The following is a 55,718-nucleotide window of genomic DNA, read 5'->3' as shown; positions in this document are numbered from 1 at the left end:
CGCCGTGCCACTGGCAGACGAAGGCGCCGTCCTTGCAGTCGAGCGGCCCGCCGAAATGCAGGCAGGTATTGGCAGCCGCGCGGATGCGCTCGCCGCTGCGCCAGACATGGACCTCGCGGCCGAAGAAAGGCGCGACCAGACTGCCGGTCTGCGGGATGTCGGCGATCTTGCAGATTTCATGTTTCATCGGAGAACTCCTTGTCGATGCAATTGCATCTATGTAGACGCGGATGCATCGATCGTCAAGCTTGATGCAATTGCATCTATCGAATAGAGTCCCGTCTATGACGAAAAGATCTCCTTCGCCCGAAACCATCAAAGCCTGGGGTCGCCTGATGCGCGTGTCGCGCCAGCTGGTCGAGAAGACCGAGGACACGCTGAAGACAAGCGGCCTGCCGCCGCTTGCCTGGTACGACGTGCTGCACGAGCTCGCCGAAGCAGGCGAGGGCGGCTTGCGGCCTTTCGAGCTGATCGATCGCGTGCTGTTGGCGCAGTACAACGTCTCGCGGCTGCTGGCCCGGCTCGAGGCGGATGGCTTGGTGGAAAAGCTGCCCGTCTCGGACGACGGCCGCGGCCAGACCGTGCGCATCACGCCGGCGGGGCGGGAGACGCGCCGCCGCATCTGGGCGGTCTACGGCGCGTCCATCGCCGACCTCATGGGCGACAGGCTTTCCGCCAAGGAACTGGAGACGCTGGCTGCGCTGCTCGGGCGGCTGCGCGACCCGCCGATCCTGGAATGAATGCGCCGACCGATCGGGGCTTTCAGGGCAGATGCGATGCCCAAAGAAACGCGATCGTCGCCAGCGCGCCAAGCGCGACGCGGACCAGATGCATTTTGCCCCATTTGACGATCATTGATCTTGCGTGCGGATTGTCGGCCTCGACCTTCATCGCTTCCAGCAAACGATTGGTCGGCATCATCACCAGCAGTGTCCATGGCCAGGGCAGGATGATCGCCACTGCGCCCGCCAGAAAGCCAGATACGCCGGTTTGCCACCAGGCAATCAGTCCGAGAACGCAGGCGACAATGGCAATGGAAGCCTGCATGGCGGCGCCGCGCTTGTAGGAAGGCTGCCACTCCCGCAGCAATGCCTTGTCGTCGAGCGCCAGCCGTGCCGGCTGTTCGGCGACGCTGACATAGATGGCGGCGCCGGTGAAGGCGGCGGCAACAGCCAATGCAAGCAACCCGACCAGCATTTCTCGCTCCAGCCTCGATATCCAAGTCGCTAGCGGAAAATAGGGCTTGCATGGCTTTGGACAATACGGCATAGAGGCCGAACCGTAACGTACGGTACTCTTCAGAATTTCGATAGCGCGGGACAGAGCGTGCTGCAGGCAGGCACCGAGATCGACAACAGCGAAGCGCTTACCGAGCGGCAGCAGGCCGTTCTGGACGCGGCACTTCGCCTGCTGGTGGAGGAGGGTGACAACCTCACCATGACAGCGGTGGCGCGGCGTGCAAGCTGCTCCAAGGAAACGCTCTACAAATGGTTCGGCGACCGCGACGGGCTGCTGACGGCAACGGTGCAGTGGCAGGCCTCGAAGGTGCGTGTGGCGCCCGTCGACCGCAAAGGTCTCGACCTCGCCTCGCTGACGGCAAGCCTTGAGCGCTTTGCGTCCGACTGGCTGAAGGTGATCTCCAGCGACACTTCGGTCGCGCTGAACCGCGTTGCTGTCGGCCATGCCGGCCCGATCAAGCGTAAAGAGGGCAAGGACGATCTCGGCGCCATCGTGCTGCAGAACGGCCGTTTCGCACTGGCCAAGCGCCTGAAGCCCGTGCTGGAAGCGGGACGGCAGGCCGGGCTGCTCGACTTCGACGACGCCGAGACGGCGTTCCGGACCTTTTTCGGGCTGGTCGGCCGCGACGTGCAGATCCGGCTTCTGCTCGGCGACCGGCTGCAATTGACCGAGGCGACGATCGGCGGCGACGCCGCCCGCGCGACGCAGCAGTTTCTCGCTCTTTTCGGAGCAAACAACCGGCCGCAAGGCCTCTGATCTTCAAAACGGGAAGGAAGACGAAAATGCGTGTCTATTACGATCGTGACGCCGATCTCAATCTGATCAAGGGCAAGAAGGTCGCCATCATCGGCTATGGAAGCCAGGGCCGGGCGCATGCGCTCAACCTCAAGGATTCCGGCGTCAAGGAGATCGCCATCGGCCTCAAGGCCGGCTCGGCGACCGCCAAGAAGGTCGAGGCCGACGGGCTCAAGGTGATGACCGTGGCGGACGCCGCCAAATGGGCCGACCTGATGATGATGGCGACGCCCGACGAATTGCAGGCCGACATCTACAAAAACGAGATCGCACCGAATATCCGCGATGGCGCGGCGATCGCCTTCGCCCACGGCCTCAACGTGCATTTCGGCCTGATCGAGCCGAAGGCTTCGGTCGACGTCGTCATGATCGCGCCCAAGGGCCCCGGCCACACCGTGCGCGGCGAATACCAGAAGGGCGGCGGCGTGCCGTGCCTGGTCGCCGTCAACCAGGACGCCTCGGGCAACGCGCTCGACCTCGCGCTCTCCTATGCCTGCGGCGTGGGCGGCGGCCGCTCGGGCATCATCGAGACGAACTTCCGCGAAGAATGCGAGACCGACCTGTTCGGCGAGCAGGTGGTGCTGTGCGGCGGCCTGGTCGAACTGATCCGCGCCGGCTTCGAGACGCTGGTGGAAGCCGGCTATGCGCCGGAAATGGCCTATTTCGAGTGCCTGCACGAGGTCAAGCTGATCGTCGACCTGATCTATGAGGGCGGCATCGCCAACATGAACTACTCGATCTCGAACACCGCCGAATGGGGTGAATATGTCTCGGGGCCGCGCATCATCACCGCCGATACCAAGGCCGAGATGAAGCGCATCCTGAAGGATATCCAGACCGGCAAGTTCACCTCGGAATGGATGCAGGAATATCGCGCCGGTCTCTCGCGCTTCAAGGGCATCCGCCGTATGAACGACAGCCACCAGATCGAAGAGGTGGGTGCCAAGCTGCGCGCGATGATGCCGTGGATCGCCAAGAACAAGCTCGTCGACAAGGCGAAGAACTGAGGCGATCTACGTTCTTCCGCCTTGCGCGTCCTCGGGCTTCGCCCTGCGGCCGCGCGGGTGATCGCCAAGAGCAACCTAGTCGACAAGGCGAAGAACTAATTCGCGCCTGCATAATTGCTTAGGAGCCGGCGGAGCGATCCGCCGGGTTGTCCATGCTCAGCCGTAATGCCAGTGCGGCTTCGGCTCGGTGCCGGTGAATTCGACGCCGATGCGGTCGTCGCGGCGCCAGCGGACGATCGCCTTGTAGCCGATGCCGTCGGTCGGCACGTAAAGCAGGAATTCGTCGGGCACGCGCGCCTCGATCGGCACCTTCAATTCGGCGCCGCCAGGATGCATGTTGCGCACCGTGCACTTGACCTCGGAATTGTTGATGCCGGTCAGGATCGCCGCGCCCTTCAGCACGCGTTGCCGGTGCTTGCCTCTCAACTTGTTCTCGGCCATGGCGGGCTCGTCCTAGCGGATCGCAACACGGCGATCGTCATCGTGGGGGCACCGCACCACAGATAGACGTCTCTGCTGAATTTAAGGTTATTGCCCCGCAGGCGGTTTCCTTTGCCGAAATAAAAACGGCGCCGCGATGGGCGCCGTTTTTATTTTTCCTGCCGACGGGCTCAGATATAGGGCGAAATGCACTGCCGGCGCGGACCGTAGTTGGGCTGGAACGTGTTGTCCCAGGCCCTATAGGACCGATAGCGATCGTAGCACCAGCGGACATGGGCCTCGGAGAGCCGCTCCGTCCGGTAAATGCGCCGAGGCTGATAGTAGCGCGGATAGGGATCGTAATAATTGCCGTAGGCCAGGGCGCCCAGGCCGAGGCCGAGGCCCAGCCCCAGAAGGGCCGCGTCGCCACTACGGAAATGGCGATGATGGCGATGATGCCGCCAGCGCCAGTCGCCATCCCATCTGCCGCCGTCCCAGTTGCGGGAGAAATGACGGCCGCGGAAGTCGCCGCCGCGCCATCTGAAGTCGCGGCCGCGCCAGTCGCCACCGCGGCGCCAGCGCCAGTCATACATCTGCGGCGAGTAGTTGTTGCCGCCGGCCCAACTGTCGCGGACGGGGACGATCTGCGACGCGGCCGTGCTGGTCGCAGTCGAGAGATTGGGTTGCAGGATCGGGCCGGCGATCGACGGTGTCGTCACGCCGGCCGCAAGACCCAGGACAAGGAGCCCGGATCTGAGGGAAGAAAAGAGCGGTTTCATTTCACTCTCCAAGAGTACAGGCCCCACGCCCAGAACATCCCGGGAAGAGGCCTATTGATGGAACTTTCCGTCTGAACGGAGGATGAACGGAAAGGTTCCGTCAACCATGATGGATCAACCTTAGCGGGTAGGGATCAGGCTCTTGTCTTCGCGCCCGCTTGCAGGCAAAGGTCGCGGCCATGTCGCTGCGCCTCGCTACCTTCAACGTCGAGAACCTGATGAACAGGTTCGATTTCTCCGGCTATCGCAACCAGCTCAACGAGGACCGGACGCTGGCGCTGTTCGATATCCAGAGCGAGGCCGAGTACAGGCTGCTCGAACAGGCGCGCACCATCGCCCAGTCCGACGACACCCGCCAGCTTACCGCGCTCGCCATAGCCGCAACCCGCGCCGACATCATCTGCATGCAGGAGGTCGACAATATCGAGGCGCTGAAGGCCTTCGAATATGGCTATCTCTTCAAGATGATCGGGCAGGGATACCGCCAGAAATACACCACCGCCGGCAACGACTCGCGCGGCATCGACGTCGCCGTGATGATGCGCAGCGAGACCGCGCAGGGCCAGCCGATCGAATTCGTGCGCATGACCAGCCATGCCTATGTCACGTTCGAGCAGTTCGGCCTGTTCACGCCGGAGCTGCTGGCGCTCGGGCATCTGGCCAACGAACGTATCTTCCGGCGGGACTGCCTGGAAATCGACGTGACGGTTGGCGGCGTGCCGCTGACGCTCTACCTGGTGCATTTCAAATCGATGGGCTCGCCACGCAACGGGCTCGATGGCCGCGAGGCGACGATGCCGTTGCGCATCGCCGAGGCGCAGGCCGTGCGCCGCATTATCGAGGACCGTTTCGGCAAGGATTATGCGGCCGACAAGCGCTGGGCGATCTGCGGCGACATGAATGATTACCGGCAGCGCGTGAAGATCGAAGGCGACAGCTTCGACGGCTACCGCTTCCAGGTCGTCGACGAAGCCCAGTCCTCGATCAACGTTCTGACCGCCGGCGGCTTTTGCGAAAATGTCGTCGAGCGGCGGCCCGAGATGGACCGCTGGAGTTTTTATCACACGCGCGGGCCGGAGGAGCGGCACCTGTGCCAGCTGGACTATATCCTGCTGTCGAAGGCGCTGGCGGCGAAGAACGCGACCGCGGTTCCGGAGATCATCCGCCACGGCCAGCCATGGCGCACCATCTTTCCGTCCGGTCAGGAAGTCGAACGTTTCCCGCGGGCCGGCTGGGACAGGCCGAAAGCCTCCGACCATTGCCCGGTGGTGATCACCCTGGACATGGCCTGAGCCCCGTGAGCTTCGACCTGCCGCGCAACGTCATCTTGCCGGTCGACGACGTCGACGTGCGGCTCGACCCAAATCCTCATCCCTTCGAACGCAACAACGAGGCGGCGATCGCCGAGAACTGGCGGCGCGAAATGGCGGCCAAGCCGGCGCTCTTCGACGGCACGGTGGTGCTGCTTTCGGCGCTCAGCTATCGCGACAGCCGGCTCGTCGGCCGCTGCCATGCGGTGAGGTACTCGACCTTCATGCTGTGGCGCAAAAGCCCCGAGCTGAGCGGCGCCGAACATGCCTATGCGCATGCCGTGCTGGTCGCCGGCGACAATGCGCTGGTGGCGATCCGCATGGGCTCGCACACGGTCAATGCCGGCCGCGTCTACTTCGCCGCCGGCTCCTTCGAGCCGGTCGATTTCCGCGAAGGTCTCGTCGATGTCGACTTCAACATGATCCGCGAGGTGGGCGAGGAAACCGGGATCGACCTTTCGGCGGCTCGGCGCGGGCAGCGCTACCATGCGCTATCGACATCGAGCGGCACGGTGATCTTCCGCCGCTATCATGTTCCAGAGCCGGCCGAAGAGGTTGCGCGGCGCATCAGCGCCTTCGTCGCCACGGAGGCCCAGCCGGAGATCGAGAGTCCGGTCATTATCCGCCATGCCGGTGACCTGCCCGACGGCCTGATGGGCCATATGAAGCCGCTGATAGAATGGCATTTTGCCAACGAGCTGGCCTGAAACGGTTGCGGGCAGGCGAGGCGTCACTCATGTCACTCATGCCGTAGCGCGTCGATCGGGTCGAGCCTGGCGCCGCGCAAGGCCGGGAAGAAGCCGAAGACCATGCCGATCAGCGCCGAGAAGCCGACGGCAAGCAGGATCACCGCCGGACTCGGCGCGAACGGTATAGTCAGCGTCGCCGAAGCGAGCCCGGCGAGCGCCAGGCCGATCAGGATGCCGATGATGCCGCCGAGCAGCGACAGCACCGTCGCCTCGACCAGGAACTGGATGAGGATGTGCTTTTCGTGCGCGCCGATCGCCAGCCTGATGCCGATCTCGCGCGTGCGCTCGGTGACCGACACCAGCATGATGTTCATGATGCCGATGCCGCCGACAAGCAAGCTGACGCCGGCGACAGCGCCGAGCATGCCGGTCATGGTGGTGGTGGCGCTGGCCATGGCGTCGGCGATCTGGGTCATGTCGCGGATCGAGAAATCGGGATCGCGGTCGGGCGTGATGCGGCGCGTGTCGCGCAGGATGTCCTCGGCGCGCGGCTGCAGTTCGGTGGTCGGCGTGCGGTCATCGGCGGCGATGTAGATGTTGTCGATATCGCGGTTGCCTGCGATGCGCCGCTGGTAGGCGGCAAGCGGCATCAGCACGACATTGTCCTGGTCCTGGCCGAAGCCGGTGTACCCTTTCGGCTCGAGCAGGCCGATGATCCTGCAGGAGGTGCGGTTGACGCGGATGATCTCGCCTTCCGGGTCGCCGGCGCCGAAGAATTGCTGACGTACCGTCTCTCCGATCAGGCACACGCCGGCGCCGGCGCGCGTCTCGGAATCGCTGAACGGACGGCCGGAAACCAGCTTCCAGTCGCGCGCGTCGAGATAGGCGCTGTCGGTGCCGGTGACGCCCGACGTCAGGCTCTCCGTGCCGAAGATGACGCGGACCTGCTTCTGCGAGGCTGGCGCGATGGCGCGCGCGCCGCTCAAATGCGCAACGAGTGCCGTAACATCCTTTTCGGCCAGCGGACGCGTGACCTGGTCGAGCCCGCCCGGTCCGCCGGGCCCGGCGGGACGGCCGGCGCGGACGACGAGAAGATTGCTGCCGAGCTTGGAAATGTCGGCCTTGACCTTCTCGGTGGTGCCCGAGCCGATGGTCAGCATGGCGATGACAGCGGCGACGCCGATGACGATGCCGAGCAGCGTCAGGAACGAGCGCAGCACGTTCTTGCGGATGGAAATCAGCGAAAGGCGGACCGTTTCCCAGATCATGCCGCCTCCGCGTTCGCGGTGTCCGCGGCGACGTGGCCGTCGAGGAAGCGGATCGTGCGCTCGGCATAAGCTGCGACATCCGCTTCATGGGTGACCATGACGATGGTGAGGCCGAGCTCGGCGTTCAGCCTGGTGAGCAATTCCATGATCTCATGCGTGCGCGCGGTGTCCAGATTGCCGGTCGGCTCGTCGGCAACGAGCAGCGTCGGCCGGGTGACGATGGCGCGAGCGATCGCCACGCGCTGCTGCTGGCCGCCCGACAGCTCGGCCGGCGTGTGGTGCTCGCGTCCGACCAGCCCTACCTGGGCGAGCGCCTGCATGGCCAGCTCCCGGCGCTCGCGAGCGGAAACGCCGCGATAGATCAGCGGCAGCTCGACGTTTTCAGCCGCCGTCGTGCGGGGCAGGAGATTGTAGCCCTGGAAGACGAAGCCGACATAGAGGTTGCGCAGCAGGGCGCGGCGGTTGCGGTCGAGCCGGCCGGCATCGACGCCCATGAAGCTGTAGATTCCGGCCGACGGCGTGTCGAGGCAGCCGATGATGTTCATGGCCGTCGATTTGCCCGAGCCGGACGGCCCCATGATGGCGACGAACTCACTTCTGCGTATCGCAAGATCGACGCCGGCAAGCGCATGCACGCGCGCCTCGCCCTCGCCATAACTCTTCCAGACCTTGTCGAACGTGATGAGCAGGGGAGCCGACATCATAGTCAACTCCGCTGCTGCGAGCCGGTGATGACGTAGGCGCCTTCCTCGAGGCCCGACGTGATCTCGGTCAGTTCGCCGTCGGTCGACCCGATCTTGACGTTGACCGGATGCGGCCTTCCGTTTTCCAGCACGTAGAGCGTGCGCGAGCCGTCGGTCGGCGCCTTCGTCGCCTCGCGCTGCCGGTTGGGACGGCCCATGCGGCCGGTGAACAGGTCGCTCAGGCTCCAGCCGCGCGCCGCCTGTTGGATCGGGCGATAGCGGAAGGCGGTGGCCGGAACGGTCAGCACACCCTTGGCCTGCTTGGTCACCACCGCGACCGTGGCGGTCATGCCGGGCCTGAGCAGAAGTTCGCCGTTGTCGACTTCCAGCCGTGCATTGTAGGTGACGACGCCGTCGGTGGTGACGGAGGCGTAGGAGATGTCGCGGATCTCGGCGTCGAAGGGACGGTCCGGGAAAGCGTCGACCGTGAAGCGGGCATGCTGGCCGGGCTTGACCTGGCCGATATCGGCCTCGTCCACCGCCGCCTGCAGCTCCATGTTCCGCAAGTCGGCGGCGATGACGAAGAGCACCGGTGCCTGCAGCGAAGAGGCGACCGTCTGTCCGGGATCAACCGAGCGCGTGAGCACGATGCCGTCGATCGGCGCGTAGATCGTGCTCTTGGCAAGGTCGGTCTGCTGCGCCTTCAGATCAGCCTGGGCGATGGCCAGATTGGCTTCGGCGCTGTCGAGCGCTGCCTTGGAGCGGTCGCGCGTCGCGGTCGCTGCCTCGAGCGACTGGTCCGTCGCCATGCCGCGCTTGGTTAGCGCGCTGGCGCGCGCCACCGCGTTCTCGTTTTCCTGCAACGTGACCTTGGCATTCTCGACGGCCGCCGCTGCCGCCTTGGCCGAGGCGGTGGCGCGTTCGATCTGGACCTCGAGCTTGGCAGTGTCGAGCGTCGCCAGCACGTCGCCCTTCTTGACCTGCTGGTTCTCGTTGACCGCGACCGAGCGGACAACACCGGAAAGCTCGCTGGAGATATCGACCTGCGTCAGCGGCTGCAGCGTGCCGGTTGCCGACACCTGGACGGTCAGGTCGGCGACGGCCGCCGGAGCGGTCGTGTATTCGATCCGGGGCGTCGAGGCCGCGTTCCACCGGTAGAGGCCGATCGCGATCGCCACGATCGCCAGCGCCAGCAGCGTGTAAAGCCAGCCGCGGCGACGCTTGCGGCTCACACCCTTGCCGTCGAGCCCCAGAGCCGCCTCGATCGAAGTACCGGATTCCGCCTTTGGCGGATTGACAACCTGGTCCACGCCGGACCCCTATAACGGAAAATTGATGTCCCTATCCGTGCACAAATCAGGCTTTAAGGTTCGAATTTCAAATTAAATTTCCCTCATGTTGGGATTGAGGCAGAAAATCGGGATGAGGCGGAAGGTTCTTTCCATGGCGCGCAGTTACTTGCTTTACGATGTGTTCACGACCGAACGGCTGGCCGGGAATCCGCTTGCCGTGGTGCTGGACTGCAAGGGGCTCGACGATGCGGCCATGCAAGCGATCGCGCGCGAGTTCAACCTGTCTGAGACGGTTTTCGTGCTGCCGCCCGAAAATCCCAAGCACCGCAACCGTATCCGCATCTTCACGCCGGACTATGAAATGCCTTTCGCCGGCCACCCGACCGTCGGGTCGGCGATCGCGCTTGCGGAGCTGAAAGGCGAGGCGGCGGGGGTCTTCGTGCTGGAGGAGAATATCGGCCCGGTGCGCTGCGCGGTCAGCACGCATGACGGCGCCACCTTCGCCGAATTCGACCTGGCGAGACTGCCGGAACGGCTGGAACTTAAGGCCGATCCGGAGGCGATCGGCGCCGCACTCGGCCTCGGCCCGCACGAGATCGGCTTCGAGAATCACCGCGTCTCCTTCTGGTCGGCCGGGGTGCCCTACGTCACCATTCCCGTTGCCGGTCTCGATGTGGCGGAGCGGATCAGCCTCGACAACCAGGCGTGGTCGGAACTCGCCCCGCGCAAGAGCGATTGGGCCTTCGCCGGCCCCTATGTCTATTGCCGCGAGACGGTGCATCACGACAGCGCCTTCCATGCCCGCATGATCGTGCCCGGATCTCCCTCTTACGAAGACCCGGCGACCGGTTCTGCGGCGGCAGCCTTTGCCGGCGCCATCATGCATTTCGATGGTCCGACGGACGGAATCTCGCAGCTCTGGATCGAGCAGGGGCTGGAAATGGGCCGGCCGTCGCGCATCCGGCTCGAACTCAATGTCGATGGCGCAAAACTGACCTCCGCGCGCATTGGCGGACATGCGGTCAAGGTGGCGGAAGGCAGGCTCATGCTCTGACGCCTGCGGCCTTTTTTCGAGCGGGCATGATCTTTTCCGAAAACCGAAATCCACTTTTCGGGATCATGCCGCGTCGATTTGTCGGGAAATGATCCGGCAGGGCTGGACATCGCCGAATCCGGCGGCTATATGCCCGCCGACGCTGGGTTTCCCGGCGGTGTGGGTGTGTAGCTCAGTTGGTAGAGCAGCTGACTCTTAATCAGCGGGTCCACAGTTCGATCCTGTGCACACCCACCAAATCTTCTCACAAAAACAACGAAGTCGGCCGCGACGGCGGCTACAGCGTCGCCTTGCTGAGATTGGCGTTGAACTTGACCTTCATCGTGATCTGGCCGGTCACCGTGACCTGCGATCCGCCATAGCCGCCGACGTTGCGGTCCCGGGCGTTGACGTTGGTCGTCATGCCGGTGATCTCGCATGTGTCGGCGACGGTCTCGATCACCATGGCGCAGCTGCCGGCCGCGACCTTGTAGAAGGAGCAAAGCGCAACCTGCTGCTGTGCTGCGGTGTCCTCGTCATCCTTGACCGGAAGGGTCATCGAGAACGACGACTGAATCCTGGCCGATCCGTCTTCGCCGGGGCAAAGTGGACGAACATATTGGTCTTGGGCAAAAGCGGGCGAAGCCGCCCAGCCAAGAATTGCGACAGATATTAGACGTTTCAAATACATCGATCGATCTCCCACGAAACATCTCTGTCTCATGGAACAATCAAGATGACGTTATTTCGATGTTTCAACAGTGTTGAAATTTCGACCAAATGTTATTTCTCCGAAACCCCCGCTTCGGCGAAGCTCGCCATCCTCGCATGGCACTCCAGCGCCGAGCGGACGATGTTGACGGCAAGGCAGGCGCCGGAGCCTTCGCCGAGCCGCATGCCGAGATCGAGCAGCGGCGGCAGGCCGAGCGCTTCGAGCAGGCGCCGGTGACCTGCTTCGGCGGAGACGTGAGCGGCAATGGTGTGCGCCAGCCCCGTCGGGTGCAGCCTCGCAAGCGGCGCGACGGCGGCCGTGCAGACGAAGCCGTCGAGCAGCACCGGCACGTTTTTGCGGCGCGCGGCGAGCGTGGCGCCGAAGATGGCGGCAAGCTCGCGTCCGCCAAGCGCTGCTGCGATCTTGAGCGGATCGGAGAGCGATCCGGCATGGCGCTTGAGGCCGGCCTCGATGGCGGTGATCTTGCGGATCAGGCCTGCGTCGTCGACGCCGGTGCCGCGTCCGGTCCATTTTTCCGCCCCGCCGCCGAAGAGGGCGGTCGAGATCGCGGCCGCCGGCGTGGTGTTGCCGATGCCCATCTCGCCGAAGCAGACGAGGTCCAGATCCTTGCTCACCGCATCATAGCCGGCCGAGACGGCGGCGAGAAAAGTCTGCTCGTCCATGGCCGGCACTTGCGTGAAATCGCTGGTCGGATGCTCGAGATCGAGCGGGATGACGTCGAGCCTGGCGCCGGCAATGCGCGCGAGCTGGTTGATGGCAGCACCCCCGCCGGCGAAATTCGCCACCATCTGGACAGTGACTTCCGATGGATAGGCCGACACGCCCTGCGCGGTGACGCCATGGTTGCCGGCGAACACGAAGACTTTTACCGCGTCGAGCTTCGGCAAGTCGCGGCCCTGCCAGCGCGCCAGCCAGGCGGCGATCGTTTCCAGCCGGCCGAGGCTGCCCGGCGGCTTGGTCAGCGTGTCCTGGCGGCGGGCGACGGCGCTTGCCGCGGTGTCGCTGCCGGCAGGCAGGTCGAGGCAGGCGGCGCGAAGGTCTTCGAGCGAATTGAAGGAAGTTGATTGGGGGGACATGGGGGCAGGGTCTCCAAAAGAGAATCAGGAAAGGCAAACGGAAGCGGTAAGCAGCACCGCGATCTCGCCAAACTGCTGCAGCGCGCCGATCGTGTCGCCGGTCTGGCCGCCGATCTGGCTGAGGCAGAGTGTTCGGAGGGCCGCAAACAACAGGCCGAGCAGGATGAGCGCCGCGATCGCGCCACCGAGGCCAAGCGCCAACAGCGCCACGGCTCCGAGCGCGGCGCCTATGACGGCGGTCTCGGCAGTGACGGAGCCTGCGCCGGCCGACAGCCCATCCGAGCGCGCCGGCGGCAAAAGATGCATGAATGCGCCGAACAGCCCGCGCGAGGCAGCGTGAGCGGCAAGGAGCGCCAGAAAGACATGGCCGGGGCCGGCCAGTTCCGAAAGCGCGCTCCAGCGGATGAGCAGCGAGACGCCAAGTGCCGCGGCACCATAGGCGCCGATGCGGCTGTCGCGCATGATCTCCAGTTTCTTGTCGCGGGTCCTGCCGCCGCCGAAGCCGTCGGCGATGTCGGAAAGCCCGTCCTCGTGCAGGCAGCCGGTGACAAGCATCGTCGCGGCAAGCGCGAGCGCCGCAGCCGGATTGCCGGCAAGGCCCAGGGCGACAGCAATGGCATAGACAAGGGCGCCGATGACGGCGACGGCGAGACCGGCAAAGGGCGCGGCCCATACGGCATCGGCGAGGCTGCGGCCGCCGAAATCGCCCGACGGCAGGCGCAGCCGCGTGAAGAAGACGAGGCTGAGGCCGATGTCGTCAAGCAACTGCCGGGGCTTGGAGAGGCCGCTCATGCGCTCCTCGCAATCGCATGGAAGAAAGTGCCGCTCACTTGGCCGCGCCGATAGCCCGACGCCCCAAGCGGGTTGCCCTGGCCGTCGGCGAGGTCGGCCAGCGGCTCGTCATTGCCGGCAGCAAGCATCTGCGCATAGTGGAACTCGTGGCCGCGGATCAGCGTGCCTTCAGCGCCGAGCGGGCAGGCGGCACGCAAGCGTGCCTCCCGGTAGCCAAGGTTCATCTTGCGCTTGGCGAAGCTGGTCGAATGGCCGAGCAGGCCGAGCATCTTATGGCTTTCGCCGTCCGTATCCTCCAGCGCTTCGCCAAGCACCATGAAGCCGCCGCACTCGCCATGCACGGGCTTCGCCGCGGCGAAGCGAGCCATTCCCGCCCGGAAGTTGGCAGCGGCCGCAAGCTTGCCGGCATGCAGTTCCGGATAGCCGCCGGGCAGCCAGCAGACATCGCAGTCTTCGGCGGGCGCTTCGTCGGCGAGAGGGGAGAAGGGAACGATCTCGGCCCTGGCGTTTCGCCAGTATGTGGCGACATGTGGATAGAGGAAGGTGAAGGCGGCATCCTCGGCCAGCGCGATGCGCTGTCCAGGCGGTTGCAATGCCTCGGCGAAGTCGCCGGCCGCCGGTTCCAGCGGCGTCGCCAACGCCAAAATGGCGTCGATGTCGAGCGACTTCTCGACCATGTCGGCCAGCCGGTCGAGATGGCCCATCAGGTTCTCGTACTCGCCGGCCTGGACGAGGCCGAGATGCCGCTCCGGCAGGTTGAGCGTGGGGTCGCGCATGATGGCGCCGACGACCGGCAGGCCGATCGCCTCGATGGCATCACCCGACAGCCGGCGATGGCGTTCGCTACCAAGGCGGTTGAGGACGACGCCGGCCATCCGCACGTCGGGATCATAGGTAGCAAAACCCTTGGCGACGGCAGCCGCCGTGGTCGACTGGCCGGAAACGTCGAGCACCAGCAGTACCGGCAGGCCGTAGAGGCGGGCGAGATCGGCTGCGGAGCCCGAGCGGCCTTCAGGCGCGGGAATGCCGTCGAACAGGCCCATCGCGCTTTCGAGGATGACGAACTCGGCATCGTCCGCCGCCTGTGTGGCCAGCGCGTTGAGCAGGGAAGGCGACATTGCCCAGCTATCGAGATTGACGCCGGAAAGGCCGGTGGCTGCGGCGTGGAAGCCGGGGTCGATATAGTCGGGACCGGACTTCGCCCCGCGCACCTTCAGCCCGCGCCGGGCAAGCGCGCGTAAGAGACCGATGGTGACGCTGGTCTTGCCCGAGCCGGAGCGCGGCGCGCCGATGATGATCGCGCGCGCCGTCATGTGCCGCCCGCCAGTGCCGCGCGCATGGCGACGATGTCACCGACGACGATCAGCGCCGGCGAGGCGAGCCCGGCGGCAGCGGCCTCCTCGGCGATTGTCGCAAGCGTGGCGACGACGGTGCGCTCCTGCGGCGTGGTCGCGGCGACGATCACTGCGGCAGGGGTCGAAGGCGCGAGGCCGCCCTTGAGCAACGCGGCGGCGATGATCGGCAGATTGGCCATGCCCATATAGACGACGACCGGCTGGCCGGTGCGTGCGATCGCTGCCCAGTCGATGTCGTCATCCGTGCCGGCGGCGTGGCCGGTAGCAAGGATGACGGCCTTGTTGATGCCGCGCATGGTGGCGGGAATGCCGGTGGCGGCAAGGGCGCTGAGGCCGGAGGTCAGGCCGGAGAGCACTCTGAACGGTATCCCTTCGTGCGCGAGTGCCAGCGCCTCTTCGCCGCCGCGGCCGAAAATATAGGGGTCGCCGCCCTTCAGGCGCACGACACGGCGGCCCTCGCGCGCCAGCCGCACCAGCAGGGCGTTGATGTCGTCCTGCTTCATCGAGGGCTGGCCGCCGCGCTTTCCGGCGTAGAAAAGCTCGGCGCCCTCGGCGACCGCGACGACATCCGGCGAGACCAGCGCATCGTAGGCCAGCGCGTCGCACTGCCCGAGCGCCGCCAGCACCTCTAGCGTCAGGCAGCCGGGATCGCCGGGGCCGGCACCGGCCAGCCAGACGTGGCCGGGGTCCAGCGCGCGCGGCTTGAAGTTCAGCCGCGCCAGCGCCTGCTCGACCGTGGTCTGTCCATTTCTGTTCAAGGCGCTGCCGTTCACAATCCGTCCCGTCCGCGAAAACGCCGCTGATAGTGGGCGTCGTAAAGTGAGCTCTCGCCGAAATCCCGCGCGGCCAAGGCGCTGCCGACGAAGATGATCGCCGTGCGCTCCATCGGGTTTTCGGCGAGCTGCGCTTCAATGGTGCCCAGCATGCCGGTTAGGATGCGCTCGTCCGGCCATGAAGCGCGGAAGACGACGGCCACCGGGCATTCGGCGCCGTAAAGTGGCGTGAGCTCGGCGACGATGCGGTCGATGGCATGGATGGCAAGATGGATGGCGAGCGTCGCGCCGGTGCGGCCGAAACCGGCCAGCGTCTCGCCCGGCGGCATTTTCGAGGCGCGGCCGGAGATGCGGGTGAGCACCAGGCTTTGCGCCAGCTCGGGAATAGTGAGCTCGCGCCGCAGCGCTGCCGCTGCGGCTGCGAAGGAGGGAACACCGGGCGTGAGGCTGTAGGGGATGTTGTCCTTCTCCAGCCGCCGGATCTGCTCGGCGACCGCGCTCCACACCGAAAGATCGCCGGAATGCAGGCGCGCGACGTCCTGGCCGGCCTTGTGGGCGGCGACATATTCGGCCTCGATCTCGTCGAGCGACATCGGCGCGGTGTCGATCAGTTTCGTGCCCGGCGCGCAATGATCGAGCAGTTCCGGCGCGACGATCGAGCCGGCATAAAGGCACACGGGGCAGGCCGCCAGCAGGCGGCTGCCGCGCAAGGTGATGAGGTCGGCCGCGCCCGGTCCGGCGCCGATGAAATGGACGGTCATCCTGAGCCTCCACCAAGCGCGATGGCGCAGGTCACCGGGCCGAGCACTGCGCGCGGCCCGAGCAGTTTTGCATCCTTGCCGGCGGCGGCAAGGGCGGATGCTTCGGAGACCGATGGCGTCCCGGCTTGAGCCTGCGAGAGATCGGAATGACTGATCGTGCCGGAGGATGCTGCCCGCAGCGCGTCGTCGGGGACAACGATGACGGGGAGGGCAAGGTCACGACCGGCCAGGAAAATCGCCTGCTCGTCGCGCTTGATTTCGCCGGTCGCCAGCGCCGAAAGCGCGGTCATCGCCAGCCCATGCGCTTCCAGCGCGGTCTCGACCGCGGCGCGCACGTCGCTCACTGTCACGCCTTTGCGGCTGCCAATGCCAGCGACCATCATGGCTTCACCCAGCTCCATTGCATCACCGGCATGGCCGGACGCCAGGCCTGCATGGACCCGACCGGTGCGGCGCGCGTAAGTGCGATGCGGGTGAGATCACCGCCGCGCCTGGTGTGCTGGTCGAGAAGAAGAGCCTCCATCTCCAGCGTCACCGCATTGGCGACCAGCCGGCCACCGGCCCGCAGTGCCTTGATCGCCTTGTCCAGCACGCCGGCATCGCTGCCGCCGCCGCCGATGAAGATCGCGTCTGGCGTCTCCAGTTTGGCCAACGCCTTGGGCGCCGATCCTTCCACCACGACCAAACCGGGCACGCCGCAATGCGCGGCGTTGCGGGCGATGCGGGCGGCGCGCTCGCTGTCGGCTTCGATGGCAATGGCGCGCGTCGAAGGATGCGCAAGCATCCATTCGATGCCGATCGAGCCGGAACCTGCGCCGATATCCCACAACAGTTCGCCGCGCCGTGGCGCCAGCGCCGACAGCGTGATGGCGCGGATCTCGCGCTTGGTGATCTGGCCGTCATGCTCGAACAGATGATCGGCAAGGCCGGCGGTCAAAGGCAGGACGCGCGCATCCGCCGTCTGCTCAATTTCAAGCGCCAGCACGTTGAGCGGATTGATGTCTTTGGGATCGAAGGCGTCGGCACGAGCGCTACGACGCTTCTCATCCGGGCCGCCGAGCGCTTCGAAGATCGTCAGCTGGGAAGGGCCGAAACCGAGTTCGTCGAGCAGCCTGGCGATGGCGGCCGGGGCGTCGCCGTCCGATGTCAGCGCAAGGATACGCGCGCCGGGGTGGAGCAGGGGCCGGATCAGGTCGATCGAATGGCCATGGAGCGAGACGGTTTCGACCTCCTGCAGCGCCCAGCCCAGGCGGGACGCGGCCAGCGATAGCGACGACGGCGCCGGCAGGACCAGCATCTCGTCCGGCTTCACCTTGCGCGCCAGCGTGACGCCGACGCCGTGGAAGAACGGATCGCCGGAAGCGAGCACGCAGACGTTTTTGCCCTTGAGCGTCAGCACGTCGCGCATCTCGGCGTCGAAGGGCGACGGCCAGGAGCGGGCCTCGCCCTTGACCAGGGATGCCATCAGCGCCATGTGCCGCTTGCCGCCGAAGACGACTTCGGCTTCGGCAATCCTGCGCTTGGCCTCGTCGCCGAGACCCGCTACACCGTCCTCGCCGATGCCGACGATGGTAAGCCATTTTGGACTGAGCCTAGCGCTGCGCGGACCCTTAGCAGGCATGATGACGACCCACCATATCCTGATCCTCGGCGGAACCACGGAGGCCCGGCAACTGGCGGGAAGGCTGGCTCGCCGACAGGACTTCTCGGTCACGCTGTCGCTGGCTGGCCGCACCGAAAGCCCCATGGCGCAAGGCGTGCCGGTGCGCGTCGGCGGCTTTGGCGGCGCGGAAGGATTGGCGGCCTATCTCCGCCAGCAACACGTCGATCTGCTCATCGACGCCACGCACCCTTACGCTGCGCGCATTTCCGCCAATGCCGCTGAAGCGGCCAGGCAAACCGGCGTTCCGATTCTCGCCCTGCTGCGTCCCGGCTGGGAGCATGTCGCCGGTGATCGCTGGACGCTGGTCGACAGTGTCGCGGAAGCGGCGAGCGCACTCGGCACGGCGCCGCGCCGCGTCTTCCTGGCGATCGGCCGCCAGGAGGCGGGCGCCTTCGAGGTCGCTCCGCAGCACCGCTATCTCATCCGCAGCGTCGATCCGGTCGAGCCGAAGCTGGCAGTGCCCGATGCGGTCTACCTGCTGGCGCGCGGACCGTTTCCGGAAGCGGACGAGCGGGCGCTGCTCGAAACGCATGGCATCGATGCCGTCGTTTCGAAGAACAGCGGCGGCGCTGCGACCTACGGCAAGGTCGCCGCGGCGCGGGCGCTTGGCATCGAAGTGATCATGGTGCGCCGGCCGCCTTTGCCGGACGTTCCCTCGGTCGAGACCGTCGATCAACTGGCGGCAAAAGTCGATCATCTTTTCGAGCCCGTTGCCGAGCGTGGTGTGTAAACCAGCGCCGGCCGTTCGCCGCGCTTGATAATCCGGGTCTCGGGCGAGCCGATGATGATACAGGTCGCCATGTCGGCTTTTGCCGCATCGGCATCCGCCAGAAGATACACCTCGATGCGCTCGTCGGGCCGGCCGGTGGCGCGACCGAAGATCACCGGCGTGGTGCCGGGCAGGATCGCTTTCAGGCATTCGAAGGCGCGGCCGAGTTGCCACGGGCGCGCCTTGCTGATCGGGTTGTAGAGCGCGATGACGAAGCCGGCGCCGGCGGCCGCCAGCAGGCGCAGCTCGATCAGGTCCCACGGCTTCAGATTGTCGGAGAGCGAGATGGCGCAGAAGTCGTGGCCGAGCGGCGCGCCGATGCGGGCGGCGACCGCAAGCATGGCGGTGACACCGGGGACGACCGCGAGGTCGATCGACCGCCATTCCTGCGGGCCTGCCTCGATCGCTTCGCAGACAGCCGCCGCCATGGCGAACACACCTGGATCGCCGCCGGAAACGACGGCCACGTGATGGCCTTCGGCGGCCTTGGCCAGCGCCTCGTTGGAACGCGCTAGCTCCTCGCGATTGTCGGAGGCGATGCGGGTCTGATCGTCCCTCAGCTCCAACCGGTCGAGATAGGGCTTGTAGCCATAGAAGAAGGAAGCCTCCGCCACGGCGCGGCTTGCCTGCGGCGTGACCTGATCGGCATTGCCGGGGCCGAGACCGATGACGGTGAGACGGCCGCTCATGGCTTTGCTCCGGGGGCTCCGGGCCGGGCCGACCAGCCGGCGACCAGCACGATGGCGAAGTAGGGCGCCTTGTCGTCCGGCTTTTCGGCGAGACGCGTGGAGACGCTGCCCGGCATGGTGCCGCGCTCGACATAGACGGCTTTCGCCAGCTTGCCGGTCGCCTCCAGCGCGCGCCGGATTTTCGGCAGGTTGCGGCCGACCTTCATGATGACGGCGGCATCGGTGTCGGCGAGGCGTCGCGTCAGCTCGAACTCGCTCATCGTGCCGGGCAGCACTGTCAGCACATCGTCGCCTTGGACGATCGGCAGGCCGGTCGCCGACCAGCAGCCGGACATGGCGGTGATGCCGGGAATGACCTCGGTCGGAAAGCGGTGCGAAAGGCGCACATGCAGGTGCATGTAGGAGCCGTAGAAAAGCGGATCGCCTTCCGACAGCACCGCAACGGTTCTGCCGGCGTCCAGATGCCCGGCGACCTGCTCGGCCGACTGTTCGTAGAAATCGGCGATCTGCGACCGGTAGTCGCCATGATCCTTGTCGATCTCGGTCGTCACCGGATAGAGCAGCGGCAGTTCCAGCATGTCCGGGTGGAAGCGCGCCTCGACGATGGCGCGCGCATTGCTGTTGTTGCCGCGTTTGGCGAAATAGGCGACGACGTCGGCCTCGGCCAGCGCGCGCGCCGCCTTCAGCGTCAAAAGCTCCGGATCGCCGGGTCCGGTGCCGACACCGACGAGCCTGCCTTTAGGAAGAGCGTTCACAGGCCGGGCCTCGCCAATGCGTTGAGCGCGGCCGCCGTCATGGCGCTGCCGCCCAGCCTGCCGCGCACGACCGCGTAGGGCACGCCATAAGAGTTTTCCGCCAACGCATCCTTGGATTCGGCGGCACCGACGAAACCGACCGGCATGCCGATGATCGCGGCGGGCTTCGGCGCGCCGTCGCGCAGTTTTTCCAAGAGATAGAAGAGCGCGGTGGGCGCATTGCCGATGGCGACGACCGAGCCTGCCATGCGCTCGCCCCAGAGGTCGATCGCGGCGGCCGAGCGCGTGTTGCCGATTTCCTTGGCGATGTCTGCTGTGCGCGGGTCGCGCAGCGTGCAGATCACCTCGTTGCCGGCCGGCAGGCGCGCGCGGGTGACGCCATGGGCGACCATCTCGGCATCGCAGAAGATCGGCGCGCCGGCGGCTAGCGCGGTGCGCGCCGCGGCGACGAAACTACTGGAGAAGACGAAATGGCCGGCGGCTTCGACCTGGCCGCAGGCGTGGATCATGCGGATCGCGACATCGGCTTCGGCTTCGGAGAAGCGCGATAGGTCCGTCTCGGCGCGGATGATGGCGAAAGAGCGCTCGTAGATCGCCATTCCGTCATGAATATAGTCGTAGGCGGCCATTCTTTAGTTCCGTCGATAGAGTTCGGCGATGCCGGCCGCGTCAAGCCTTGCCAGGCAAGCGGCCGCGGTTTCGCCCTGATGTCTTTGCCTGCGGATCACGGCAAGGACGCCGACGACGCCGCGCGCGGCGTCATAGCCCGGCCTGTATCCGGCAGGAAGGGCCTTTGCCGTCCCGTCAACGACAAGTCCGGCTCCGTTTTCGTCGCCGACCAGGGTGAGTGTCGCCGGGCCCGGATGCGCGCAGCCCTTGGCGCAGCCGGAAATGTGCAGGGTGAGCGAGTGGTCCAGCAGGTCGCTGCCTTCGGCGGCGATCGTCTCGGCGATGGCGCGGGTGGCGATGCGGCCGGAGGCGCAGGCCGGCGCGCCGGGGCAGGCGGCGATGCGGATGCGGGGGTCGGCTGCGTCGGTGACGAAGGCTAGGTCGGTGGCGGAGGCTTGCAGTGCGAAGCAGGCAGATGGGGTGAGGCCGAGGAAATGCAGGGCGCGGCCTGGTGCGAGGCGGATTTCGGTCGAGCCGAGGATCGAGGCTTGTGTGGCGAGTTCGATGAGGTTTTGGGCCGGCATGCTGCCGAAGGGCAGCCCGATGCCGAGGGCGTGGCTATCTGTCAGATCGAACATGCCGATAGGACTTCTCGTAGGTGGGCGTTCCTTCGCCCCCCCCTCTGTCCTGCCGGACATCTCCCCCGCAAGGGGGGAGATCGGCAGCTCCGCCGATGGCGCCCCGCTTTCGACCGAGAATGGCGCCACGTCTGTGATTGGCGAAGGCGGCCACGACAGAGCAATCTCCCCCCTTGCGGGGGAGATGTCCGGCAGGACAGAGGGGGGTGGGACGGAGCGCCAGCTTGCGAGAGAATTGAGCTGCCGCTCCGACAGATCGCGCGTGTGCGCTTCGCGGCCCTTTTCGGCGACCATTCTCAGCGCAGCAACGGCGATGTCGTGCGCGGCATCCACGTAGACCGCAGCGAGAGGCTTCGCGCTTCGACCGTCCCCGCCAATCGATACGCTCCAAAGGACTTCGCCCTTGGCCCGCACCGCCTTCACCCGTACATCAGCCGTCACCGCGTCCATGGCCAACTGCCCGCCGCCGTCGACAACCACCGACACCTTCGGCCCCAGCCTTGCCGTCAGCCCGGCTTCTTCAATCGCCGCCCGGATCCGCCCTGCCAACGGGCGCGGGTCGGCAATCTCCTGCGGGTCGATGCCGGCAAGCGGTCCGGTCTCGACCGGCACACCGCTCCGCACCGCAATGCCAAGCGCATCCACCTCCGCCGTCAGCAGCCCAGCGCTTTCCGCGGTCAGGCCGCGGATCTGCAGGCTGCCGCGCGCGGTCACTTCCATGATGCCGTTGCCGTGGCGCAGGGCCGATTTGCAGAGTCCGATCAGCGACTTCGGCGTAAGTCCTCCAGCGACCGGATTGAGCCGCACCAGCAGCCCGTCGCCGGTCTGCATCGGCGCGCTGAGGGCAGGGCAGGCGCCGCGGCGCGAGAACGCGTTCATGCCGCCACTCCCTGAGCCTCGGCGATCAAGGCCGCGAGATCGTCGTCGATGGAATTGCGAAGCGGATGCCAGAGCCCGCGCCGCCGCGCCGACAGGAAGCGCTCGGCTATGACTTTCGCGGCGGCCGGGTTCTCGCGCAGGAGGAAGGCGCGGACTTCCGCGTCGCCGAGATAGGCGTCGTGCACCGCCTCGATCAGTGCGCCCGAAATGGCATGCGTAGTCTCGGCGAAGCCGACGAGACGGTCGACGGTCTCGGCGAATTCCGAGGCGCCGCGCGGGCCGTGGCGCATTTGGCCGGCGATAAAGCGCGGATTGACCGCGCGGGCCCGAACCACTCTGGCCACCGCCTCGCTCACCGAACGCGGCTTCGGCCTTCTCGGATCGGTGGTGTCGAGCACGATAACATCGGCATTCCGCCCGAGCGCGGCGAGCGCCGCCGAAAACCCGCCGATGAAGGCGACGTCGGCCGAGCCTTCCAGGATGTCGCGGCCGGGGTCGTCGCCGGTGTGAACCAGCAGGTCGGCTGCGACGATGCGGCCCTCGAACGCGCCGGGCGCTGAGACCGCTTCGCCGTCGGCGCCGCCATAGGCGTGCGAAGTGGCTTCAAGATAAGCCCGGCCGATCTCCTCGCGCGCGCCCCACTCGCCGCGCGACAGCAATTCCTCGACGCCGGCGCCGTAGGTGCCGGGCGAAGTGCCGAAAATACGCGGACCGACCTTGCCCTGGGCGCGGGCCGCTGCGGCAAGGGGGTTTTCCGAATCGTCTTCGTCACGGCTGGCGACCGCGTTGGCGGCGGCGTCGATCAGCGCGATCTGGGTCGGGAACATGTCGCGGAACAGGCCGGAGATTCGCCAGGTGACGTCGACGCGCGGACGGCCGAGCGCCGCCGGCGGCAGCACCTCGATGCCGGTGACACGGCCGGTCGCGGCATCCCATTGCGGCCGGCAGCCCATCAGCGCCAGCCCTTGCGCGATCTCCTCGCCGCCGGTGCGCAGCGACGCCGAGCCCCAGAGGTCGATGACCAGCGAGCGCGGCCAGTCGCCATGCGATTGCATGTAGCTGCGCACGACTTCTTCCGCCGCAGCCTGACCTAGGTCGTAGGCGGTCGGCGTCGGCATGGTGCGCGGATCGGAAGTGAAGAGGTTGCGCCCCGTGGGCAGCACGTCGGAGCGGCCGCGCGCCGGCGCGCCGGCAGGCCCGGCCTTGACGTGGCGGCCGTCGAGCGCGGTGAGTAGAGCGACCCTCTCCGCTTCGGCGCTTTGCCGGCGCAGCGGATCGGGTTCGCCCGTCGGGGCGCGGCCATAGACATGCAACCCGTCCTTGATGGCGAAATCCTTGAGGTCGCAAAGCCAGGCGTCGATGCGGCGCAGCGCCTCGTCGGGCGCATCGGTGCCGCCAACGCCAGCCTCGGCCGCCAGTCCGGACTTTTGCGCGGTCTCGACGATGAGCCTGGCCAGCCGATCGCGGCGGCGGCGGTCCAGGCCGTCGGCCTGGGCATACTCGTCGACCAGCCGCTCGAGCCTCTGTTGCGCCTCGTCGAGGGCGGCGCCGGTCAGCGGCGGCGGCAGATGACCAAGCGTGACGGCGGAGATGCGGCGCTTGGCCTGTGCCGCCTCGCCGGGATTGGAGACTATGAAGGGGTAGATGATGGGCAGCGAGCCGGTGACGATCTCGGGGAAGCAGGTGTCGGAAAGCGCCACCGTCTTGCCCGGCAGCCATTCCAGCGTGCCATGCGCGCCGACATGGACGATGGCGTGCACGCCAAGCGATTTCTGCAGCCAGAGCCCGAAGGCGATCAGCTCGTGGCGCGGCGGCAGCGTCGGATCATGGTAGTCGGCTCGGCGGCCGGCCGAGCGCCCGCGATCAGGGGCGAGCGCTACGGTGACGTTGCAGAAGGTGGCGGCGCGGAAGGGGAAGCGTCGTTCGCTGCCTGTTCGCGAAGGCTGGCGTTCTGTCGCGCCCCCCTCTGTCCTGCCGGACATCTCCCCCACTTGGGGGGAGATTGCGCCTTCATCTCTGCTTTCGCCAATGTCCAACGCAGGGTAAGAGCCGGCAGCGGAATTGCTGATCTCCCCCCTTATGGGGGAGATGTCCGGCAGGACAGAGGGGGGCGCATTGACGTGAGCTTCGATTTTGGCTTTGCCCCATGCCGCCTCTACCGCATTGCGCGCAGCCTCCGGCAGCTCAGCCGAAAGTGCGACATAATCCTCCAAAGCAAGGCCGTGCCCACCCACCTCCAGCACATCCAGCAACGCACGGCCCGTTTGCGGAATCCCGTCAACTGCATAGCCCTGTTCCTTAAGGTCATGCAGCATGGCGAGCACGCTCGACGGCACGTCGAGGCCGACGGCATAACCGGTGCGGCCGGGGGCGCTGGGATAATCCGGAATCAGGATCGCCAGCTTGCGCTTTGCCCGCTCTGTCCGCTGCAAATTAACGAACGCCGCGATACGCTTGGCGACCTGCGCCACGCGGCCGGCTTCCGGCCGGTTGGCGAAAGCGCGGAAGGCGAGCGCCGGATCGGTTTCGATCTCGCCCTTGAAGGAAATCGCACCGGCCAGGATGCGGCCGTCGAGTTCCGGCAGCACGACATGCATGGCGAGATCTGCCGGCGCCAGGCCGCGCTGGTTTTTCTCCCACACCTCGCGTCTCGTCGTGGCGACGATGACCTGGAAGACAGGCACGCCGGCGCGGTCGAACAGCGTTTCGGCGCCGGGTTCGGCGCCGGAGGCGAAAGCGGTGGCAGTGACGATCGCTGATGGGTTCAGTGCGGCGATGGCGTTCTCGACGAAGGTCAGCGACGCCGGGTCTTTGAGGCTGGAGACGAAGATCGGGACCGGCGCGATGCCTTGTGAGCGCAAGGCATCAACGAGCGCGTCGATCGGCGCGACGTCTGCGGCCAGCAGCATCGAACGGTAGAACAGGATGGGGATGATAGGAGTGTCGACGTTGTCAGCGTCGAGTTCCGTCACACCCCCCTCTGTCCTGTCGGACATCGCCCCCGCAAGGGGGGAGATTGAGCTGTCATCGACGCTTTCGCCAATCGCAGAAGATTCTACTGTTGAGTTAACAGAAGAAGCGCCGGGGCCGGTGACAGCCGATCTCCCCCCTTGCGGGGGAGATGTCCGGCAGGACAGAGGGGGGTGTGAAGGAACGCCGACGTTTGCGAGCTCCAGCTTGTCTACGACGCCGCATCCCGGCTGATAGTACCCCACTTTCGGCACACCGACAGGCTCGGCCACCGCCGCATCCGCCCCGGCAAGCTTCGCCAGTCTTTGCATCAGCGCGCCCATATTGGCCGGGCCGCCTTCGCGGAAATAGCCGAGCAAGGCGTCAAGCTCGGCGCGCGGCAGCGTCGAGGCTTCGATCAGCCGCTGGTCCTTGTCATGGCTTTCGCCAGGCAGCAGCGCCAGCTTGATGCCGCGCTCACGGGCGATCGCTGCGAGCTGGTCGCAGCCATAGCGCCACCAGTCGTAGCCGCCGAGGATGCGGACCAGAACGACCCTGGCGTGGCGGGCGACGCTGTCGATCCAGAGGTCGACCGACATCGGATGGCGGAGATCGCGAAGTGCTGCGAGCCGCATCGACGGCAGCCGCTCCGCGTCGGCTTTCCAGGCGGCCGCCAGGCCGGCGAGGTCGCTGTCGGTGAAAGACAGCGCCACGACATCCGCAGGCGTCTGCCTGAGGTCGATCGGCTCGGCGAGATCGTCGAGCGAAGCGGATGTCGTGGTGAGGATGTGCATCGCGGTTTGTGCTTGCCTCAGCCTGCGAGGATACGCTCGATCGCCGGGCGGTTCAGCCCCTTGAGGCCGATGACGACGAGCCGCGAGCGGCGATCGTCCTCGGCCGTCCAGGCGCGGTCGTAATAGTGGTTGACGCGCGGGCCGACAGCCTGCAGCAGCAGCCGCATCGGCTTGCCGCCGACCTCGACGAAGCCTTTGACGCGCAGCACGTTTTCCTGCTCGGCGGCAACGGCAACGCGCTTTGCCAGATCATCCGGATTGGCGACCGACGGAATGTCGATGACGAAGGAGTCAAAATCGTCGTGCTCGTGGTCGAGCTCGTCGTCATGATGGGTCTTGCGGTTCTCGATGTCGTCCTCGACGGCAAGGCCGAGGCCGAGCAGCACGGACGGATCGACCTTGCCCTGCGTGGTCGGCACGACCTTGACGGCGCGCGCCACATGCTCGCCGATGACGGCATTCGCCCGGGCGGAGCCGGCAGCGTCCATCAAGTCGCTCTTCGACAGGATGATCAGGTCGGCGCAGGCGATCTGATCCTCGAATACCTCTTCGACCGGGTCGTCGTGGTCGAGGGAATCGTCGGCGGCGCGCTGCGCCTGAAGCGCGTCCATGTCGGAGGCGACGCGGCCGTCGGCCAGCGCCGGGCCGTCGACCACGGCGATAACGCCGTCGACCGTGACGCGGCTCTTCACGCTCGGCCACTGGAAAGCCTGGACGAGAGGCTTCGGCAGAGCGAGCCCGGAGGTCTCGATCAGGATGTGATCGACCTTCGGCGTGCGCGACAGAATCTGGTCGAGCGCCGGCACGAAATCGTCGGCGACGGTGCAGCAGATACAGCCATTGGCGAGCTCGACGATGTTTTCCTCCGGGCAGGTGTCGACGCCGCAACCCTTGAGGATATCGCCGTCGATGCCGACATCGCCGAACTCGTTGACGATGATCGCCAGCCGTTTGCCCTTGGAATTTTCGAGCAGGTTGCGGATCAGCGTCGTCTTGCCGGCGCCGAGGAAGCCGGTGACGACGGTGCAAGGGACGCGGGAAAGGTTGGCGGACGAAACTGGGGCGTTCATGGTCAGTCCTTCAGCAGGTCGAGGGGAGGGATGCGGGCAACGAGGCCGCGCTTGAGGGAATCGGGCCGGCCGCGCCAGGGAATGAGGCCATCGGTGGATGTGGCGAAGAGTTTTGCGCCGGCGATAAGGTCGGCGCCGCTGGTCGTATCCAGGTCGCCGAAGACGTAGCTCCAGCAGCCGTCGCGCAGCAGCGCTGCGCTCAGGCGGCGCTTGCAATTGCCAAGGCATTCGACGGTGCGGATGCGGATGTTTTCGCCCGATGCGACGCGGCGCGTGTCCTCGGCCAGCAGGGCGCCGGCACTCGGGTGCGCATCCGAACCGGTCTCGTCGCGGCAGGAGGAGCAGACGATGACCGTCACGCCCGCCAACATGTCCTCGGGTTCGGACGGAACGTCCGCTAGATTGGCCGGAAAACTGCCGTTGTTATCCAAAACAGGCTCCTTGCCCGGAAAACCCGCCGGGCGATCGGATTCTCAAAGTCTCAGACGGCAGGTCTCCTGGCTCGCGGGTCATCGCCTTGGCGCCGCCTTCCCGGGAACATCCCAGTGGTTTTCGGCTGAGGCTCGTCGCTTACAGTTGCGGGGACAGCCGCGGATTTGGGATTTTGTCCCGCACCGCATTCCCTCTTGGCTCCTCCCTTTGCCGGGAGAAGACCGTCTGCGGTGGATTTAGGCTTACAGGTGCGGGCCTGTCAACGCGCGGCTACGACACCCGGATGTCGGCCAGCGCCGGGCCGAGGTCACCAGCCGGCGTCACTTCGATGCTCTCCAGGCCGAGCCAGGCTTGCATCTGCTTCAGCTCTTCGACCAATTGGGCTGTCGTTTCGGCCGGTGCGCCGGCTTCGGCGTAGGCGGCGTGGACACGCAGCACGCCCGCCGGACGATCGGCTCTCAGATCGACGCGGGCCACGATCCGGTCGCCGAGCAGGAACGGCAGCACGTAATAGCCATATTGGCGTTTTTCGGCCGGCGTGTAGATCTCGATGCGGTAGCGGAAGCTGAAGAGCTTTTCCGTCCGGGTGCGTTCGAAGACCAGCGGATCGAACGGAGCGAGCAGGGCGCGCGCCTCGATCCGGCGCGGAAAGCGAGCGTCTTTATGGAGGTAGGCGGTCTTGTCCCAGCCTTCGACCTTCATCGGCAGCAGCTCGCCCGCCTCGACCAGTTCCTCAATGCGGTCTTTCGTATCGCCCGGCGCCAGGCGGAAATAGTCACGCAGGTCGCCATAAGTGGCAATGCCATGGGCACGGGCGGAAATGCGCAGCAGCTCGCGATGGGCGTCCTCGACCGACGGCACCGGCAGATCGAGCACAGCCTGCGGCAGCACGCGCTCCGGCAGGTCGTAATAGCGTTCGAAGCCGCGCCGGTAGGCGGTGGTGATGCGCCCGGCCCAGAACAGCCATTCGAAGGCATGCTTGGCCTCGCTCCAGCCCCACCAGCCGCCATTGCCCTTGTGGCCCTCGATGTCTGAGGCGGCGATCGGCCCACGCTCGGCAATTTCCCTGTAGATTTCGTCGATCATCTCCTTGCGCTCGCGGCCCCATTTGGCCAGGCCAAGATACATTTCCTCGCCTTGCTCGGCGCGCTGCATGCGCCAGCGCATCAACGGGTAGGTCTCGACCGGCAAGAAGGACGCCTCATGCGCCCAATATTCAAATACGGCGCGCTTGCGGGTGAGCGCCGCGTTGTCGAGCAGCGCAAGCGGGTAGGGGCCGAGGCGCGAATAGAGCGGCATGTAGTGGGCGCGCACAACCGCGCTGACGGAATCGATCTGGAGCAGCCCGGTTCGGGAGAGCACGCGGGCGAGGTGCCGACGATTGGGCTCGCCGCCCGGGCGAGGATCCGTAAAGCCCTGCGCGCCGAGCGCGATGCGCCTGGCCATGCGAAGAGAGATTTTTTCCTTCATCAAGGTGCCTTTGCCTCGATCCGTTTACCTGACTTCCAGCCGGTGATTCCGGCCATGCTAGCAGGCAAATGGCGGGAGATATGTCAGGAGAGAAAAGTGGAGTAAAAAGTGAAGGAAATCAAACAGGAGCGGATCGGACCAGTTTCTTCCGATATGGCGTCCAGGGCCGGATTTTGAACAAGGTTTGACTTGCTTCGCCGAAACCGCTGCGCTAACCCTCGCCGCGTCGCAGCATAGGGTCCTTAAAACGGTTCAGCGGGTTAAACTGTCACGCTTCCGCATTAGAGTCCGTTGCTGTAATCAAAGTGAACTGGCCCGCCGAAGGAAAGTCGCCGCATGAGCGCACTCCTAAGTTCGTATCTGCCCATCGTCCTGTTCATCGCAGTGGCGATGGTCGTCGGTCTCGCGCTTATCGTCGCGCCGTTCCTGGTGGCCTACCGCAATCCCGACCCGGAAAAGCTCTCCGCCTATGAATGCGGGTTCAACTCGTTCGACGACGCCCGCATGAAGTTCGACATCCGCTTCTACCTGGTGTCGATCCTGTTCATCATCTTCGACCTCGAGGTCGCCTTCCTGTTTCCCTGGGCGGTGTCCTTCTCCAAGCTCGGCATGCTCGGCTTCTGGTCGATGATGGTGTTCCTAGCGGTGCTGACCATCGGCTTTGCCTATGAATGGAAAAAAGGAGCGCTGGAATGGGATTGAACGACAGTTCAGGCACCCTCGTCGCGCCGAAGCCCAAAGGCATCATCGACCCCAACACCGGCAGGCCGGTAGGGGAGGACGATCCCTTCTTCCTCGAAATCAACAACGAGCTGGCCGACAAGGGCTTTCTTGTCACCTCCACTGAAGCGCTGATCACCTGGGCGCGCAGCGGCTCGCTGATGTTCATGACCTTCGGCCTCGCCTGCTGCGCGGTCGAGATGATCCACACCTCGATGCCGCGCTATGATTCAGAGCGCTTCGGCGTCGCGCCGCGCGCGTCCCCGCGCCAGTCCGACATCATGATCGTGGCCGGCACGCTGACCAACAAGATGGCGCCGGCGCTGCGCAAGGTCTACGACCAGATGCCGGAGCCCCGATACGTCATCTCGATGGGTTCCTGCGCCAATGGCGGCGGCTACTATCACTATTCCTATTCGGTGGTGCGCGGCTGCGACCGCATCGTGCCGGTCGACATCTATGTGCCCGGCTGCCCGCCGAGCGCGGAAGCGCTGCTCTACGGCATTCTTCTGTTGCAGAAGAAGATCCGCCGCACCGGCACGATCGAACGGTGAGCCGATGACCTTGGCGCTGAACGAACTCTCCACCTATCTCGGCGAGAAGCTCTCCGGCCGCATCGGCGAAGCCGTGCTTGCCTATGGCGAGCTGACGGTTCCCGTCGAGCCGGGCAATCTGATCGAGGTGGCGACCTTCCTGCGCGACGACCCGCGCTGCCAGTTCATCTCGATCATCGACATCTGCGGCGCGGACTATCCGTCGCGGGCCAAGCGCTTCGACGTCGTCTATCACCTTCTGTCGCCGAAGCAGAACGTCCGCATCCGGCTCAAGGTCCAGGCCGACGAGGAGACGCTGGTGCCGTCGCTGACCGCCGTCTATCCCGGCGCCGACTGGTTCGAACGCGAGACCTACGACCTCTATGGCGTGCTGTTCTCCGGCCATCCGGACCTGCGCCGCATCCTGACCGACTACGGCTTCGACGGGCATCCGCTGCGCAAGGATTTCCCGCTGACCGGCTTCGTCGAAGTTCGCTACGACGACGAGGCCAAGCGGGTTATCTACGAGCCGGTCGAGCTCAAGCAGGAATTCCGCAATTTCGATTTTCTATCTCCTTGGGAAGGGACGGACTACGTCCTGCCGGGGGACGAAAAGGCAAAGCAGTAAATGGCTGAGACCTCCGTCCGCAATTTCAACATTAACTTTGGGCCTCAACACCCTGCAGCGCACGGTGTTTTGAGGCTCGTCCTTGAGCTGGACGGCGAGGTGGTCGACCGTGTCGATCCGCATATCGGCTTGCTCCATCGCGGCACCGAGAAGCTGATCGAGGCCAAGACCTACCTGCAGGCGGTGCCCTATCTCGACCGGCTCGACTATTGCGCGCCGATGAACCAGGAGCATGCCTTCGCGCTGGCCGCCGAGCGGCTGCTCGGCATCGAGGTGCCGAAGCGCGGTCAGGTGATCCGCGTGCTCTATTCCGAGATGGGCCGCATCATGTCGCACATCCTCAATGTGACGACGCAGGCGATGGACGTCGGTGCGCTGACCCCGCCGCTGTGGGGTTTCGTCGAGCGCGAAAAGCTTATGGTGTTTTACGAGCGCGCTTCCGGCTCGCGCATGCACGCGGCCTATTTCCGCCCGGGCGGCGTGCACCAGGACTTGCCGCAGAAGCTGATCGAGGACATCGGCAAGTGGATCGACCCGTTCTTGAAGTCGATCGACGATCTTGACGCGCTGCTCACGCCCAACCGCATCTTCAAGCAGCGCAATGTCGATATCGGCACGGTGTCGCTGGCCGACGCCTGGGCCTGGGGCTTTTCCGGCGTGATGGTGCGCGGCTCCGGTGCGGCCTGGGACCTGCGCAAGGCGCAGCCCTATGAATGCTATTCCGAGATGGATTTCGATATCCCGATCGGCAAGAACGGCGACTGCTTCGACCGCTACCTCGTGCGTATGGAAGAGATGCGCCAGTCGGCGAAGATCATGCGCCAGTGCGTCGATCTTCTGCTCGGCAAGGAGGGCACCGGCCCGGTGTCTAACCTCGACGGCAAGGTGGTGCCGCCGAAGCGCGCGGCGATGAAGCGCTCGATGGAAGCGCTGATCCATCATTTCAAGCTTTATACCGAGGGCTACCGCGTGCCGGCGGGCGAAGTCTATGCGGCGGTGGAAGCGCCCAAGGGCGAGTTCGGCGTCTATCTCGTCTCCGACGGCACCAACAAGCCCTACCGCTGCAAGCTGCGCGCGCCGGGCTTCGCGCATCTCCAGGCCATGGATTTCCTTTGCCGTGGCCACATGCTGGCCGACGTCACCGCCGTGCTTGGCTCCCTCGACATCGTGTTTGGTGAGGTCGATCGCTAAATGTCAGTCCGCCGTCTCGCAGATGCCAGCGTCCAGCCAGCCTCCTTCGCCTTCAACAAGGCGAACGCGGCTGCGGCCAGGCAGTGGATCAACAAATATCCGAAGGGACGCGAGCAGTCGGCCATCATCCCCTTGCTGATGCTGGCGCAGGAACAGGAAGGCTGGGTGACGAAGGCGGCGATCGAGACGATCTCCGACATGCTCGGCATGCCGCGCATCCGCGGCCTCGAGGTCGCAACCTTCTATACGCAGTACCAGCTCAATCCGGTAGGCACCCGCGCGCATATCCAGGTCTGCGGCACCACGCCCTGCATGCTGCGCGGCTCGGAAGCGCTGATGGATGTCTGCCGCTCGAAGATCCATCACGACCAGTTCCACACCAACGACAAGGGCACGCTGTCGTGGGAGGAGGTCGAATGCCTCGGCGCCTGCGTCAACGCGCCGATGGTGATGATCTTCAAGGACACCTTCGAGGATTTGACGCCGGAGCGCCTGGCCGAGATCATCGATCTCTATGAAGCGGGCAAGGGCGCCTCGGTCAAGCCGGGTCCGCAGAACGGCCGCACCGGTTCCGAGCCGGCGACCGGGCTGACGACGCTGAAGAGCGAGAAGGCGATCCTGAAGTCCACTCGCGACAAGGGAGCCAAAGCTGCCGCGAAAGCGGCCAAGGAGGCCGCCGCACACGCTGCCGTCGTGTCGCAGGCTCCGGCCACGCCGGCGCCTTCCGGCCCGGTAGCACCGTCGAAATCCAGCAAGCCGAAGACCGATGCGCCCGAGACAAGCCCGGCGTTGACGACTCCGTCGCCGGTCAAGGTCTCGCCCGCCACGGAGAAGGCGGCCAGCGTCAGGGCCCCACGCCACTCCGCTGCCAATGCCAACCAGGCTTCTCCGGAAGTCGAGGCGGTTTCGAAGCCGCGCAGCGGGCCGATGGCCAAGGCGGAGCCGGCGTCGGCCTTCAAGTCGCCGGAAGCCAAGCAGCCCGTGGCCAAAACGGCAAAACCTTCGCTCGAGGACAAGAACCGTCCGGCCGGCATCGAGCGCCCGGCGGCGGTCGACGACCTCAAGCTGATCTCCGGCGTCGGGCCGAAGATCGAGGGCACCTTGCATTCGCTGGGCATCTACACCTTCGCCCAGGTCGCCTCGTGGAAGAAGGCCGAGCGCGAATGGGTGGACGGCTATCTCAATTTCCGCGGTCGCATCGAGCGCGACGACTGGGTGAGGCAGGCCAAGGCGCTCGCCAAGGGCGGTGTCGCCGAGTACATCCGCGTCTTCGGCAAGAAGCCGGTCTGAGGGACGAACAATGCTTCAGGACAAAGACCGCATCTTCACCAACATCTACGGCCTGTTCGACAAGTCGCTGGCCGGAGCGCAGGCGCGCGGCATCTGGGACGATACATCCGGCATCATGGCCAAGGGGCGCGACTGGATCGTCAACGAGATGAAGGCATCGGGCCTGCGCGGCCGCGGCGGCGCCGGCTTCCCGACCGGCTTGAAATGGTCGTTCATGCCCAAGCAGAGCGACGGGCGGCCGAGCTATCTCGTCATCAATGCCGACGAATCCGAGCCCGGCACCTGCAAGGACCGCGACATCCTGCGCAACGATCCGCACACGCTGGTCGAAGGCGCGCTGGTCGCCGGCTTCGCCATGGGCGCGATCGCCGCCTACATCTATGTGCGCGGCGAGTTCATCCGCGAGCGCGAGGCGCTGCAGCGGGCCATCGACGAGGCCTATGCGGCAAAGCTCATCGGCAAGAACAACACGTCGGGCTACGACTTCGACATCTATATGCATCATGGCGCCGGCGCCTATATCTGCGGCGAGGAGACTGCGCTGCTCGAAAGCCTCGAGGGCAAGAAGGGCCAGCCGCGGCTGAAGCCGCCTTTCCCGGCCAATGTCGGCCTCTATGGCTGTCCGACCACGGTCAACAACGTCGAATCGATCGCGGTGGCGCCGACGATCCTGCGCCGCGGCGCGGCCTGGTTCTCGTCCTTCGGCCGGCCGAACAACGCCGGCACCAAGCTGTTCTGCGTCTCCGGCCACGTCAACAATCCGTGCACGGTCGAAGAGGCGATGTCGATCCCGTTCCGCGAGTTGATCGAGACGCATTGCGGCGGCATCCGCGGCGGCTGGGACAATCTGCTCGCAGTCATCCCGGGCGGCGCCTCGGTGCCGCTGGTGCCGGCAGCGCAGATCATCGAGGCGCCGATGGATTTCGACGCGTTGCGCGACCTGAAATCCGGCCTCGGCACCGCGGCTGTCATCGTCATGGACAAGTCGACCGATATCGTGAAGGCGATCGCCAGGCTGTCCTACTTCTACAAGCATGAGAGCTGCGGCCAGTGCACGCCGTGCCGCGAAGGCACCGGGTGGATGTGGCGGGTGATGGAGCGCCTGGTGCGCGGCGAGGCACAGAAGCGTGAGATCGACATGCTGCTCGACGTCACCAAGCAGGTCGAGGGCCACACGATCTGCGCGTTGGGCGACGCGGCGGCCTGGCCGATCCAGGGCCTGATGCGGCATTTCCGCGGCGAGGTGGAGCGCCGCATCGACGAGTTTTCGCGCAACGCGCACCGGGTCGAGCCGGTGATGGTGGCGGCGGAATAATATTTGTGAAGACGGGCAATAGCCCGGGACGGAAAAGCAGGGGCGGGGCGTACGAAGAAACGACCAGGAGATGTCTATGGCGCCGTATTCGATAGCCTACCCGCTGATGCCTTATTTGGACCAACTCGAGAAGATGAATCAGGACCTGACAAAGATGATGCCGAAGGAGATGGCCAGCGCCGTCAACCTCATGGCGCATCCTGTCGCGGGCACGGCGGCGATGTCGGCGCTCGGCATCGGTCTTGCCAATCACGCGCTTGGTGTCTGGATGGGCGCGCTCTCCGGCGCCATCGAAGCCTCGCAGCGCATGCTCCAGCCGTTCCTCGACGACCTCGAGGCGCAGACCGAAGCCGCTGCCAATTCCTCCAAGGCCCGCAAGGCGACCGAGACGCTGATCGCCGAGGCGCAGACCTTCGCCAGGGACATGACCGACATTGCGGCGACCACTGCCGAGAAGGTGCAGGATTCGACCGGCGCCGACACGGTTGCCGAAACGGCCGCGACCGGGCTGATGCCGGAAGATTTCAGGCAGCCCAAGGCGATCGAGAAGCCGGCGAAGCCTTCGGACCTGAAGGCGATCTCGGGCATCGGGCCCAAGCTGGAGAAAGTGCTGAACGGTCTTGGCATCTGGACCTATGGCCAGATCGCCGCCTGGACGTCGGAAGAGGTTGCCTGGGTTGAGGATTACCTGTCGCTTGCCGGCCGCATCGGCCGTGACGACTGGACTGCCCAAGCGGCGGCGCTGGGCCGCGAAGTGAGATGAAATGCCGGGCGCGGCGCCAGTCGGGCCCGGAAAGAGAGATTGCGGGAAATCCGCAGAGGTTTGAGGCGAATGGCAAAGCTTAAGGTCGACGGGAAAGAGATCACGGTACCCGACCATTACACGCTGCTGCAGGCGGCCGAGGACGCCGGCGCGGAAGTGCCGCGCTTCTGCTACCACGAGCGGCTGTCGATCGCCGGCAATTGCCGCATGTGCCTGATCGAGGTGAAGGGCGGCCCGCCCAAGCCGCAGGCCTCCTGCGCCATGGGCGTGCGCGACCTGCGCCCCGGCCCGAATGGCGAGTCGCCCGAAATCTTCACCAACACGCCGATGGTCAAGAAGGCCCGCGAAGGCGTGATGGAGTTCCTGCTGATCAACCACCCGCTGGATTGCCCGATCTGCGACCAGGGCGGCGAATGCGACCTACAGGACCAGGCGATGGCCTTCGGCGTCGATTCTTCGCGCTATCACGAGAACAAGCGCGCGGTCGAAGACAAATATATCGGCCCGCTGGTCAAGACGGTGATGAACCGCTGCATCCATTGCACGCGCTGCGTCCGCTTCACCACCGAAGTCGCCGGCATTTCCGAGCTCGGCCTGATCGGCCGCGGCGAGGACGCCGAGATCACCACCTATCTCGAACAGGCGATGACGTCGGAGCTGCAGGGCAATGTCATCGATCTCTGCCCGGTCGGCGCGCTGACCTCCAAGCCGTTCGCTTTCCAGGCGCGGCCGTGGGAGCTCACCAAGACGGAATCGATCGACGTCATGGATGCCGTGGGCTCGGCGATCCGCGTCGATTCGAGAGGCCGTGAGGTGATGCGCATCCTGCCGCGCGTCAACGAGGCGGTGAACGAGGAGTGGATTTCCGACAAGACCCGCTTCATCTGGGACGGCCTGCGCACACAGCGTCTCGATCGTCCTTACGTTCGCAAGAACGGTAAGCTCGCCCCGGCAAGCTGGGCGGAAGCCTTCGCGGCGATCAAGGACGAGGTGGGCAAGACCGCGCCCGAGCGCATCGGCGCCATTGCCGGCGACCTCGCCGCGGTCGAGGAAATCTATGCGCTCAAGTTGCTGATGGGCGCGCTCGGCTCGAAGAATATCGACTGCCGCCAGGATGGCGCTGCGCTCGATCCGTCGCTCGGCCGCGCGAGCTACATCTTCAATCCGACCATCGAGGGGATCGAGCAGGCCGACGCGGTGCTGATCATCGGCGCCAATCCGCGCTTCGAGGCCTCGGTGCTCAATGCCCGCATCCGCAAGCGCTGGCGCGTCGGCAACCTGCCGGTCGGCGTCATCGGCGAGATCGGCGACACACGCTATGACTACGAGCTCATCGGCGCAGGTCCGGAATCGCTGAAGGACCTGGCTGAGGGCAACGGCAAGTTCTTCGAGGTGCTGAAGAAGGCGACGCATCCGCTGATCATCATCGGCCAGGGCGCGCTGGCGCGCGCCGACGGCGCTGCCGTGCTCGGCCAGGCGGCCAGGCTGGCGAGCGCAGTCGAGGCCGTTACGGCCGACTGGAACGGCTTTGCCGTGCTCCATAATGCGGCCGGCCGCGTCGGCGGGCTCGACATCGGCTTCGTACCGGGCGAGGGCGGCAAGAACGTCGCCGGCATGCTGGGCGGGACGGATCTTTTGTTCCTGCTTGGCGCCGACGAGATCGACATGGCCAAGACCGGCGGCGCCTTCGTCGTCTATATCGGCACGCATGGCGATGCCGGCGCGCACCGCGCCAACGTCATCCTGCCGGCCGCGGCCTACACCGAAAAGTCCGGCACCTATGTCAACACGGAAGGCCGCGTGCAGCAGACCAATCGCGCTGGCTTCGCCCCGGGCGAGGCGCGCGAGGATTGGGCGATCTTAAGGGCGCTGTCGGATGTGCTCGGCAAGAAGCTGCCGTTCGATTCGCTGGCGCAGTTGCGCGCCAAGCTCTATGGCGAATATCCGCATCTCACCCGCATCGACCGGGTCCTGGCCGGCAGCGCCGACGACATCGCCAGGGCGGCAAAGCTCGGCGGCAGGCTGAACAAGGGCACTTTCACCTCGCCGGTGAAGGACTTCTATCTGACCAACCCGATCGCGCGGGCATCGGCCGTGATGGCCGAGTGCTCTGCGCTGGCCAAGAGCGGCTTCAAGCAGGCGGCGGAATAAGCATGGACACCTTCTTCTCCTTCTACGTGCTGCCGGCGCTGCTGATCCTGTTGAAGTCGGTCGTGCTGATCGTCGTGCTTTTGATCTTCGTCGCCTATGTGCTTTATGCCGATCGCAAGATCTGGGCGGCGGTGCAGCTGCGCCGCGGCCCGAACGTCGTCGGCCCCTGGGGCACGCTGCAGGCCTTCGCCGACCTGCTCAAATTCGTCTTCAAGGAGCCGGTCATCCCGTCCGGCGCCAATAAGGGCGTCTTCCTACTGGCGCCGCTGGTGTCGGCGGTGCTGGCGATCTCGGCCTGGGCCGTCATTCCGGTCAACCAGGGCTGGGCGATCGCCAACATCAATGTCGGCATCCTCTACGTCTTCGCCATCTCCTCGCTCGAGGTCTATGGCGTGATCATGGGCGGCTGGGCATCGAACTCGAAGTATCCGTTCCTGGGCGCGCTGCGCTCGGCCGCGCAGATGGTGTCCTACGAAGTCTCGATCGGTTTCGTCATCGTCACCGTGCTGCTCTGCGTCGGGTCGCTCAATCTGTCGGACATCGTCCTGTCGCAGCAGGACGGTCTCGGCACCAGGCTCGGCCTGCCCAACACCTTCCTCGACTGGCACTGGCTGTCGCTGTTCCCGATGTTCATCGTGTTCTTCATCTCGGCTCTGGCCGAGACGAACCGCCCGCCGTTCGATCTGGTGGAGGCGGAATCGGAACTCGTCGCCGGCCACATGGTTGAATATTCGTCGACGCCGTTCCTGCTCTTCTTCCTCGGTGAGTATGTCGCCGTCGTCTTGATGTGCGCGTTGGCCACCATCCTCTTCCTCGGCGGCTGGCTGCCACCGTTCGACTTCGCGCCCTTCACCTGGGTGCCAGGCCTGATCTGGTTCGTGCTCAAGGTCTGCCTGGTATTCTTCATGTTCTCGATGGTGAAGGCGTTCGTGCCGCGCTACCGCTACGACCAACTGATGCGGCTGGGCTGGAAGGTGTTCCTGCCGATCTCGCTGTTCATGGTCGTCGCCACCGCGGCCTTCCTCAAGATCACGGGGTTTGCGTGATGTCCGCTCTTGCCCAAGCCGCAAAGGCCCTGCTGCTGAAGGATTTCGTCAGCGCCTTCTTCCTGTCGATGCGCCAGTTCTTCGCGGCGAAGGAGACGATCAACTATCCGCACGAGAAGGGGCCGGTGAGCCCGCGCTTTCGCGGCGAGCATGCGCTGCGCCGCTACCCGAACGGCGAGGAGCGCTGCATCGCCTGCAAGCTTTGCGAAGCGATCTGCCCGGCGCAGGCGATCACCATCGAGGCCGGCCCTCGCCGCAACGACGGCACGCGGCGCACCGTGCGCTACGACATCGACATGGTGAAGTGCATCTATTGCGGCTTCTGCCAGGAAGCCTGCCCGGTCGACGCCATCGTCGAGGGGCCGAATTTCGAATTCGCGACCGAGACGCGCGAGGAGCTTTACTACAACAAGGAAAAGCTGCTCGCCAACGGCGATCGCTGGGAGCGTGAGCTGGCGCGCAACATCGCGCTGGACGCGCCCTATCGCTGACCTTGAGGCATGGACGGGGCAAGGGCCTCGTCCAGAGGGTGATCCCGCAAAGCCGCAGGCTTCACGGACAAAATCATCCTACGAAATGAAAGAGCTGCGCATGTTTCTTTCGATCGGGGTCTTTGAACCCGACGGGAACATGCGCTAGGAACACGCGGCTTCGACACCGGAGGCGGTACGGAGCCAGAAATAACGGAAAGGACGAACGTCCGATCCGACAGGAACCCGGGGGAACCCCATGCTGAATGGACTAGAGGCGGCCTTCTTCTACCTCTTCGCCTTTATCGCCGTGGCGTCGGCCTTCATGGTCATTTCGTCGCGCAACCCCGTGCATTCCGTGTTGTTCCTGATCCTCACCTTCTTCAACGCCGCCGGCCTGTTCATGCTGACGGGCGCCGAGTTCCTGGCGATGATCCTGCTCGTCGTCTATGTCGGCGCAGTGATGGTGCTGTTCCTGTTCGTCGTCATGATGCTCGACGTCGATTTCGCCGAAATGAAGCAGGGCGCGCTGCAATATGCGCCGATCGGCGCATTGGTCGGGCTGATCCTGGCGGCTGAGCTGATCGTCGTGCTCGGCGGCTACAGCTTCGCGCCGGAGCTTGCCTCGACGGTCGCCAAACAGACGCCGGATCTCGCCACGCGCTCCAACACGGCGGCGCTCGGCGACATCCTCTATACGGACTACCTCTACTACTTCCAGATTGCCGGCCTCGTGCTTCTGGTCGCCATGATCGGCGCCATCGTGCTGACGCTGTGCCACAAGGAAGGCGTCAAGCGGCAGTCGATCGCCGCCCAGGTCGGCCGCACGCCGGCAACGGGCATGGAAATCCGCAAGGTCAAGTCGGGCGAGGGTATCTGAGATGGTCGTCGGCATCGCGCATTATCTGACCGTATCGGCGATCCTGTTCACGCTCGGCGTGTTCGGCATCTTTTTGAACCGCCGCAACATCATCGTCATCCTGATGTCGATCGAACTGATCCTGCTTGCGGTCAACATCAACTTCGTCGCCTTCTCGGCGGCGCTTCATGACCTCGTCGGACAGGTCTTTGCCCTGTTCGTGCTGACGGTCGCCGCGGCCGAGGCCGCGATCGGACTTGCCATTCTTGTCGTCTTCTTCCGCAACCGCGGCTCGATCGCGGTCGAAGACGTGAACCAGATGAAGGGTTGACGGGAACAACCATGTACCAGGCCATCGTCTTCCTTCCGCTGCTCGGCTTCCTGATTGTCGGCCTGTTCGGCACCTCGCTCGGCGCCAAGGCATCCGAATACATCACTTCCGGCTTCCTGGTGATCGCGGCGGTGCTGTCGTGGATCGCCTTCTTTGCGGTCGGCTTCGGCCATGGCGAGGTGTTCACCGTGCCGGTCCTGCGCTGGATCCAGGCCGGGGGGCTCGATGCACCATGGGCGCTTAGAATCGATACGCTGACGGTGGTGATGCTGGTCGTCGTCAACACGGTGTCGTCGCTGGTCCATATCTACTCGATCGGCTACATGCACCACGATCCGGACCGGCCGCGCTTCTTCGCCTATCTGTCGCTGTTCACCTTCGCGATGCTGATGCTGGTGACGGCCGACAATTTGGTGCAGATGTTCTTCGGCTGGGAAGGCGTCGGCCTCGCCTCCTATCTGCTGATCGGCTTCTGGTACAAGAAGCCATCCGCCAATGCCGCTGCAATCAAGGCCTTCGTCGTCAACCGCGTGGGCGATTTCGGCTTCGCGCTCGGCATCTTCGGTGTGTTCGTGCTGTTCGGCTCGGTCAATCTCGGCACTATCTTCGCCAATGCGGCGACCTTCATTCCGGCCGAAGGCGCACCGCAGGGGGCCGCGGTGCTGACCTTCCTCGGCCATGCGCTCGACAAGCAGTCGGCGATGACCATCGTCTGCCTGCTGCTGTTCATGGGCGCCATGGGCAAGTCGGCGCAGGTGCCGCTGCACACCTGGCTGCCCGACGCCATGGAAGGCCCGACGCCGGTCTCGGCGCTGATCCATGCCGCGACCATGGTGACGGCCGGCGTGTTCATGCTGGCGAGGCTGTCGCCGCTGTTCGAGCTGTCATATTCGGCGCTGACCGTCGTCACCTTCATCGGCGCCTTCACCGCCTTCTTCGCGGCGACCGTCGGTTTGGTCCAGAACGACATCAAGCGCGTCATCGCCTATTCGACCTGCTCGCAGCTAGGCTACATGTTCGTGGCGCTCGGCGTCGGCGCCTATGGCGCGGCGATCTTCCATCTCTTCACGCACGCCTTCTTCAAGGCGCTGCTGTTCCTCGGCTCGGGCTCGGTCATCCATGCCGTCTCGGACGAGCAGGACATGCGCATGATGGGCGGGTTGAGGACGCTCATCCCCAAGACCTACTGGATGATGGTGGTCGGCACGCTGGCGCTGACCGGCGTCGGCATCCCGGTGACGGTCATCGGCACTGCGGGATTCTTCTCCAAGGATGCGATCATCGAAGCATCCTTTGCCAGCCACAATCTGTTTGCCGGCACCGCCTTCGTGCTCCTGGTCGTCGCCGCCTGCTTCACAAGCTTCTATTCCTGGCGGCTGATCTTCATGACTTTCCACGGCGAGCCGCGCGCCAGCCACGAAGTCATGCACCACGTGCATGAATCGCCACCGGTGATGCTGGTGCCGCTCTATCTGCTGGCTGCGGGCGCGCTTTTCGCCGGCATCGCCTTCCATAGCGCTTTCATCGGCGAGGGTTATGCCGAGTTCTGGGAGGCGTCGCTGTTCACGCTGCCGGAGAACCATATCCTGCACGAGATCCACGAATTGCCGCTTTGGGTCGAGGTGGCGCCGTTCATCGCCATGGTCATCGGCTTCGCGGTCGCCTGGAAGTTCTACATCCGCTCGCCGGAACTGCCCCGAAGCGTCGCCGCCAACCATCGCCTGCTCTACGGCTTCCTGCTCAACAAATGGTACTTCGACGAGCTCTACGACTTCCTGTTCGTGAGGCCGGCGAAGCGCCTCGGCAGGTTCTTGTGGAAGACCGGTGACGGCGCCATTATCGACGGGCTCGGTCCCGACGGCATCTCGGCACGCGTCGTCGACGTCACCAACCGCGTCGTCAAATTACAGACCGGCTATCTCTACCACTATGCCTTCGCCATGCTGATCGGCGTGGCCGCTCTCGTCACCTGGATGATGCTCTGATGACCGACTGGCCAATCCTCTCGCTGGTCACCTTCCTGCCGCTGGTTGGTGTTCTCCTCATTCTGCCGATCAGCGACGACAGCGAAAACGCGCGCCGCAACATCCGCTCCATCGCCTTCATCACGACGGCGTTCACCTTCGTGGTGTCGCTGTTCATCTGGAAGGGCTTCGACAATTCGCAGGCCGGCTTCCAGTTCGTCGAGAAGCACGCCTGGCTGGATTCGGGCATTTCCTACCATATGGGCGTCGACGGCATCTCGATGCTGTTCGTCATCCTGACCACCTTCCTGATGCCGCTCTGCATCCTGGCCTCGTGGGATGCGATCGAGAAGCGCGTCAAGGCCTACATGATCGCTTTCCTGATCCTTGAGACGCTGATGATCGGCGTGTTCTGCGCGCTCGACATCGTACTCTTCTACGTCTTCTTCGAGGGCGGCCTGATCCCGATGTTCATCATCATCGGCGTCTGGGGCGGCAAGCGGCGCGTCTATGCCTCGTTCAAGTTCTTCCTCTATACGCTTGCCGGCTCGGTGCTGATGCTGCTCGCCATCATGGCGATGTTCTTCCAGTCGGGCACGACCGACATCACGACGCTTCTGACGCACAACTTCCCGGCCAACATGCAGACTTGGCTGTGGCTCGCCTTTTTCGCCTCCTTCGCGGTGAAGATGCCGATGTGGCCGGTGCACACCTGGCTGCCAGATGCCCATGTCGAGGCGCCGACGGCGGGCTCGGTGATCTTGGCCGCCATCCTCCTGAAGATGGGCGGATACGGCTTCCTGCGCTTCTCGCTTCCGATGTTCCCGATCGCATCCGAGATGTTCGCGCCGCTCATCTTCACGCTCTCCGTTGTCGCCATCATCTACACCTCGCTGGTGGCGCTGATGCAGGAGGACATGAAGAAGCTGATCGCCTACTCGTCGGTCGCCCATATGGGCTTCGTCACAATGGGCATCTTCGCGATGAACCAGGAGGGCGTGCAGGGCGCGATGTTCCAGATGCTCAGCCACGGCCTCGTCTCCGGCGCGCTGTTCCTGTGCGTCGGCGTCATCTACGACCGCATGCATACGCGCGAGATCGACGCCTATGGCGGGCTGGTCAACAACATGCCGAAATACGCCGCCGTGTTCATGATCTTTACCATGGCCAATGTCGGCCTGCCGGGCACCAGCGGCTTCGTCGGCGAGTTCCTGACCATGCTCGGCGTGTTCCGGGTCAACACCTGGGTGGCCTTCTTCGCCGCCACCGGCGTGATCCTGTCGGCGGCTTACGCGCTCTGGCTCTACCGCCGGGTGATCTTCGGCGCGCTGACCAAGGAGAGCCTGAAGAACCTGCTGGATCTCTCGCCGCGCGAGAAGGCGATCATCTACCCGCTGGTGGTGCTGGTCATCTTCTTCGGCGTCTATCCGGCGCCGGTGTTCGACGTCACAACGCAGTCGGTCAAGGCGCTCGTCACCAACGTCACCGAATCCATCAATTCCGCGCAGACCGCGGCGGCGAACTGACTGGGGAAAAACCATGACGCCGGACCTTCTCTCCAGCCTTTCGCTCTCGACGCCGGAGCTGATCCTCGCTATCGGCGCGCTGGCGCTTTTGATGGTGGGCGCCTATTCGCGCTCCGACAACACGATGACGGTCACCGGGCTCGCCGTCGCGGTGCTGGTCGTCACGGGCCTGTCGCTGGCCTTCTCCGGCGGTGAGGGGACTGCCTATGGCAGCGCTTTCGTCCAGGATTCCTTCAGTCGTTTCATGAAGACGCTGGCGCTGATCGGCTCGGCGGTGACGCTCGTCATGTCGATGCGCTTCGCCAGGCAGGAGCATTTCGACAAGTTCGAATATCCGGTGCTGATCCTGCTCTGCACGCTCGGCATGATGCTGATGATCTCGGCCAATGGCATGATCGGGCTCTATCTCGGGCTCGAATTGCAGTCGCTGGCGATCTATGTGCTGGCGGCGATCAACCGGGACAACCTCCGCTCGACCGAAGCGGGCCTGAAGTATTTCGTCCTCGGCGCGCTGTCCTCGGGCATGCTGCTCTACGGCATCTCGCTGGTCTACGGCTACACAGGCAACACCGGCTTCCACGAGATCGCGACGGCGCTCGGCAGCGGCGAGCGTCAGCTCGGCCTCGTCTTCGGCCTGGTCTTCGTGCTCGCCGGCCTCGCTTTCAAGATTTCCGCCGTGCCGTTCCATATGTGGACGCCGGACGTCTATGAAGGCGCGCCGACGCCGATCACGGCCTTCCTCGCGGCAGCGCCGAAGATGGCGGCGATGGCGCTGATCGTGCGCGTCACCATGGGCGCCTTCAGGCCGATCGCCGCCGACTGGCAGCAGATCGTCGTCTTCATCTCGATCGCCTCGATGGTGCTCGGCGCCTTCGCAGCCATCGGCCAGACCAACATCAAGCGCCTGATGGCCTATTCCTCGATCGGCCATATGGGCTACGCCCTGGTCGGCCTTGCCGCCAACAGCCAGGCCGGCGTGCGCGGCGTCGCGATCTACATGCTGATCTATCTGGTGATGACGCTCGGCACCTTCGCCTTCATCCTCGCCATGCGGCGCAAGGAGGGCAATGTCGAGCAGATCGGCGACCTCGCCGGCCTTGCCTCGACCAATCCGATCATGGCCACCATCCTCACCATCCTGATGTTCTCGCTGGCCGGCATTCCGCCGCTCGCGGGCTTCTGGGGGAAGTGGTACGTGTTCCTCGCCGCCATCAACGCCAATCTCTACGCGCTGGCGATCATCGGCGTGCTGGCCTCGGTGGTGGGTGCCTACTATTACCTGCGCATCATCAAGCTCATGTGGTTCGACGAGCCGGTCGGCGGCTTCGTGCCGATGGCGAGCGAACTGCGCCTCGTGCTCGGCGTCAGCGGCGCCTTCGTGCTGTTCTACGTGCTGATCGGTGGGCCGATCGGCAGCTATGCCGAAGCCGCCGCAAAGACCTTCTTCTGACCGGATGGCATTTCGGCTGGCTCCAACCGCGGCGTCGCAGGGGTTCCGGCTCGAGACCCATGACAGCGTCGGCTCGACCAACGCGCTGGCGCTGGAGCATGCGCGGGCCGGCGATCCCGGCAAGCTCTGGGTCGTCTCGAAGAAGCAGGAAAGCGGCCGCGGCAGGCGCGGCCGCGCCTGGGCGACGCCCGAAGGCAATCTGGCGGCGACGCTGCTCCTGGTTCCCGGCTGCGAGCTGCGGCTCGCCGCGACGCTCGGCTTCGTCGCCGGGCTGGCGCTCGCCGATGCGCTCGACGCGGTGGTCCCGCAAGGCAGGATCGCCATTGGCCTGGACGGCGGCAGCGAAGGACGCAACCGCTTCGAGCTGAAATGGCCGAACGACGTGCTCGCTTCCGGCGCCAAGCTTGCCGGCATCCTGCTGGAGTCGGCCATGCTCGAAGGCGGCCGCTTTGCCGTCGCTGTCGGTATCGGCGTCAATGTCGTGGCTTATCCTGAGGATTTGCCATATCCGGCGACATCGCTGCAGGCGCTGGGTGCCAATTGCAATGCCGAGACGCTGTTCCTGGCGCTTTCGGATGCCTGGAGCGAGAATGCCAGAGTGTGGGACGAAGGGCGCGGGCTCGCCGCGATCCGGAAGCGCTGGCTGGCGCGCGCGGCCGGGCTCGGCGGCGAGGTTGCTGTCAGAATTGACGGCAATGTGGTGCGCGGCGTCTTCGAGACCATTGACGAGGACTGCCGTTTCGTGATCCGCGACGATGACGGATCTGTTCTGACGATCGCGGCCGGCGACGTGCATTTCGGCGCGGTCGCGTCGGCGCGGGTATAGTTTTGTTTTTGCGCAATTCCGGACGGAAAGCCGTTACACGCTTTTCCTGGAATTGCTCTAACGGCTTGGCCTGAGCGGCCAGGAAGGAAAGAATTCATGGCGGATAGAGAAAACGCCGAACTCGTGTTCGCGCCGCTCGGCGGTGTCGGCGAGATCGGCATGAACTTCGCCCTCTACGGTTACGGGCCGGCAGACGCGCGCGAGTGGATCGTCGTCGATGTCGGCGTCACCTTTCCCGACACCGCGCACCCGGGCGTCGATCTGATCCTGCCCGACACGCGCTTCATCGAAGAAAACCTCGACGGCTTGCGCGGCATCGTCATCACGCATGCGCATGAGGACCATTACGGCGCGCTGCTCGACATCTGGCCGAGGCTCAAGGTGCCGGTCTGGATGACGCCGTTCGCCGCCGGCCTGCTCGAGGCCAAGCGGCAGGGCGAGCAGGGCGCGCCGAAGATCCCGGCGACGACCTACCGGGCCGGCGAGAAGTTCACCATCGGGCCGTTCGAGATCGAGGCGATACCGGTTGCGCACTCCATCCCCGAGCCGATGTCGCTGGCGATCACCACGCCGGCCGGCACGGTGATCCACACCGGCGACTGGAAGATCGACCCGGCGCCGACGATCGGCCCGAAGACCGACGAGGCGCGCTTCCGCGCCTATGGCGACAAAGGCGTGCTGGCGCTGATCTGCGATTCCACCAATGCGCTGAGGGAAGGGGATTCGCCCTCGGAAGTGGCGGTGGGTGAGGGCCTGAAGGGCGTTATCGAGAGCGCCAAAGGTCGTGTCGCCGTCACCACGTTTTCCTCCAATGTCGGGCGCATCGTCTCGATTGCGAGAGCAGCGCGCGATGCCGGCCGGCAATGCCTGGTGCTCGGCCGCTCGCTGAAGCGCGTCATCGATGTCGCGACCGAGCTCGGCTACATGGACGGCCTGCCGGAATTCATCGCCGAGGAGGATTACGGCTTCATCCCGCGCGAGAACCTGGTGATCATCTGCACCGGCAGCCAGGGCGAACCGCTGGCGGCGCTGGCGAAGCTGTCGCGCGACGAGATGAAGTCGGTGGCGCTGACGGCCGGCGACACGGTGGTGTTTTCCTCGCGCACCATTCCCGGCAACGAGAAGGCAATTCTGGAGATCAAGAACCGGCTGATCGACCTCGGTGTAAAGATCATCGAGGACGGCGACGCGCTGGTGCATGTCTCCGGCCATCCGCGCCGCAGCGAATTGCGCAGGATGTATGAATGGGTACGGCCGCAGATCGGCGTGCCGGTGCATGGTGAGGCGGCGCATCTGGTGGCGCAAGGTTCGCTGATGTCGATGTCGGGCATCGGCCAGGTGGCGCAGGTGCGCGACGGCGACATGCTGAGGCTTTGGCCCGGTCCCGCTACGATCATCGACCAGGTACCGTTCGGCCGCCTCTACAAGGACGGGTACTTGATCGGTACCGACCAGGCGATGGGCATACGCGACCGGCGCAAGCTGTCCTATGCCGGACATGTCGCGGTCAATGTCGTGCTCGACGAGAAATACGAGCTTGCCGGCGACCCCGATCTGGTGGCGATCGGCATCGCGGAGGCCGATGCCAGCGGTGAGACGCTGGAAGACCTGATGCTCGATGCGGCAATCGGCGCGGTGGACTCCATCCCCCGCCAGCGCCGAAAGGACCTCGACCTGGTGCAGGAGGCCGTGCGCCGTGCCGTGCGCGGCGCCGCCAACGAAGCCTGGGGCAAGAAGCCGCTGGTGACGGTGTTTGTGACCAGGTGAGAAGGGAGTAGGGGAGTAAGGCAGTAGGGCAGTAGGGAAAAAGGCGATAGATTTCTACCTTGCCTAGTCTTTCCCTACTGCCGTACTGCCCTATTGCCTTACTGTCCTGAGGACGCCCCTATGCTCGGACGCCTGAACCATGTCGCGCTTGCCGTACCGGATCTGGCCGCGGCGACGGCCGCGTATCGCGATACGCTGGGCGCGCGGCTGAGCGAACCGCAGGCGCTGCCGGAGCATGGAGTTACCGTCGTGTTCATCGATGTCGGCAACACCAAGATCGAGCTGCTGGAGCCGCTGGGCGATGCTTCGCCCATTGCTGCCTTCCTCGAGAAGAACCCGTCGGGCGGCATGCATCACGTCTGCTACGAGGTCGACGACATCCTGGCCGCGCGCGATCGTCTCAAGGCGAGCGGCGCCCGCGTGCTCGGCGACGGCAATCCGAAGCTCGGCGCGCATGGCAAGCCGGTGCTGTTCCTGCATCCCAAGGATTTCTTCGGCACGCTGGTCGAACTGGAGCAGGCATGAACTGGGTTTCGTTTGTAGCACTGTTCTTCGTCACCTGGTGGCTGGTGCTGTTTGCCGTACTGCCGTTCAGCCTGCGCACGCAGGATGAGGATAAGGACGTGACGCTCGGCACGGTCTCGAGCGCGCCGCGTGGACCGCATATGCTGCGCGCGGCAATCCGCACGACGATCGTCACTGCTGTCGTGATCGGCATTTTCTACGGGCTGACGAGGGGGCTCGGCCTCGGCTTCGACGACATCCCCCATATCGTGCCGGACTTTAGTCATAGCGACGGCCGCTAAAGTCCCCTGCACAGTTTCGGCAAGTATTCAGCAGGGAGCGCGCGCGTCAGTTGAAATCGGAAGCCGGCTTCCGATTTCCATGGCTGACGCTGCGTAATGCTGTTTGGCAGCTTGTCGTGCTAAGCAGATGATTGCACAAAAAAAATGCAAGGCACGAGGCCTTGCAATTTAAACGCGTCCGATCTGTTTCCGGTGTCCGGCGGCAGCGAGTTACCGCGCCTAGATCGCATCCTCCCAAGACTTTGACCGCGTAGGAGAGCAGATTTTTCTCCGCCCTCTCGGTTATCGGCGCACACTAGACCAAGGCAGGTGAAAATGTCACGAAGAATTTTGCCTCCAAACGGGCAATATCGTGCTGCACTGCACAATAGTGGAGCAGGGCTTGCTTGTGAATCGATCAAAAAGCCAGATGCGGCACTTTGGCGGCCAAACGCGCCTTTTGATCATGTGCGGAAGGCCCCAACACTTTGGAGCGCTCGGGTTTCCATTCGGTCATGAAATGGCTATGAAGCCCGGGCAAACAGCCTCGGTTGCGCCGATTCCCCGCGCCGCCATTTTTTCATTCACGGACCAGTCCATGCGTTTGTCGCGCTACTTCCTGCCCATTCTCAAAGAAAACCCCCGCGAGGCCGAAATCGTCTCGCATCGGCTGATGCTGCGCGCCGGCATGATCCGCCAGCAGGGGCAGGGCAGCTTCTCCTGGCTGCCGCTCGGCAAGCGCGTGCTGGACAAGGTTTGCCAGATCATCCGCGAGGAGCAGAACCGGGCGGGCGCCCTGGAAATCCTGATGCCGACGATTCAGTCGGCGGACCTCTGGCGCGAGAGCGGCCGTTACAACGATTACGGCAAGGAGATGCTGCGCATCAAGGATCGCCAGGACCGCGACATGCTCTACGGTCCGACCAACGAGGAAATGGTCACCGAGATCTTCCGCGCCTACGTCAAGTCCTACAAGGACCTGCCGCTCAACCTCTACCATATCCAGTGGAAGTTCCGCGACGAGGTGCGTCCCCGCTTCGGCGTCATGCGCAGCCGAGAATTCCTGATGAAGGACGCTTACTCCTTCGATCTCGATTTTGAAGGCGCCAAGGCCGCCTACAACCGCATGTTCGTCTCCTACTTGAGGACCTTCACGCGTATGGGACTGCAGGCCATCCCGATGCGCGCCGACACAGGCCCGATCGGCGGCGACCTCAGCCATGAGTTCATCATCCTGGCCGACACCGGCGAGAGCCAGGTGTTCTGCGACCGTGCCTATCTGTCGCTCGACGTGCCCGGCGCGGACACGAACTTCGCAGACGATACCGAGATCGGCGGCATCGTGAAGACGTGGACGACGCCTTACGCCGCTACCGACGAGATGCACGACGAAGCGGCGTGGGAGAAGGTGGCTGAAGGCGACCGGCTGTCGGCACGCGGCATCGAGGTCGGCCACATCTTCCATTTCGGCGAGAAGTATTCGAAGCCGATGGGCGCCAAGGTGACCGGGCCCGACGGCAAGGATCATTTCGCCTCGGGCGGCTCCTACGGCATCGGTCCGTCGCGGCTGGTCGCGGCGATCATCGAGGCGAGCCATGACGAGAACGGCATCATCTGGCCGGAAGCTGTGGCGCCGTTCGACATCGGCCTGATCAACATGAAAGTAGGCGACGCCGAATGCGACCGCGTCTGCGGCGAGCTCTACGCGGCGCTGACTTCGGCCGGCAAGGACGTGCTCTATGACGACACCGACCAGCGTCCAGGCGGCAAGTTCGCCACCGCGGATCTGATCGGCCTGCCCTGGCAGGTGATCGTCGGCCCGCGCGGCGTTGCCGCCGGCGAGGTCGAGATCAAGAACCGCCGGAGCGGCGAGCGCGAGACGCTGCCCATCGCCGAAGCGAAGAAACGACTGGGTATCGACTGATGAACGAAGCGGCAGCAGCCAGATCGCCAGCCGGCGCCTTTTCAGGCTTCGAGCGCATGGTGGCGTGGCGCTATCTGCGCTCGCGCCGCAAGGAGACGGTGATCTCGGTCATCGCCTCGATCTCCTTCCTCGGCATCATGCTGGGCGTGGCGACGCTGATCGTCGTCATGGCGGTGATGAACGGTTTTCGCGCCGAGCTGCTGACCCGCATCCTCGGCGTCAACGGCCATCTGATCGCGCAGCCGCTCGATTCGCCGCTGGAGGATTACGCGCAGGTGGCGAGCCGCATCAACGGCGTTGCCGGCGTCAAATACGCCATCCCGCTGATCGACGGACAAGTGCTGGCGCAAGGCAATATCGGCGGCGGCGCCGGCGCGTTGGTGCGCGGCATTCGCGCGGAAGACCTCGGCAAGATCTCCATCGTGTCCAGCAACATCAAGCAGGGCACGCTTGACGGCTTCGACACCGGCGAGGGCGTGGCGATCGGCAAGCGCATGGCCGAGAATCTCGGGCTCGTGCTCGGCGACACCATCACCCTGATCTCGCCGGATGGCGACGTCACGCCGCTCGGCACCACGCCGCGCATGAAGGGCTACAAGGTGGCGGCGATCTTCGAAGTGGGCATGTCGGAGTACGACAGCTCGATCGTCTACATGCCGTTTTCGGAAGCGCAGCTCTATTTCAACATGGACGGGCGGGCGCAGACCATCGAGATCTATGTCGACAATCCCGACAATGTCGATGCGCTGAAGCCGCTGGTCGAACAGGCGGCGCAACGGCCGGTCGACCTCGTCGACTGGCGCCAGCGCAACGAGACCTTCTTCTCGGCGTTGCAGGTCGAACGCAACGTCATGTTCATGATCCTGACGCTGATCGTTCTGGTGGCGGCGCTCAACATCATTTCCGGCCTCATCATGCTGGTGAAGGACAAGGGCCACGACATCGCCATCCTGCGCACGATGGGCGCTTCGCGCGGCGCGATCCTGCGCATCTTCCTGATGACCGGGGCCGCGATCGGCGTCACCGGGACCATCGCGGGCGTGCTGCTCGGCGTCGTCATCTGCCTCAACATCGAATCGATCCGCCAGTTCTTCTCCTGGATGACGGGCAGGATATTGTTCAACCCCGAGCTCTATTTCCTCAGCCAGCTGCCGGCGAAAATGGATCCGCGCGAGACCATCTACGTCGTCATCATGGCGCTGGCCTTGTCCTTCATCGCAACAGTGTTTCCGGCCTGGCGCGCAGCTCGGCTCGATCCCGTCGAAGCCTTGAGGTACGAATGATGGCCGAGGCCATTATCGAGCTGAAGGGCGTCGAGCGGCACTATGTCCAGGGGCCGCGCAAGCTCACAATCCTGAACGGCGCCGATTTTTCGCTCGGGCGCGGCGAGATGGTGGCGCTGGTCGCGCCGTCGGGCACCGGCAAGTCGACCTTGCTGCATACGGCAGGCCTGCTCGAGCGGCCCGACGCCGGCGACGTGATCCTCAGCGGCCGCGCCTGCGGCCGCCTCTCGGACGAGGACCGCACCGCGATCCGCCGCAACGACGTCGGCTTCGTCTATCAGTTCCATCACCTGCTGCCGGAGTTCTCCGCGCTGGAGAACATCATGATGCCGCAGCTGATCAAGGGGCTGGGGCGCAAGGAAGCGTCCGAGCGGGCGGCACAGCTTCTCGACTACATGCAGATCGGCAAGCGCGCGCAGCACCGTCCGTCGGAGCTTTCCGGCGGCGAGCAGCAGCGCGTCGCAATAGCGCGCGCGGTCGCCAATGCGCCGCTGGTGCTTCTCGCCGACGAGCCGACCGGCAACCTCGATCCGGTGACCGCTTCCTATGTCTTCGACGCGCTGGAGGCGCTGGTCCGGCAATCGGGACTGGCGGCGCTGATCGCCACGCATAACCACGAGCTGGCATCGCGCATGGACCGGCGCGTGACGCTGGCCGAGGGTAAGGTGGTCCCCCTTTAGGGCAAGCCGATATTCGGATAAGGCCGGTCTGCCGTCCCCAAGTCATATGATCGTTGTCGACGCCTTTCGGGACATCGTTGCAGGCGAAAGAAACTTGTCGAAGTCAGCGCCGCCCCTCATTGCCCTGCCGGGCATTTCTCCCCGTATAGTGACGGGGAGAAAGGGCTGGCCGTAATGCCGGCTGCCTTCTTGTAACGCTGGCGATTGGCGAAATCGGTGACGAGAGCGCCCCTCTCCCCGTCACTATACGGGGAGAGGATGCCGGCAGGCAGGTGAGGGGCAGCGCCAACGCCTGCAAGGAAAAGACCCAGCAGCCATCGCCTAGCGGCGGAGAGCCCTGTTGCGTCAACCTTTCCTTAACCTTGCCCGGACAGCCCGCCCGAATTCGTTCTGACGTGCTCTTGGAGATCGTTGACATTCGAACAAAATTAGAACAAATTACGAACATATCGACAACAGGAGAGAGTTATGGCCGATCTGGTTCAGGATGTCGTCTCGCTGGTTTGCATGAGCACCTTTCTCATTTCCATGGCCATCTGGATTGGCGCCATGTGATCAGGCCGTTTCGGGCGGGCAAAAAGGCCCGCCCTCTGTTTGGGACGGGCAAGAGCCCGCCCGTTGTTAAGCTTTTCTTGGCCGCGCCGCCGTTAGGCTGTTTCCCATAGACAGGGAGCAAAGGCAGTGTCGGTCATCGCCACGGTCACCCTCGTGGCCGGAAATCTCGGACTGATCTTTCTCTTGATGACCGTGCCCCTCGGATTGCGTACGGCGACGGTCAGCCGTGTGATAGAGGCCGATCGTAAACGCCTCTGGCAGGCGCTTTGGCCATTTGGCGGCGATGCCGGCTGGTCGGGTGAAATCCTCTCCGCCGAACCGCTGGACAGCGAGGGGACGGCGCTGATCAAGCTGTCCTGGGAAGGGCGGGATGGCCGGCCGATCGAACGCAAGGCGCGGTTCGGCGGTGTCGTGGAAGGCAGCCGCTTCTCGATGCGCGTCATGGAGGACACGGCGCTCGATCCTTCGTTCTGGGCCAACTATTGCGAAACCATCGAACTCGTCCCGGAGGGTAGCGCAACGCGGGTCACGCTTACGCGGACCGACCGCTATCGCGGCGTCGCCTTCCTGATCTTCCGCTACTTCGCCATGCGCCGCGAGCTTGCGAAGCTGCAGGTCTGGGCGAGAACCGGTAAGTATCGCAAGGGCGGCTGGTTCGAGCATCCGGTGAGCCAGATTGGCTTCGCCGTGCTCTCGGCCTTCATCCTGTGGCCGTTCTTCGGGCTCAATCCCGGCGGGCTGGCGCTGGCCGCGATTCTGACCTCGGTGGTGGCCCTGCACGAGCTCGGCCATATGGCGGCGTTCCGCCTGACGGGGCATAGCCGGGCGCGCATGATCTTCATCCCCTTGCTCGGCGGCATCGCCATTGGCGGCAGGCCTTATGACAGCCGCTTCGAGGTCGCTTTCGTGGCATTGATGGGAGCGGGTTTCTCCGCCTTCCTGGTGCCTCTGCTGATCGCCGCCAGCGGCCTTGCCGGCAGCGAAGGGCATCGCCTGGCGGCGTTGCTGCTGGCGGCGCTTGCCGGCTGCGCGGCGCTGTTCAACATCGCCAATCTGGTGCCGGTGTGGAAGTTCGACGGCGGTCAGGTGCTGCGCCAGATTTGCCCGGGACCTATCGCTCTGGCGCTGGCGTCCTTCCTGCTGCTGTCCGCCCTGCTGGCGCTCGGCTGGCGGGCGGGGTTCCCGTCCAGCTTCCTGCTTGTCGCCGGCGCGGTGTTCTCGATCCTCAGCCTGCTCACCGTGGGCAGCAGCGTGAAGCCGCGCCATGAGCTGAAGCCGATTCGGGCCTTCGATCGCCTGGCCATGGCCGGCGCGCTGCTCGCGGTCTTTGCCATTCACGGCTATGGGGTGCTCTGGGCCTCGGCGCAACTGATGTAGAGTGTGCTGAGATTCAGGTGATGCCGGCCTGCAAACGTTGGGTTCCTGCGCTTCCGGCCATCCCCGGCCGATGCACTCATGAGTGGCGTGGCAGCTAAGGCTACGGCCGGCGTAGGCCGGTGTTCACGTACTTTAAGTACGCTTCGCTCCGGTTCTCGGAACCCAACGTTTTCGACTCGCCCTGACCTGAATCGTAGCACACTCTAGGCCGGAGCAGGGTCAGCCCGCCTTTCGGGCCAGCTCGGCGACCGGGACCGCGGCAGGCCCGAACACATCCTCGAAGGCGGATTTCAGCGCGAGGTCGAGGTCGGCCATGGTGACGGGCAGGCCGAGATCGATGAGGCTGGTCACGCCATGGTCCGGAACGCCGCATGGCACGATGCCGCTGAAATGGGAAAGCTCCGGCTCGACATTGATGGCGATGCCGTGGAAGCTCACCCAGCGCCTGAGCCTGATGCCGATGGCGGCGATCTTGTCCTCGGCGGGCGAGCCGTCCGGCAGGGCAGGGCGATCCGGCCGCACCACCCAGACGCCGACCCGGTCCTCGCGACGTTCGCCGCGCACGTTGAAGGCCGCGAGCGTGCCGATGATCCATTCTTCGAGCGCGGCGACGAAGGCGCGGACATCCTCGCGCCGGCGCTTCAGGTCGAGCATCACATAGGCGACCCGCTGTCCCGGGCCGTGATAGGTGTATTCGCCGCCGCGGCCCGCGGCAAAGACCGGAAACCGGTCGGGCTCGATCAGGTCCTCGATGCGGGCGCTGGTGCCGGCCGTGTAGAGCGGCGGATGCTCGACCAGCCAGACCATCTCGGCGGCCGCGCCGCTGCGGATCGCCTCGGCGCGCGCCTCCATGAAGGCAAGCGCGTCAGGGTAGGAGGTCAAGCCGGGCTCGATCACCCATTCGACCGGCGCTGAGCCGGGGAGGGGCAGGAACGACGTGGCGATCTGGCTGCGTTCTGTCATGGCGCGTCTCTTCTGAGGCGCGCCGGACCGGATCGAATCCTGGCGGGCTCAGATGTGTGTTTGTCCCCAAAATCCGTCAGCGGCTTCGGGCGATATGCAATTTCCTTCATATGGCGGCAATCGGCCAAAACGTCCAGTTCCGGCAGCCTGTCGCCGCGCCGTGAAGCGTTGTGCAAGACCGCGACGATTATTCCGCACGGCACCCTTGTTTCGCCGGAAACGATTTGCTACAGGCCCCGGGCCGGACCGTTCCGGCTCCTACCACGTGCGGTCGTGGCGGAATTGGTAGACGCGCAGCGTTGAGGTCGCTGTGGGGCAACCCGTGGAAGTTCGAGTCTTCTCGACCGCACCAAAACTCTCTGAAAATCGCTTTTGAGTGATCGGACTGAAACAGCGGGCGGTGCGTTCGCGGCCATCTGGCTCTCGCGGGACCAAAACGAAAACGGCGGCAGGTCATTAGGACCGCACCGCCGTTTCGTGTGTTATCTTGAAGCTTGTCGGATCGCGGATCACGCTGCCTTCTTCGCCCGTGCCAGCGTGTCGGCCACAACCTCGCCGAACGAAGCTGGCGTCGGCACGATGAAGACACCGGCTTCCTT

General features: G+C 65.0%; 54 protein-coding genes, 2 tRNA genes and 1 riboswitch (1 of these 57 running past the window's edge). Of the genes, 32 read left to right on the top strand and 24 right to left on the bottom strand.

Annotated features, from left to right (window positions below):
* A protein-coding gene (locus EH240_RS01965; protein ID WP_124995739.1) for a Rieske (2Fe-2S) protein crosses the window boundary here: on the bottom strand, positions 1-187 show its 5' portion. It extends 119 nt beyond the left edge of the window; 187 of the gene's 306 nt are visible here — the first part of the coding sequence; the start codon lies at positions 185-187; its stop codon lies beyond the left edge, outside the window.
* Between the two features lie 97 nt (positions 188-284).
* On the opposite strand from EH240_RS01965, the gene EH240_RS01960 reads away from it, so the two are divergent.
* On the top strand, positions 285-740 hold the full coding sequence (locus EH240_RS01960; protein ID WP_124995738.1) for a MarR family winged helix-turn-helix transcriptional regulator: 456 nt from the start codon (positions 285-287) through the stop codon (positions 738-740).
* A gap of 22 nt (positions 741-762) precedes the next feature.
* Here EH240_RS01960 and EH240_RS01955 read toward each other — a convergent pair whose 3' ends face one another.
* Entirely contained in the window at positions 763-1,194 is a 432-nt protein-coding gene (locus EH240_RS01955; protein ID WP_167483900.1) for an anthrone oxygenase family protein, read from the bottom strand.
* A gap of 132 nt (positions 1,195-1,326) precedes the next feature.
* Here EH240_RS01955 and EH240_RS01950 point away from each other — a divergent pair, with 132 nt between their 5' ends.
* Positions 1,327-1,995 (top strand): TetR/AcrR family transcriptional regulator, encoded by a 669-nt coding sequence (locus EH240_RS01950; protein WP_124995736.1) that lies wholly within the window; start codon positions 1,327-1,329, stop codon positions 1,993-1,995.
* A 26-nt stretch (positions 1,996-2,021) separates the two neighbouring features.
* Positions 2,022-3,041, top strand: a complete 1,020-nt coding sequence (gene ilvC / locus EH240_RS01945; protein WP_124995735.1) for a ketol-acid reductoisomerase — start codon at positions 2,022-2,024, stop codon at positions 3,039-3,041.
* Positions 3,042-3,197: 156 nt separating this feature from the next.
* Here the strand turns inward: ilvC and EH240_RS01940 are convergent, their stop codons facing one another.
* Both EH240_RS01940 and EH240_RS01935 read right to left on the bottom strand, forming a co-directional pair.
* Complete coding sequence (locus EH240_RS01940) at positions 3,198-3,482, bottom strand: PilZ domain-containing protein (RefSeq protein WP_124995734.1); 285 nt, start codon at positions 3,480-3,482, stop codon at positions 3,198-3,200.
* A 170-nt stretch (positions 3,483-3,652) separates the two neighbouring features.
* Positions 3,653-4,240, bottom strand: a complete 588-nt coding sequence (locus tag EH240_RS01935) for a BA14K family protein (RefSeq protein WP_124995733.1) — start codon at positions 4,238-4,240, stop codon at positions 3,653-3,655.
* 179 nt (positions 4,241-4,419) lie between these two features.
* On the opposite strand from EH240_RS01935, the gene EH240_RS01930 reads away from it, so the two are divergent.
* Entirely contained in the window at positions 4,420-5,532 is a 1,113-nt protein-coding gene (locus EH240_RS01930; protein WP_124995732.1) for an endonuclease/exonuclease/phosphatase family protein, read from the top strand.
* Positions 5,533-5,537: 5 nt separating this feature from the next.
* Positions 5,538-6,257 carry an NUDIX hydrolase gene (locus tag EH240_RS01925; RefSeq protein ID WP_124995731.1) on the top strand — a complete coding sequence of 240 codons (720 nt, stop codon included), beginning with the start codon at positions 5,538-5,540 and terminating at the stop codon, positions 6,255-6,257.
* Positions 6,258-6,289: 32 nt separating this feature from the next.
* Here EH240_RS01925 and EH240_RS01920 read toward each other — a convergent pair whose 3' ends face one another.
* Genes EH240_RS01920 through EH240_RS01910 form a run of 3 tightly spaced genes read right to left on the bottom strand, consistent with a single transcriptional unit; the run spans position 6,290 to position 9,500 of the window.
* The gene (locus tag EH240_RS01920) at positions 6,290-7,507 is read right to left on the bottom strand and encodes an ABC transporter permease (protein ID WP_124995730.1); all 1,218 of its coding nucleotides are present in this window, start codon (positions 7,505-7,507) and stop codon (positions 6,290-6,292) included.
* On the bottom strand, positions 7,504-8,208 hold the full coding sequence (locus EH240_RS01915; protein WP_167483899.1) for an ABC transporter ATP-binding protein: 705 nt from the start codon (positions 8,206-8,208) through the stop codon (positions 7,504-7,506). The genes EH240_RS01920 and EH240_RS01915 overlap by 4 nt, the downstream gene beginning before the upstream one ends.
* 5 nt (positions 8,209-8,213) lie before the next feature.
* Positions 8,214-9,500 (bottom strand): efflux RND transporter periplasmic adaptor subunit, encoded by a 1,287-nt coding sequence (locus EH240_RS01910; RefSeq protein WP_124995728.1) that lies wholly within the window; start codon positions 9,498-9,500, stop codon positions 8,214-8,216.
* Between the two features lie 133 nt (positions 9,501-9,633).
* Between EH240_RS01910 and EH240_RS01905 the strand changes: the two genes are divergently transcribed.
* Both EH240_RS01905 and EH240_RS01900 read left to right on the top strand, forming a co-directional pair.
* The gene (locus tag EH240_RS01905) at positions 9,634-10,536 is read left to right on the top strand and encodes a PhzF family phenazine biosynthesis protein (RefSeq protein ID WP_124995727.1); all 903 of its coding nucleotides are present in this window, start codon (positions 9,634-9,636) and stop codon (positions 10,534-10,536) included.
* Between the two features lie 161 nt (positions 10,537-10,697).
* A tRNA-Lys gene (locus tag EH240_RS01900) sits at positions 10,698-10,773 on the top strand.
* 40 nt (positions 10,774-10,813) lie between these two features.
* Here the strand turns inward: EH240_RS01900 and EH240_RS01895 are convergent.
* The 8 genes from EH240_RS01895 to cbiE all read right to left on the bottom strand — a co-directional run bounded on the left by EH240_RS01895 (position 10,814) and on the right by cbiE (position 17,626).
* Positions 10,814-11,074 carry a hypothetical protein gene (locus tag EH240_RS01895; RefSeq protein WP_124995726.1) on the bottom strand — a complete coding sequence of 87 codons (261 nt, stop codon included), beginning with the start codon at positions 11,072-11,074 and terminating at the stop codon, positions 10,814-10,816.
* Positions 11,075-11,298: 224 nt separating this feature from the next.
* A complete protein-coding gene (gene cobT, locus EH240_RS01890) occupies positions 11,299-12,324 on the bottom strand; it encodes a nicotinate-nucleotide--dimethylbenzimidazole phosphoribosyltransferase (protein ID WP_124995725.1) in 1,026 nt (341 codons plus the stop codon).
* Positions 12,325-12,348: 24 nt separating this feature from the next.
* The gene (locus EH240_RS01885; protein ID WP_124995724.1) at positions 12,349-13,116 is read right to left on the bottom strand and encodes an adenosylcobinamide-GDP ribazoletransferase; all 768 of its coding nucleotides are present in this window, start codon (positions 13,114-13,116) and stop codon (positions 12,349-12,351) included.
* Positions 13,113-14,429 (bottom strand): cobyrinic acid a,c-diamide synthase CobB, encoded by a 1,317-nt coding sequence (locus tag EH240_RS01880; RefSeq protein ID WP_124995723.1) that lies wholly within the window; start codon positions 14,427-14,429, stop codon positions 13,113-13,115. The genes EH240_RS01885 and EH240_RS01880 overlap by 4 nt, the downstream gene beginning before the upstream one ends.
* Positions 14,426-15,244, bottom strand: coding sequence for a uroporphyrinogen-III C-methyltransferase (cobA, locus tag EH240_RS01875; RefSeq protein WP_124995722.1), 819 nt, complete (start codon positions 15,242-15,244; stop codon positions 14,426-14,428). The genes EH240_RS01880 and cobA overlap by 4 nt, the downstream gene beginning before the upstream one ends.
* On the bottom strand, positions 15,241-16,005 hold the full coding sequence (gene cobM / locus EH240_RS01870; protein WP_124995721.1) for a precorrin-4 C(11)-methyltransferase: 765 nt from the start codon (positions 16,003-16,005) through the stop codon (positions 15,241-15,243). The genes cobA and cobM overlap by 4 nt, the downstream gene beginning before the upstream one ends.
* Positions 16,002-16,388 (bottom strand): cobalamin biosynthesis protein, encoded by a 387-nt coding sequence (locus EH240_RS01865; RefSeq protein WP_124995965.1) that lies wholly within the window; start codon positions 16,386-16,388, stop codon positions 16,002-16,004. The genes cobM and EH240_RS01865 overlap by 4 nt, the downstream gene beginning before the upstream one ends.
* Positions 16,385-17,626, bottom strand: coding sequence for a precorrin-6y C5,15-methyltransferase (decarboxylating) subunit CbiE (gene cbiE, locus EH240_RS01860; RefSeq protein ID WP_124995720.1), 1,242 nt, complete (start codon positions 17,624-17,626; stop codon positions 16,385-16,387). Before cbiE ends, EH240_RS01865 begins: the two co-directional genes overlap by 4 nt.
* A gap of 1 nt (position 17,627) precedes the next feature.
* Here cbiE and EH240_RS01855 point away from each other — a divergent pair, with 1 nt between their 5' ends.
* The gene (locus EH240_RS01855) at positions 17,628-18,398 is read left to right on the top strand and encodes a cobalt-precorrin-6A reductase (protein WP_124995964.1); all 771 of its coding nucleotides are present in this window, start codon (positions 17,628-17,630) and stop codon (positions 18,396-18,398) included.
* Here EH240_RS01855 and EH240_RS01850 read toward each other — a convergent pair.
* The 8 genes from EH240_RS01850 to EH240_RS01815 form a co-directional block, all read right to left on the bottom strand.
* Positions 18,362-19,126, bottom strand: a complete 765-nt coding sequence (locus EH240_RS01850; RefSeq protein WP_124995719.1) for a precorrin-3B C(17)-methyltransferase — start codon at positions 19,124-19,126, stop codon at positions 18,362-18,364. The two genes, EH240_RS01855 and EH240_RS01850, sit on opposite strands and share 37 nt — an antisense overlap.
* Positions 19,123-19,881, bottom strand: a complete 759-nt coding sequence (locus EH240_RS01845; RefSeq protein WP_124995718.1) for a precorrin-2 C(20)-methyltransferase — start codon at positions 19,879-19,881, stop codon at positions 19,123-19,125. Before EH240_RS01845 ends, EH240_RS01850 begins: the two co-directional genes overlap by 4 nt.
* A complete protein-coding gene (locus EH240_RS01840; protein ID WP_124995717.1) occupies positions 19,878-20,510 on the bottom strand; it encodes a precorrin-8X methylmutase in 633 nt (210 codons plus the stop codon). The genes EH240_RS01845 and EH240_RS01840 overlap by 4 nt, the downstream gene beginning before the upstream one ends.
* 3 nt (positions 20,511-20,513) lie before the next feature.
* Positions 20,514-22,007 carry a precorrin-3B synthase gene (gene cobG, locus EH240_RS01835; protein WP_124995716.1) on the bottom strand — a complete coding sequence of 498 codons (1,494 nt, stop codon included), beginning with the start codon at positions 22,005-22,007 and terminating at the stop codon, positions 20,514-20,516.
* Positions 22,004-25,750 carry a cobaltochelatase subunit CobN gene (locus EH240_RS01830; RefSeq protein WP_124995715.1) on the bottom strand — a complete coding sequence of 1,249 codons (3,747 nt, stop codon included), beginning with the start codon at positions 25,748-25,750 and terminating at the stop codon, positions 22,004-22,006. Before EH240_RS01830 ends, cobG begins: the two co-directional genes overlap by 4 nt.
* Positions 25,751-25,767: 17 nt before the next feature.
* On the bottom strand, positions 25,768-26,820 hold the full coding sequence (gene cobW / locus EH240_RS01825; protein WP_124995714.1) for a cobalamin biosynthesis protein CobW: 1,053 nt from the start codon (positions 26,818-26,820) through the stop codon (positions 25,768-25,770).
* 2 nt (positions 26,821-26,822) lie between these two features.
* Positions 26,823-27,251 carry a DUF1636 family protein gene (locus EH240_RS01820; protein WP_124995713.1) on the bottom strand — a complete coding sequence of 143 codons (429 nt, stop codon included), beginning with the start codon at positions 27,249-27,251 and terminating at the stop codon, positions 26,823-26,825.
* Between the two features lie 39 nt (positions 27,252-27,290).
* Positions 27,291-27,493, bottom strand: a riboswitch (cobalamin riboswitch).
* Positions 27,494-27,522: 29 nt separating this feature from the next.
* Positions 27,523-28,722, bottom strand: a complete 1,200-nt coding sequence (locus tag EH240_RS01815; RefSeq protein ID WP_124995712.1) for a winged helix-turn-helix domain-containing protein — start codon at positions 28,720-28,722, stop codon at positions 27,523-27,525.
* Between the two features lie 336 nt (positions 28,723-29,058).
* Between EH240_RS01815 and EH240_RS01810 the strand changes: the two genes are divergently transcribed.
* The 23 genes from EH240_RS01810 (at position 29,059) to EH240_RS01695 (ending at position 54,156) form a co-directional block, all read left to right on the top strand.
* Positions 29,059-29,424: an NADH-quinone oxidoreductase subunit A gene (locus tag EH240_RS01810; RefSeq protein WP_027169002.1), complete on the top strand. Its 366-nt coding sequence runs from the start codon at positions 29,059-29,061 to the stop codon at positions 29,422-29,424.
* Positions 29,415-29,996: a NuoB/complex I 20 kDa subunit family protein gene (locus tag EH240_RS01805; protein ID WP_013531090.1), complete on the top strand. Its 582-nt coding sequence runs from the start codon at positions 29,415-29,417 to the stop codon at positions 29,994-29,996. Before EH240_RS01810 ends, EH240_RS01805 begins: the two co-directional genes overlap by 10 nt.
* A 4-nt stretch (positions 29,997-30,000) precedes the next feature.
* Complete coding sequence (locus EH240_RS01800; protein WP_124995711.1) at positions 30,001-30,603, top strand: NADH-quinone oxidoreductase subunit C; 603 nt, start codon at positions 30,001-30,003, stop codon at positions 30,601-30,603.
* Complete coding sequence (locus EH240_RS01795) at positions 30,604-31,794, top strand: NADH-quinone oxidoreductase subunit D (RefSeq protein ID WP_124995710.1); 1,191 nt, start codon at positions 30,604-30,606, stop codon at positions 31,792-31,794.
* Positions 31,795-33,084, top strand: a complete 1,290-nt coding sequence (locus EH240_RS01790) for an NADH-quinone oxidoreductase subunit E (RefSeq protein ID WP_124995709.1) — start codon at positions 31,795-31,797, stop codon at positions 33,082-33,084. It begins immediately after the preceding gene.
* A gap of 10 nt (positions 33,085-33,094) precedes the next feature.
* Entirely contained in the window at positions 33,095-34,399 is a 1,305-nt protein-coding gene (gene nuoF / locus EH240_RS01785; RefSeq protein WP_124995708.1) for an NADH-quinone oxidoreductase subunit NuoF, read from the top strand.
* 76 nt (positions 34,400-34,475) lie between these two features.
* On the top strand, positions 34,476-35,162 hold the full coding sequence (locus EH240_RS01780; RefSeq protein ID WP_124995707.1) for an NADH-quinone oxidoreductase subunit E: 687 nt from the start codon (positions 34,476-34,478) through the stop codon (positions 35,160-35,162).
* Between the two features lie 69 nt (positions 35,163-35,231).
* Positions 35,232-37,313, top strand: coding sequence for an NADH-quinone oxidoreductase subunit NuoG (gene nuoG, locus EH240_RS01775; protein ID WP_124995706.1), 2,082 nt, complete (start codon positions 35,232-35,234; stop codon positions 37,311-37,313).
* Positions 37,314-37,315: 2 nt separating this feature from the next.
* Positions 37,316-38,359, top strand: coding sequence for an NADH-quinone oxidoreductase subunit NuoH (gene nuoH, locus EH240_RS01770; RefSeq protein ID WP_124995705.1), 1,044 nt, complete (start codon positions 37,316-37,318; stop codon positions 38,357-38,359).
* Positions 38,359-38,850, top strand: coding sequence for an NADH-quinone oxidoreductase subunit NuoI (gene nuoI, locus EH240_RS01765; protein WP_124995704.1), 492 nt, complete (start codon positions 38,359-38,361; stop codon positions 38,848-38,850). Before nuoH ends, nuoI begins: the two co-directional genes overlap by 1 nt.
* Before the next feature lie 238 nt (positions 38,851-39,088).
* On the top strand, positions 39,089-39,709 hold the full coding sequence (locus tag EH240_RS01760; RefSeq protein WP_124995703.1) for an NADH-quinone oxidoreductase subunit J: 621 nt from the start codon (positions 39,089-39,091) through the stop codon (positions 39,707-39,709).
* Between the two features lies 1 nt (position 39,710).
* Positions 39,711-40,019: an NADH-quinone oxidoreductase subunit NuoK gene (gene nuoK, locus EH240_RS01755; RefSeq protein ID WP_066998791.1), complete on the top strand. Its 309-nt coding sequence runs from the start codon at positions 39,711-39,713 to the stop codon at positions 40,017-40,019.
* A gap of 11 nt (positions 40,020-40,030) precedes the next feature.
* Positions 40,031-42,004 carry an NADH-quinone oxidoreductase subunit L gene (nuoL, locus tag EH240_RS01750; protein WP_124995702.1) on the top strand — a complete coding sequence of 658 codons (1,974 nt, stop codon included), beginning with the start codon at positions 40,031-40,033 and terminating at the stop codon, positions 42,002-42,004.
* On the top strand, positions 42,004-43,509 hold the full coding sequence (locus EH240_RS01745; RefSeq protein WP_124995701.1) for an NADH-quinone oxidoreductase subunit M: 1,506 nt from the start codon (positions 42,004-42,006) through the stop codon (positions 43,507-43,509). The genes nuoL and EH240_RS01745 overlap by 1 nt, the downstream gene beginning before the upstream one ends.
* Before the next feature lie 13 nt (positions 43,510-43,522).
* Positions 43,523-44,959, top strand: a complete 1,437-nt coding sequence (nuoN, locus tag EH240_RS01740; protein ID WP_124995700.1) for an NADH-quinone oxidoreductase subunit NuoN — start codon at positions 43,523-43,525, stop codon at positions 44,957-44,959.
* A 4-nt stretch (positions 44,960-44,963) separates the two neighbouring features.
* Positions 44,964-45,785, top strand: coding sequence for a biotin--[acetyl-CoA-carboxylase] ligase (locus EH240_RS01735; RefSeq protein ID WP_124995699.1), 822 nt, complete (start codon positions 44,964-44,966; stop codon positions 45,783-45,785).
* Positions 45,786-45,881: 96 nt separating this feature from the next.
* Positions 45,882-47,552, top strand: a complete 1,671-nt coding sequence (locus tag EH240_RS01730; protein ID WP_124995698.1) for a ribonuclease J — start codon at positions 45,882-45,884, stop codon at positions 47,550-47,552.
* A 120-nt stretch (positions 47,553-47,672) separates the two neighbouring features.
* Positions 47,673-48,077, top strand: a complete 405-nt coding sequence (mce, locus tag EH240_RS01725) for a methylmalonyl-CoA epimerase (RefSeq protein ID WP_124995697.1) — start codon at positions 47,673-47,675, stop codon at positions 48,075-48,077.
* Positions 48,074-48,358, top strand: coding sequence for a DUF1467 family protein (locus EH240_RS01720; RefSeq protein WP_124995696.1), 285 nt, complete (start codon positions 48,074-48,076; stop codon positions 48,356-48,358). Before mce ends, EH240_RS01720 begins: the two co-directional genes overlap by 4 nt.
* Positions 48,359-48,935: 577 nt before the next feature.
* Positions 48,936-50,261 carry a proline--tRNA ligase gene (proS, locus tag EH240_RS01715; RefSeq protein WP_124995695.1) on the top strand — a complete coding sequence of 442 codons (1,326 nt, stop codon included), beginning with the start codon at positions 48,936-48,938 and terminating at the stop codon, positions 50,259-50,261.
* A complete protein-coding gene (locus EH240_RS01710; protein WP_124995694.1) occupies positions 50,261-51,544 on the top strand; it encodes a lipoprotein-releasing ABC transporter permease subunit in 1,284 nt (427 codons plus the stop codon). The genes proS and EH240_RS01710 overlap by 1 nt, the downstream gene beginning before the upstream one ends.
* Positions 51,541-52,224 (top strand): ABC transporter ATP-binding protein, encoded by a 684-nt coding sequence (locus EH240_RS01705; RefSeq protein WP_206075215.1) that lies wholly within the window; start codon positions 51,541-51,543, stop codon positions 52,222-52,224. The genes EH240_RS01710 and EH240_RS01705 overlap by 4 nt, the downstream gene beginning before the upstream one ends.
* Before the next feature lie 681 nt (positions 52,225-52,905).
* A complete protein-coding gene (locus EH240_RS01695; RefSeq protein ID WP_124995692.1) occupies positions 52,906-54,156 on the top strand; it encodes a site-2 protease family protein in 1,251 nt (416 codons plus the stop codon).
* 219 nt (positions 54,157-54,375) lie between these two features.
* On the opposite strand, the gene lipB is transcribed toward EH240_RS01695, so the two are convergent.
* Positions 54,376-55,119, bottom strand: a complete 744-nt coding sequence (lipB, locus tag EH240_RS01690; protein ID WP_124995691.1) for a lipoyl(octanoyl) transferase LipB — start codon at positions 55,117-55,119, stop codon at positions 54,376-54,378.
* A 267-nt stretch (positions 55,120-55,386) separates the two neighbouring features.
* Here lipB and EH240_RS01685 point away from each other — a divergent pair.
* Positions 55,387-55,471 (top strand) — tRNA-Leu (locus tag EH240_RS01685).
* The last annotated feature ends 247 nt before the right edge of the window (positions 55,472-55,718 follow it).

It is taken from the genome of Mesorhizobium tamadayense (assembly GCF_003863365.1).
Lineage (GTDB): Bacteria > Pseudomonadota > Alphaproteobacteria > Rhizobiales > Rhizobiaceae > Mesorhizobium > Mesorhizobium tamadayense.
The sequence above is the reverse complement of the archived record's forward strand: the minus strand, read 5'-3'. Positions and strand labels throughout refer to the sequence as shown.

Excerpts from the sequence above, each read along its gene's own strand:
- EH240_RS01960 (WP_124995738.1), top strand. The coding sequence starts at position 285 with ATGACGAAAAGATCTCCTTCGCCCGAAACCATCAAAGCCTGGGGTCGC.
- EH240_RS01905 (WP_124995727.1), top strand. The coding sequence starts at position 9,634 with ATGGCGCGCAGTTACTTGCTTTACGATGTGTTCACGACCGAACGGCTG.
- EH240_RS01720 (WP_124995696.1), top strand. The coding sequence starts at position 48,074 with ATGAACTGGGTTTCGTTTGTAGCACTGTTCTTCGTCACCTGGTGGCTG.
- EH240_RS01915 (WP_167483899.1), bottom strand. The coding sequence starts at position 8,208 with ATGTCGGCTCCCCTGCTCATCACGTTCGACAAGGTCTGGAAGAGTTAT.
- EH240_RS01940 (WP_124995734.1), bottom strand. The coding sequence starts at position 3,482 with ATGGCCGAGAACAAGTTGAGAGGCAAGCACCGGCAACGCGTGCTGAAG.
- cobM (WP_124995721.1), bottom strand. The coding sequence starts at position 16,005 with ATGACCGTCCATTTCATCGGCGCCGGACCGGGCGCGGCCGACCTCATC.
- EH240_RS01710 (WP_124995694.1), top strand. The coding sequence starts at position 50,261 with ATGAACGAAGCGGCAGCAGCCAGATCGCCAGCCGGCGCCTTTTCAGGC.
- EH240_RS01815 (WP_124995712.1), bottom strand. The coding sequence starts at position 28,722 with ATGAAGGAAAAAATCTCTCTTCGCATGGCCAGGCGCATCGCGCTCGGC.
- EH240_RS01790 (WP_124995709.1), top strand. The coding sequence starts at position 31,795 with ATGTCAGTCCGCCGTCTCGCAGATGCCAGCGTCCAGCCAGCCTCCTTC.
- EH240_RS01855 (WP_124995964.1), top strand. The coding sequence starts at position 17,628 with ATGACGACCCACCATATCCTGATCCTCGGCGGAACCACGGAGGCCCGG.
- proS (WP_124995695.1), top strand. The coding sequence starts at position 48,936 with ATGCGTTTGTCGCGCTACTTCCTGCCCATTCTCAAAGAAAACCCCCGC.
- EH240_RS01880 (WP_124995723.1), bottom strand. The coding sequence starts at position 14,429 with ATGACGGCGCGCGCGATCATCATCGGCGCGCCGCGCTCCGGCTCGGGC.
- EH240_RS01930 (WP_124995732.1), top strand. The coding sequence starts at position 4,420 with ATGTCGCTGCGCCTCGCTACCTTCAACGTCGAGAACCTGATGAACAGG.
- EH240_RS01795 (WP_124995710.1), top strand. The coding sequence starts at position 30,604 with ATGGCTGAGACCTCCGTCCGCAATTTCAACATTAACTTTGGGCCTCAA.
- EH240_RS01830 (WP_124995715.1), bottom strand. The coding sequence starts at position 25,750 with ATGCACATCCTCACCACGACATCCGCTTCGCTCGACGATCTCGCCGAG.
- EH240_RS01800 (WP_124995711.1), top strand. The coding sequence starts at position 30,001 with ATGACCTTGGCGCTGAACGAACTCTCCACCTATCTCGGCGAGAAGCTC.
- nuoF (WP_124995708.1), top strand. The coding sequence starts at position 33,095 with ATGCTTCAGGACAAAGACCGCATCTTCACCAACATCTACGGCCTGTTC.
- EH240_RS01730 (WP_124995698.1), top strand. The coding sequence starts at position 45,882 with ATGGCGGATAGAGAAAACGCCGAACTCGTGTTCGCGCCGCTCGGCGGT.
- nuoL (WP_124995702.1), top strand. The coding sequence starts at position 40,031 with ATGTACCAGGCCATCGTCTTCCTTCCGCTGCTCGGCTTCCTGATTGTC.
- nuoI (WP_124995704.1), top strand. The coding sequence starts at position 38,359 with ATGTCCGCTCTTGCCCAAGCCGCAAAGGCCCTGCTGCTGAAGGATTTC.
- EH240_RS01745 (WP_124995701.1), top strand. The coding sequence starts at position 42,004 with ATGACCGACTGGCCAATCCTCTCGCTGGTCACCTTCCTGCCGCTGGTT.
- EH240_RS01895 (WP_124995726.1), bottom strand. The coding sequence starts at position 11,074 with ATGACCCTTCCGGTCAAGGATGACGAGGACACCGCAGCACAGCAGCAG.
- mce (WP_124995697.1), top strand. The coding sequence starts at position 47,673 with ATGCTCGGACGCCTGAACCATGTCGCGCTTGCCGTACCGGATCTGGCC.
- cobW (WP_124995714.1), bottom strand. The coding sequence starts at position 26,820 with ATGAACGCCCCAGTTTCGTCCGCCAACCTTTCCCGCGTCCCTTGCACC.
- EH240_RS01885 (WP_124995724.1), bottom strand. The coding sequence starts at position 13,116 with ATGAGCGGCCTCTCCAAGCCCCGGCAGTTGCTTGACGACATCGGCCTC.
- cobT (WP_124995725.1), bottom strand. The coding sequence starts at position 12,324 with ATGTCCCCCCAATCAACTTCCTTCAATTCGCTCGAAGACCTTCGCGCC.
- EH240_RS01865 (WP_124995965.1), bottom strand. The coding sequence starts at position 16,388 with ATGATGGTCGCTGGCATTGGCAGCCGCAAAGGCGTGACAGTGAGCGAC.
- lipB (WP_124995691.1), bottom strand. The coding sequence starts at position 55,119 with ATGACAGAACGCAGCCAGATCGCCACGTCGTTCCTGCCCCTCCCCGGC.
- EH240_RS01760 (WP_124995703.1), top strand. The coding sequence starts at position 39,089 with ATGCTGAATGGACTAGAGGCGGCCTTCTTCTACCTCTTCGCCTTTATC.
- EH240_RS01780 (WP_124995707.1), top strand. The coding sequence starts at position 34,476 with ATGGCGCCGTATTCGATAGCCTACCCGCTGATGCCTTATTTGGACCAA.
- EH240_RS01705 (WP_206075215.1), top strand. The coding sequence starts at position 51,541 with ATGATGGCCGAGGCCATTATCGAGCTGAAGGGCGTCGAGCGGCACTAT.
- EH240_RS01810 (WP_027169002.1), top strand. The coding sequence starts at position 29,059 with ATGAGCGCACTCCTAAGTTCGTATCTGCCCATCGTCCTGTTCATCGCA.
- EH240_RS01840 (WP_124995717.1), bottom strand. The coding sequence starts at position 20,510 with ATGGCCGCCTACGACTATATTCATGACGGAATGGCGATCTACGAGCGC.
- EH240_RS01735 (WP_124995699.1), top strand. The coding sequence starts at position 44,964 with ATGGCATTTCGGCTGGCTCCAACCGCGGCGTCGCAGGGGTTCCGGCTC.
- cobG (WP_124995716.1), bottom strand. The coding sequence starts at position 22,007 with ATGAACGCGTTCTCGCGCCGCGGCGCCTGCCCTGCCCTCAGCGCGCCG.
- EH240_RS01920 (WP_124995730.1), bottom strand. The coding sequence starts at position 7,507 with ATGATCTGGGAAACGGTCCGCCTTTCGCTGATTTCCATCCGCAAGAAC.
- nuoG (WP_124995706.1), top strand. The coding sequence starts at position 35,232 with ATGGCAAAGCTTAAGGTCGACGGGAAAGAGATCACGGTACCCGACCAT.
- EH240_RS01850 (WP_124995719.1), bottom strand. The coding sequence starts at position 19,126 with ATGAGCGGCCGTCTCACCGTCATCGGTCTCGGCCCCGGCAATGCCGAT.
- EH240_RS01805 (WP_013531090.1), top strand. The coding sequence starts at position 29,415 with ATGGGATTGAACGACAGTTCAGGCACCCTCGTCGCGCCGAAGCCCAAA.
- cbiE (WP_124995720.1), bottom strand. The coding sequence starts at position 17,626 with ATGCCTGCTAAGGGTCCGCGCAGCGCTAGGCTCAGTCCAAAATGGCTT.
- ilvC (WP_124995735.1), top strand. The coding sequence starts at position 2,022 with ATGCGTGTCTATTACGATCGTGACGCCGATCTCAATCTGATCAAGGGC.
- nuoN (WP_124995700.1), top strand. The coding sequence starts at position 43,523 with ATGACGCCGGACCTTCTCTCCAGCCTTTCGCTCTCGACGCCGGAGCTG.
- nuoH (WP_124995705.1), top strand. The coding sequence starts at position 37,316 with ATGGACACCTTCTTCTCCTTCTACGTGCTGCCGGCGCTGCTGATCCTG.
- nuoK (WP_066998791.1), top strand. The coding sequence starts at position 39,711 with ATGGTCGTCGGCATCGCGCATTATCTGACCGTATCGGCGATCCTGTTC.
- EH240_RS01935 (WP_124995733.1), bottom strand. The coding sequence starts at position 4,240 with ATGAAACCGCTCTTTTCTTCCCTCAGATCCGGGCTCCTTGTCCTGGGT.